The organism is Gordonia heveisoli (assembly GCF_030315745.1).
GTDB lineage: Bacteria > Actinomycetota > Actinomycetes > Mycobacteriales > Mycobacteriaceae > Gordonia.
In genome coordinates this window covers 115,344-169,047 of the sequence record NZ_JASXSH010000010.1, presented here as the reverse complement: position 1 = coordinate 169,047, position 53,704 = coordinate 115,344, and the positions used below count along the sequence as shown (strand labels likewise).

Here is a 53,704-nt window from a genome sequence, read left to right as displayed (position 1 = left end):
ACTGACCGAAGCGGTGGTCGAGAAACTCCGGTCCTTGCTTGCCCCAGTAGCCGGACCAGCACTCTGCCGTCCCGAAGCCGTCCAGGCTGGTGAAGACGTCATAGGTATACGTGGCGGACATCGTGATCTCCTCGCGTTGCGGTCAATCCCTACTTCAGGACTGACCACAGGCAAGGTCGGAACTCATCGACCACGATCCCCGCCCGCAAGCACCGTCGGGCAGACGCCCGGCCAGGTCGTTCTAAGGGTCGGCGATCATCCAGGACACGAGACTCCGTCCGACCTCGCATCCTGGAATCACGCGAAGCAGTCGATGAACATTTGTAGTCACTCCCGCTACGGTGCGTGGTACTCGATCGGCTCCGAACCGTCCAGGGCTGCGCACTGAGCCTTCGCCGGCCGCGCAGGGAGGAAACCGGCCGTGGCAGGCATATCGTGACACTGGCCCGGCAGTCCCACCGTCCGGAAAGTACTGACCAACATAGACAGCTACGTCGGCATCTGGGATGAGAAAGGCCAGATCGACACAATAGTCTCCCTGCGGAGACGTCCATACTTCACTCGAGACGACCTGCGCATTCTCAGGAATCGACACTGCCAGCTGTTCTGCTGCCGCCGACGGAGATGTCGACTTCTGCCCGACGTCGCATCCGGTCACGAACAGGATCACCACGAGCACTGCGATCACCAGTCCACGTCGGTCAGCGAACGGACGTAAAGCGAGGCGAAGATGTACCGATCGTGTCAAAGTTCTGTGCCATCCCAGTTCTGTGCATTGCATTCAACTGCCAGCCGGTCTTTGGTGGATCAAAGTTGTAGTAGTCATAAATGCTCGTCTGATACTGAAGATCGTAGCCACCACCGTCACCAGGAACAGCAATTCCACTCGACTGCAACGAGAATGTGCCCAGCGAATACTCAAGGTCTCGGTCTGGCGATCGATATGACCCAGGTACCTGCGCTCCCTCTGGCCCGTATGCCTGACCGTATCGACTCTGAAATACGACCGGACCTTTATACCCTTCCGGCAGATACGATTCAGCGTCATGGAACGCGTGCTGCGCATGATCGTTGGATAGGCTCCTGAAACCGCGATCACTCCGCGTAAGGTCATCGACATCGAAGACAAAGTCCTCTCCGGAACGACTCAAGAAGTGATTCAGAAGCGCCTTTGAACGGGGAAGTCCGCCAATTCCGGGAAGAATATTCGCTATCCCCAACCGAAGTGCGGACGCCTCTTGCAAGGCCCTCCCGTTGCCGAGGTCACTCCGGTAGTTTCTCGGCCCACTGCCCGTACGATTCGAATCCCGCCGAGTTTCCGACGGACGCGATGGTGGACCAGCGATCTTGGGTCGAAATGGCCGTTCACCAGCGCTCGCACCCAGCAGCGCGTTATCCACTCGCCAGTCGTAGTATTGTCCCGCCAGTTCCGCGTTCTGCAATAGTGCATGCAACCTGCGCTGCAAGCCGCTGGCGGCCGATGTTTCAGCAGCCATCTTCGCCAAATCCCGGTCGCACCTAATCGGAGACACGTCGCCCTTGTCCGAGATCAGAAAACGGCTCTTATATCCTGGGTCGTCCGCTATAGCCAGAATCGCGGTCCGTAGCAATCCCATCTGTTCAGCCGCATCGTCAAAGGCCTCCGCAGCGGCAGTCCATCTGAGCGCGCGCACTTCCATCGAATCGGCGGCGTTCTTGACACGAATGGCCGCCTGGTCGCGCATCTCGCCATGCCAGTTCGTCGCAGCGCTGTTCATAGCATTGATGACCGTACTCGCACCGTCGGCTAGGTTCCCAGAGCCTGCACGCAGCTGGACTGCTGCATTGCGGAACCTTTCGAGCCCCCACGCGCGCACCTGCGAGATCGTTGACGCCACTATAAATTCCGTCGATAGTCAGAACTGTCCGCGAAACGCTCTTCCGCAGACTGGATCCGCTCGGTCCCCTTACGTATTTGCGTGCCTATCAAATTGAGGTCTTCGGAAATCGCCGCTAGTGCTGAACGTTGAGCTGATGCTTGCGTTCGGAGACTCCGCCATTCCGTGCCGTCTTCGAGTCGACCTGCCGCAGACGAGGCCTCCCATAAAACCTCATCGATACGCTGCGCGTCGACGGTGTCCGCAACCTCCCACATACTCCTGGCGACCGCATATACAACGTCGAAGTCCATCTCGAGTCGGTTTCGCGTGCCTCTATTATCGATCATGATTCCTCGCAATCAATGAGCACTCGGTAGACGAAATAGATTTCTCAACCGGACCCGTAACTCACCATCGGAGGCCCGCAAGCGAGCCAAGGACAACGCGAGACGTCCCGAGAAGCGCTGGAGGCATCTACTCCGCTTCGGTGTCCCGCGGCTGGGCCGCGGCCGCGGCACGTACCTGCGGGGCGAGTTCGGCGATCTTGCCGATCACGCCGTTGACGAAGGCAGGCGAGTCGTCGGTGGAGAGTTCCTTGGCGAGTTCCACTGCCTCGTCGACGACGACGATCGGGTCCACGTCCACGGAGTTGAACAGCTCCCAGGTCGCCAGCCGCATGATCGCGCGGTCGACGGCCGGAAGACGCTCCAGCGTCCAGTCCCGCAGATGCGAGGACAACACCGCGTCGATCTGGGCCTGGTCGACCGCCAGCCCCGCGATCACCGTCGCGGTGTAGGGGTGGATCGAACCGACACTCTCGTCGGTCCGCACGTATTCACGACGTTCGTCGACGAGTTGGGCCGGACTGACCTTCTTGGCCTCGGCCTCGAAGAGCAGGTCAACCGCGCGTCGACGCGCCTTGTGCCGGGTTCCGGGCTGCTTCACGAGCCGGTATCAGGAGTTGACGCGACCGAGGTAGCTGCCGTCGCGCGAGTCGACCTTCAGCTTGTCCCCGGTGTTGATGAACAGCGGCACCTGGATCTCGGCGCCGGTCTCCAGCTTCGCCGGCTTGGTGCCGCCGGTGGAACGGTCGCCCTGCAGACCCGGGTCGGTGTGCTCGACGACGAGTTCGACGGTGACCGGCAGTTCGACGAACAGCGGGTTGCCCTCGTTCAGCGACACCTGGACAGTCATGTTCTCCAGCAGGAACCGCGCACCGTCGCCCACGGTGGCAGGCGCCAGCGAGAACTGCTCGTAATCCTGGGTGTCCATGAACACATAGTCGGTGCCGTCGTTGTACAGGAAGGTCATGTCGCGACGGTCGACGGTCGCGGTCTCGACCTTCACGCCGGCGTTGAAAGTCTTGTCGACGGTTTTGCCGCTGAGTACATTCTTGATCTTGGTACGCACGAATGCAGGGCCCTTACCCGGCTTGACGTGCTGGAATTCCAGAATCTGCCACAGCTGGTCGTCCAGGCGCAGGACGAGTCCGTTCTTGAAATCCGCGGTGCTCGGCATATGTGTCTCTTTCCCTCTACGTCGAAAAGTAGCGTCGTCCTCAGACGACGGTGAACGTCTTGTCGGTGGCGGTCAGCAGGTCCGGTTCACCGTCGGTGACGATGAGGGTGTCCTCGATCCGGACTCCACCTCGTCCAGGGAGGTAGACACCGGGCTCCACGGTCACCGCTGCGCCGGAAGGCAGTGTACCCGTCGCCAGTTTGCCGATTCCCGGCGCTTCGTGGATCTCCAGGCCCACACCGTGCCCGAGACCATGCAGATACTGCTCTCCGTATCCTGCGGCGTCGATGACATCACGGGCCGCGGCATCCACGTCGCGCAACTGGGCACCCGGCTTCAGCGCCGCCCGGCCCGCCGCCTGCGCCGACGCGACCAGGTCGTACAGCTCGTGCTGCCAGCTCGCGGCCCGACCCAGCACGAAGGTCCGCGTCATATCCGAGTGGTAGCCGCCGTAGATGGCCCCGAAGTCGATCTTCACGAAGTCGGTGTCGGCGAGAACGGCATGTGTCGGGCGGTGATGCGGTATCGCTGAATGGGCGCCGGCCGCCACGATGGTCTCGAAGGCCACCCCGTCGGCACCGAGGTCGAACATCGCCCATTCCAGGGCCCGCGCCACCTGCCGTTCGGTGTTGCCCGCGCGCAATACACCGTTGTCGATGATCTGGGCGAGTGCGGCGTCACCGATCGCGCAGGCGGTCCGCAGCAGCCGGATCTCCCCCGGCTCCTTGATCGCCCGCAATTCCTGCACGACTCCCGCCAGCCCGACCAGTTCGGCCGCGGTCTCCTCGACGGCCGTGACGAGTGCGGCGTGTGCGGCGACGGTCGTCGACCCGGACTCGAAGCCGATACGCCGTGCCCCGCCGGCGGCGGCGCGGGCCGCCAGCTCGGGCGGGCAATCCCGCACGATCACCGACGGTAGGTCACCGGCCTGTTCGGCCACCTGGGTGAGGTATCGGCCGTCGGTGGCGATGCGGTCCTTCGCCGGATCGGCGACGTCGATGAGAAGTGCGGCGTTCGACCCGGTGAAGCCCGAGAGGTAGCGGATATTGACCAGATCAGACACCACGAAGGCATCGACCATATGTTCGACACGCGCGAGTCGGGCGCGAAGTCGATTGCGGCGGGCGGCGGTGTCCGGAGTCTCGGCTGCGGTGCTCACCCCGCTAACGCTACGGCGCGCCGATCGTCGGCGCCGGACGCGGGATGTCCCGACTGGCGGGGTATGTGTTTCGAAACACGTTCGGCGTCGGTACGCTGTCCGTCATGTCTTCGTGGTTGCTGCGCGGTGCGGTTCTCACCGCCGTACACGTCCTTGCCCGGGTGCTGGTCGGCGTGGGTGTCGTCCATCAGCCCCTGCATTCCACCCTGTGGAAAACCCTCGGTCTGGCCGGGGTCGTCTTGGTCGCCCTGATCTGGGGAGGCATCGACGGTATCCGTGACGCGCGTGCCAACTCCGATCCCGACGACTACGAGGATCTGACCGTGCGCTGGCTGAAGGCCGGTGTCTTCGCCGGTGCGGTGGCCGGTGTCATCAGCTGGGTGCTGGGCAGCTTCGTCTTCGCCGGGATCGGCCAGGCAAGCTTCTTCGTCGAGCTGTTCGCCGGCGGCTCGTTCACCGCGTTGCTGATCTTCGCACCGGCCTTCGTGGGCGCGGCGATCGGCCGGTTCCTCATCCGCCGCGATCAGAACAAGGGTGCCGAGGACGACTGGTCCGAGCATGACGACATCCCGGCCGACGATACGACCGAGGTCATCGCCCGCTAACTCCGCGACCACCGACGATTCGCGCCCCTCCTGCCGTCAGCGGCCGGAGGGGCGCGATTTTTTGATGTCTGTGGTCCGCGTGCGTCCCCTACAGCAGGGTGGCCCCGTTCGGGGTCGCATCGCTGGCAACCGCCGAGTAGGCGGCGGCGATCAGCCCGGGATCGGGTCCTTCCAGGCGTCCGGGCTTGGCCAGCCCGTCGAGGACGACGAACCGCAGCACTCCGGACCGGTTCTTCTTGTCCCCGGCCATCCCCTCGACCAGGTCACCGAGAGCGTCGGCGTCATAGGTCGTGGGCAGGCCGACGAGTTCGAGCACTCGCTTGTGCCGGTCTGCGGTGGCGTCGTCCAGCCGGCCGGCCAGGCGGGCGAGTTCGGCGGCGAAGACCAGACCGACCGACACCGCGGCGCCATGACGCCAGCGGTAACGCTCGCGGCGCTCGATCGCATGACCGAGGGTGTGGCCGTAGTTGAGGATCTCGCGCAGCGACGATTCCTTGAGGTCGGCGGAGACGACGTCGGCCTTCACCTGCACCGAACGGCGGATCAGCTCGGGGAGCACGGTGCCGGTCGGGTCGGTGGCCGCCGCCGGGTCGGCCTCGATGATGTCGAGAATCGCCGGATCGGCGATGAAGCCGGTCTTGATGACCTCGGCCAGGCCGGCGATCACCTCGTTGCGGGGCACCGTCTCCAGCGTCCCGGTGTCGATCAGGACGGCGTCGGGTTCGTGGAACGACCCGACGAGGTTCTTACCCGCGTCGGTGTTGATCCCGGTCTTGCCGCCGACGGCGGCGTCGACCATCGCGAGCAGGGTGGTCGGCACGTGGATGACACCGATGCCACGCATCCAGGTTGCGGCGACGAAACCGGCCAGGTCGGTGGCCGCACCGCCGCCGAGGCTGACCACCTTGTCGTTGCGTTTGAGGCCGATCCGCCCGAAGACCTCCCAGCAGAAGGACGCGACGGACAGATCCTTACCCGCCTCGGCATCCGGGATCTCGATGCGATGGGCGTCAAACCCTTTGCCTGCCAAGAACTCCCGGATCTGTTCAGCGGTCTGCTGGAGCGGCGGCTGATAGAGGATCGCAACCCGATCGGCTCCGGTGGCGGCTTCGGCGACCTCGCCGAGCAGGCCGCGGCCGATGATCACGTCGTAGGGCACACCCGCGTCGACGCGGATGGCGATGGGCTCGGTCATGAGGTCCTTCCAGCAGGTCAGATCAGTTCGCGTGCGAGTTCGGCGAGGATGGCCTCGGCGACGGCTTCGGGGGTGTCATGTGCGTCGACCTCGATGGTCGCGACCGCCGCATAGGTGTCCACCCGCTGGGCCAGCAGCTCGCGATAGCTGGCCTCCGGGTCGTCGGTGGCCAGCAGCGGACGGTCGGTGCCGGACACCCGCGCGAAGCCGGCTTCGGGGCTGACCCGCAGATAGACCACGCGATGACCGGCCAGTGCGTCGCGCACCCCGGCGGTCATCACGGCTCCCCCGCCCAGCGAGACGATGCCCGCATGAGTGGACAGCACGTCGACGATGACGTTTCTCTCGATGGTCCGGAAGGTGTCCGCACCGTCGGTCTCGAAGATCTCCGGGATGCTGCGGCCGGTCCGCCGCACGAGTTCGACGTCGGTGTCGATGAAGTCGACACCCAGACGGTCGGCGAGCAACCGGCCAACCGTGGACTTCCCGGCACCCATGAAACCCACCAGCACGGCGGCCGGACGTTTGTCCGGGACCGGCCGGGTGGGCGTGGGCGGCACCGACTCAGGCACGCGGCGGCCGCGCGTCGATCTGTTCGCGGTAGCGGCGCAGGTTGTCGGCGGTCTCGGCGGCCGAGTCACCGCCGAACTTCTCCAGTGCGGCCTGTGCCAGCACCAGCGCGACCATCGCCTCGGCGACGACACCGGCGGCCGGTACCGCACACACATCCGAGCGCTGGTGGATCGCCGAAGCGGTCTCGCCGGTCGACATATCCACCGTCGACAGCGCGCGCGGCACCGTCGAGATCGGCTTCATCGCGGCGCGCACCCGTACCGACTCGCCATTGGTCATACCGCCTTCGAGTCCGCCGGCCCGATTCGTCGACCGCAGGACACCGTCGGCGCCGGGAACCATCTCGTCGTGGGCCTGGCTACCGCGTCGGCGCGCCGTCTCGAATCCGTCGCCGACCTCGACACCCTTGATCGCCTGGATACCCATCAGTGCCCCGGCCAGCCGGGCGTCGAGGCGGGTCTCACCGCTGACGTGCGAACCGAGACCGACCGGGACACCCGTGGCGACGACCTCGACGACACCACCGAGGGTGTCACCGTCCTTCTTCGCGGCCTCGATCTCGGCGATCATCGACTCCTCGGCGGCCTGATCGAAGGCGCGCACCGGGCTCGCATCGATCGCGCCGAGGTCGCGGTAAGCGGGCGGGGCACCGACATACGGTTCGCTCGCGCCGATCGAGATGACATGCGAGAGCACCTCGATCCCGAGGACCTGCCGCAGGAAGTTGCGGGCCACCGTCCCGGCCGCGACCCGCGCCGCGGTCTCGCGGGCACTCGCCCGCTCGAGGATCGGCCGAGCGTCGTCGAAGCCGTACTTCAGCATTCCGGAATAGTCGGCGTGACCCGGCCGCGGACGCGTCAGCGGAGCGTTCCGTGCGCTGCCCGCGAGTTCGGCCGGATCGACCGGATCGCCGGACATCACCGTCTCCCACTTGGGCCACTCGGTGTTCCCGATCTCGATGGCGACCGGGCCACCCATGGTCAGTCCATGACGCAGCCCGCCGATCAGGGTCACCTTGTCGGCCTCGAACTTCATCCGCGCGCCGCGACCGTAGCCGAGTCGACGGCGAGCGAGCTGTTCGGCGATGTCGGACGAGGTGACCTCGACCCCGGCCACCATTCCTTCGACGAGGGCGACGAGGGCCGGTCCATGGGATTCTCCGGCGGTTATCCAGCGCAACACGATTGCCAATTGTTCCATGGGCGGCAAATCGGCCCGCCACCCGTCCGCCCCGGCCATGCCGACCGCCGTCACAGCAGTGCCGCCAGCGGCAAGGTCACCGCGACCAGGAAGGGGCCATGTGGCAACGCACGGCGTCGGGGTGAGGCGGCCAGAACGAGTGCCGCCGCCAGCGCTGCACTTCCGACCAGCACCAGCGCCACGTCCCAGTGCACCACCAGACCGCCGCAGACGCCGGCGAGTTTCACGTCACCGCCGCCGCACCACCCGGCCCGATGGCAGATCGCATAGGGCAGCGCGGCGACCGTCGCCGCGACTCCGACGGTCGGGGTCATCGTCGCGGTGGCGAACACCGCGCACAACCCCGGCCACACCGTCACATTGGGAATCCGGCTGGTGCGCGCGTCACCGTCGGCGATGACGGCAAGCCACAACACGACGAGGAAGGCGACCATCGACTCATCATCGGGGTGCCTGCCGTCCGTCGAACCCAAGGTCGGGGCCCTGTGGACAACCTCATCGGCCATCCCCAACCCCGGTGTTCGGCGTCGGGGGCGTGCGGATCAGGCGAGTGCGGCGTCCATGGCGGCGCGCGGAGCGTCCCGGCCGGTGAACTGTTCGACCTGGCTGTAGGCCTGGTTGAGCAGCATGACCAGTCCCCCGACGACGGTGCCGCCTGCTTGGGTGACTGCCTGCGCCAGCGGCGTGGGCCACGGGTCGTAGATGACGTCGACGACGCGTTCGGCCCGCGCCACCGCAGCCGCGATCGGGGCCGCGGCGGGTGCCGGCACCGTCGACACGACCACACCGGACACCGCGCAGATGTCGCCGAGCTCGGGTGTGACGGCGAAGTCGAGCACCGTGGTCGATACCCCGAGCCGTTCGCAGAGTTCGAGGACCGCGCCCGCACGCCCGATGTCACGCGCGACGATGGTGATCTCCCGGAACCCGCGTTCGACCAATGCGGCGATCGTCGGTAGTGCGGTGCCACCGGCACCGACGACCACCGCGACCGGACGGCGGTCGGCGTCGGCCCCGACCGCGGCCAGCGCGCCGAGCATGCCGTCGATATCGGTGCAGTCCGCACGCCAGCCGGTTTCGGTGCGCACCAGCGTGTTGGCCGAGCCGACCAATTCGGCGCGTGCGGTGCGTTCGTCGGCGAAGGCCAACGCGGCCAGCTTGCCGGGCATCGTCACCGACAGCCCGACGAACTCCGGGCCCAGACCGCCGACCAGTGCGGGCAGCGTCTCAGCGGTCGTCTCGATGCGGTCGTAGGTCCAGTCGGTCAGGCCCAGCGCCCGATAGGCGGCCAGATGCAGATCGGGTGACCGCGAATGCGTCACCGGTGAACCGAGTACCGCCGCCCGCCGGGCGTGATCGCCGCCCACCGGGTCTCGTCGCGGCGGGGCACCGAGCGGAAGACCGGGCCGATGTCCGGGATCTGTCACCTTCTCCGACCTCCAGTGCCGTTGTGTATCAGTTGCAGGTGATGAACTTGTTGGCGCACGCCTTGCCGATATTGCGCCGATGCTGATCGAAAGACCGGGTGAACAGCGTGGTGCCCTGGGCGTCGACCGTGACGAAGTAGATCCAGTCACCGGCCGCGGGATGTTCCATCGCTTCGAGTGCCTTCTCGCCCACCGCCCCGATCGGGGTGGGCGGCAGCCCCTCGTGCACATAGGTGTTCCACGGGTTCTTATCCCGCAGCACATCGCTGTGCACGTTCAAGTCCGTTCGCTCGGCGGTGTAGTTGGCCGTGGAGTCGAACTGCATCGGTTGCCCGACCTCGAGCCGGTTCAGGATGACCCGGGCGACCTTGGCGTAGTCGTCGGGCTGGTTGACCTCACCCTGCACCATCGACGCCGCGACCAGCGTGTCGTAGGGGTCGAGGGTGGACTCGTTCTGCTCCGGGAATCCCCACGCTGCGTATTGCCGGGTGCTGGCGGTGATCAGCGCGTTCAGGATCTGGGTGGCCGTCTGCGCCGGGTTGATCCGTTCCCATGCGACCGGTGCGATGAGACCCTCGATCCGCCGATGGTCGCCGGTGAGTTCGCCGGCCCGCACGGTTGCCCAGGACGGGATCCCCAACTGCTCGACGGTTCCGTCGGCGGCGGCCTGACGAAGCTGGTCGACGGTGACCCCGACACGCTGCCCGTTGATCGTGGCACCGGTGGCGTCGGCGATCATCTCGAAGATTCCGGGTGTCTGTCTGCCCTGGGCGTCGGTCTTGGTGTCTAAGGTGCGGCCTTCGGGTACGACGATCCGCCCGACGCGATTGGTGGTCCCGTCGGTGAGCATCGCGACGGCGGTGGCCGCCGGGATCTCGGTGCGCAGCTTGTAGTAGCCGCCGGAGATGGCCTGGCCGTCCGCGGCGTTGGTGAAGGCCTTCACGCTGCCCACCACGTCGTTGTCGACGAGGATCTGCCCGAAGTCGCGCAGGGTCGAATTATCTGGGATGTCGACGATGACGTCGCCGGTGCCCGCGGCGTTGGAGTAATCCTTGCGGGAATCGAGGAGACCGGTGGCGCGCAGACCGATGTAGCCGACGCCGATCACCGCCACGAGCAGACAGGCGACCACCGCGACGAGCACCGCTCGGCGCTTCTTGGTGCGGCGACGCCGGCGTGGGCGGGCCCCCAGCAGCGGTTCGTCTGGCCGGTATCCGTCACCGGTCTCGTCGACAGCCGGTGCCCCGACGGCCAGATCGCCGCCGTCCCGTCCGGGATCGTCGTCGAGGTCGAGGCCCAGATCGGCCAGGCCCACCACCTCCGGTTGCGGGCCGGCCGGGCGCACAGTCCGCGGTTCGGCCCGATCGGCGGCACCCGGCGGCGCCGGTTCGATGACGCGCGGTCCGGCGTGGATGTCGACGACGTGGGTGTCGGTGTAAGCCGGTTCGCGGCGACTCCGTTCGTCGGCGCGCGAAGCGTCGGGATCACCCGGAACCTGATTCTGCTGCTGCGGCGGCGGCGTACGACGGACCGGAGGTGGTTGCCGACGCACCTGCGCCTGTGGCTGGGTCAGCCACGGCGCCTGCTGGGCGTCGGGTGCGACCGATGGCTCCCGCCGACGTCGGTGTCGGGTGCCCGACCCGCCATCGGCGGGCTGGGTGAAATAGCGAAGTCGCTCCGGATCGATACCCGGCTGATCGACGTGGTCGCGGTGACGGTTGCGGCGCCGGTCATCGCTCAACGGATGATTCCCCCCTGCTCATCGTCGCGCATCGAGCCATCCCTGAAGGATAGCGACCGCCGCAGCCTGATCAATGACCGAACGCGAGGACTTCACGCTCCGCCCGCTGGCATGCAGCGCCTGCTGTGCGGTGACCGTGGTCAGCCGCTCGTCGGCGTAGGACACCGGCACCGGTGCGATCGTGTCGGCGAGTCGCGAACCGAAGGCCTGCGCGGTCTGCGCGGCGACCCCCGCCTCGTTGCGCAGGGTTTTCGGCAGGCCGACGACCACCTCGATCACCTCGTACTCGGTGGCCAGTTCGGCCAGCCGCCGAAGGTCGGCATCGTCCTTCGGGCTCCGGCGCACGGTTTCCACCGGCGTCGCCAGGATTCCGTCGGGGTCACATACCGCAACCCCGATGCGGACACTGCCGACATCGATGCCCAGCCGTCTGCCTCGCTGTAACGGCATCAGCCGACGAGCTCCCGGATACGGGTCGCCGCGGCGGAGATGCCCTGCGGATCGGTACCCGAGCCCTGTGCGAGGTCGGGTTTGCCGCCACCTCGACCGCCGACCAGCGGGGCGATCTCCTTGACGAGATCGCCTGCCTTGATACCACCGTCGCGGGCGGCCCCGGTCGTGGCGATCACGAACGGAACCTTGGTGTCGGCACCGTCGCCGGTGCTCGAGAACAGCGCGACCACGGCCTTGCGGTCGGCGACGCGTGCGCGCAGATCGGTGACCACCGACCGCAGTCCGTTGGCGTCGAGATCGGGCAGCTGACCGCCGACGACCAGCGTGTCACCGACGGTGACGGCGTCATCGAGCAGGCTGCCGGCCGCCGCACGGGCCGCCTCGGCGCGCACCTTCTCCAGTTGCTTCTCCGCATCGCGCAGCCGGGTGACGAGTTGTTCGACGCGGCCGGGCACCTCATCCGACGGCACCTTGAGCGACGACGCCAGACCGGCCATCAGCGCACGTTCCTTGGACAGGTAGCGGAACGAGTCCATCCCGACGTACGCCTCGACGCGACGCACACCCGAACCCACCGACGACTCGCCGATGACGGTGATCGGCCCGATCTGCGCCGAACTGGCGACATGGGTACCGCCGCACAGTTCCATCGAGAACGGTCCGCCGATCTCGACGACTCGCACCACGTCGCCGTAGTTCTCACCGAAGAGCGCGAGCGCGCCCATCGCCTTGGCCTCCGCGACGCCGGTCTCGAAGGTGTTCACCTGGTGGTTGGCCTCGACGGCGGCATTGGAGATCTCCTCGATCTCGCGGCGCTGCGCCTCGGTCAGCGGACTGCCCTGGTGGAAGTCGAACCGCAGGTAGCCCGGCCGGTTCAGCGAACCCGCCTGGGTGGCGCCCGGTCCGAGGACCTGCCGCAGCGCGGCGTGCACCATGTGGGTGCCCGAGTGACCCTGGGTCGCGCCGTGCCGCCACCCGGCGTCCACGGCCGCGATCACCTCGTCGCCCTCGGTGATCTCACCCTCGTCGACGACGACCTTGTGCAGCCACAGCGTCTTGCCGAGTTTCTGCACGTCCTGGACGCGCAGCCGGACCCCGGAGCCCGTGGTGATGGTGCCGGTATCGGCGATCTGGCCACCCGACTCGGCGTACAGCGGGGTGCGGTCGAGAACCACGGTCAGTTCCTGACCGGCGGTCGCGACGGGCACCCGCACACCGTCGGACACCAGACCCAGCACGCGGGCCTCCGACATCAGTTCGTCGAAGCCGGTGAACTCGGTCGGTCCACGATCGAGGAAGTCCCGATACACACCGGCGTCGGCATGCCCGGTCTTACGGGCCGAGGCGTCGGCCTTGGCCCGCTGCTTCTGTTCGGCCATCAGCGATGTGAAACCGTCCTGATCCACCTGCAGCCCGGCCTCGGCGGCCATCTCCAGCGTGAGGTCGATCGGGAAGCCGTAGGTGTCGTGCAGGGTGAACGCATCCGAACCGCTGATGGTGGACCGTTTGGCGGCCTTGGTCGCGTCGGCGGCGTCGGCGAAGAGCTTCGAGCCGGCGGCCAATGTCTTGGAGAACGAGGCCTCCTCCCCGATCCCGACGGACACGATGTGCCCACGCTTGTCGGCCAGCTCCGGGTAGGCCGGTGCCATCAGGTCGACGGCACGGCCGATGAAGGCACCCATGGTCGGCGCGTCGGCGCCGAGCAGCCGGGCCGACCGGACCACGCGGCGGAGCAACCGTCGCAGCACGTAGCCGCGGCCGTCGTTGCCGGGCAGGACGCCGTCGCCGATGAGCATCGCCGCGGTGCGGGTGTGATCGGCGATGACCCGGAACTTCACATCGTCGTCGTGATCGGCGCCGTAGGCCCGTCCGGTCAGTTCGGCGGCCAGGTCGATGACGGGTTTGAGGAGATCGGTCTCGTAGACGTTGTCGACGCCCTGCAGGATGCAGGCGACGCGCTCGATCCCCATACCGGTGTCGATGTTCTTCTTCGGCAGCGGACCGAGGATCTCGTAGTTGTCCTTGCCGCCACCCTCACCACGCACGTTCTGCATGAAGACGAGATTCCAGATCTCGATGTAGCGATCCTCGTCGGCTTCGGGTCCGCCCTCGATGCCGTACTCGGGTCCGCGGTCGTAGAAGATCTCCGAACACGGGCCGCACGGGCCGGGCACACCCATCGACCAGTAATTGTCCTTGAGGCCGCGACGCTGGATGCGTTCGGCGGGCACCCCGATCTCGTCGCGCCAGATGGCCTCGGCCTCGTCGTCGTCGAGGTAGACGGTGGGCCACAGCTTCTGCGGATCGATTCCGTAGCCGCCGTCTTCGACACTGTTGGTCAGCAGACTCCAGGCGAAGCCGATGGCCTCGCGCTTGAAGTAGTCACCGAAGGAGAAGTTGCCGGCCATCTGGAAGAAGGTGTTGTGCCGGGTGGTGATGCCGACCTCGTCGATGTCGAGGGTGCGCACGCACTTCTGCACGCTGGTGGCCCGGTCGTACGGCGGGGTCTGCTCGCCGAGGAAATACGGCTTGAACGGCACCATACCGGCGTTGACGAAGAGCAGATTCGGGTCGTCGAGGATCAGCGAGGCGCTGGGCACCTCGGTGTGACCGGCCTTGATGAAGTGGTCCAGGAATCGCTTCCGGATGTCATGCGTCTGCACTGTCGGTGTCGTCCTCGTATCGATGTGGTGAAAGTTGCTCAGGGTGATCGCGACGTGCCCGCGCGCCGCACACCCCTACAGCGGCGGGACCCAACAGACCAGCCTACCGTCGCAGGTCATCGACTGCCCCGTCGCCTCACCGCACCACGGATGATCGCCCGGAGCCGGGACACCCGGGCGGAGATCTCCCGCTCGGCACCGTGATCGGTCGGTATGTAGTAGTCGACACCGACCAGTTCGTCGGGCGGATACTGCTGGGCGAGGACGCCGTCGGGGTCGTCGTGCGGGAAGCGATAGCCGACGCCGCTGCCCATCGCACGCGCACCCGAATAGTGGGCGTCACGCAGGTGTGCGGGGACGTTGCCGGTCTTACCCGCCTCGACGTCGGCCAGCGCAGATCCGATCGAGGACGCTACGGCCCCCGACTTGGGTGCGGTGGCCAGGTGGATGGTGGCCTGGGTCAGCGCCAGCCTGGCCTCGGGCATGCCGACCAGGGCGACGACCTGCGCCGCCGCGACCGCGGTCTGCAACGCCATCGGGTCGGCCATGCCGATGTCCTCGCTGGCGTGGATCATCAGCCGGCGCGCGATGAATCGCGCGTCCTCACCTGCCGCGATCATCCGGGCCAGATAATGCAATGCCGCGTCGACGTCGGAGCCACGGATGGATTTGATGAAGGCGCTGGTCACGTCGTAGTGCTGGTCGCCGTCGCGGTCGTAACGTACCGCGGCCCGATCGATCGCCGCCTCGACGTCGGCCAGGTCGACGACGGGTAGCTGGGCGGCGGGTAGGTCGGCGGCGGGGTCCGCGGGCTCGGCGACTGCGCTGTCGGTTTCCAGGTCCCGACGATCCCTGAGCGCGGCGTCGGCGCTGGCCTCCAACGCGGTCAGTGCGCGTCGGGCGTCGCCGCCGGACACCGCGACGAGGTGGTCGTAGGCGGGTTCGGTGACCGAAACCGCACCGTCGAGGCCGCGCGGGTCGGCGACCGCGCGGGAGAGCACCTCCCGGATGTCGTCGTCGGTCAGCGAGCGCAGACGCAACACCAGCGACCGCGACAGCAGCGGCGCAACCACCGAGAACGACGGATTCTCGGTCGTGGCCGCGACGAGCAGCACGATCCGGTTCTCGACGGCATCGAGCAAGGCGTCCTGCTGCGTCTTCGAGAAACGGTGGACCTCGTCGATGAACAGCACGGTCTGCTGGCCGTCGACCAGGCGGCGACGAGCCACGTCGATGACTGCGCGCACCTCCTTAACCCCGGCCGACAACGCCGACAGCGCTTCGAAGCGGCCGCCGGTGGCCCGTGAGATCAGCGACGCCATCGTCGTCTTCCCGGTCCCCGGCGGCCCGTAGAGCAGGACCGACGCCGCACCCGAACCGTTGATCAGTCTGCGCAGCGGGGAGCCGTCGGCGAGCAGATGGGACTGGCCGACGATCTCGTCGAGTGTCTGCGGCCGCATCCGCACCGCCAGCGGCGCACTCGGACGCGGCGACGCGGAGAGTCCCGCGTCACCCCCGGTCGCCGATGTCGGCGTCTCGAAGAGACTGTCCATCACGTCGTGCAGGTCAGGCCAGCCAGGCCCGCTGCAGGGCGAGGCCGACGTCGGCCGCGAAGTTACCGATGGTTTCGGCTCCGGCACGTTCCGCCGCAGCCGCCAGGTCAGTCCAGCGGGCGACGATGACCCGCGGATCGTTGGTGTGCAGCGCCCAATCGCGACGCAATCCCCAGTCCGGGTCGTCGGCCTCGGGCGGCGGCACCTCGCCGGGCAGCATCCATCCGGTGGACAACCACACCCACAGCAGTCGCGCGGTCAGGACCTTGCGCCGAACCTCACGCTCGTGGGCGAGCGCCGGCCAGATGCTGACCACCTCGGAACGCCAGGCGTCCACCATCGCCACCTCGAGATCGGTGGCGCGGGCGAGATCCCCGGGACTCAATTGCGCGGTGAATGTGACCAGTGCGTAGGCGATGTCGAGAGTGGCGTCGCGGAAGCCGCCCCACTCGTAGTCCATGAACTGGACGCCTTCGTCGTTGATGAGGATGTTCTCCGGGCCGACGTCGGATGGGCTGAACGCACGATGATCGCCCTCCCCGAACAGATGGAGCGCGTCGCGCAGGGCGGCCAGTACCGCCTCGGGCAGGGCGACGTCGAGCTGGGCGGCATAGTCGGCGGCTTCGGCGACCGCCCGTTCGGCCTGCTCCCGCAGGATGTCGCGACCCCCGGTACCCGACGGCCCGCGCCGCAGCAGCGCCTGGAAGTCGCCTTCACCGCCGACCGTGGCCGCATGCATCCGGCCCAGCGCCTGTCCCCACGCGCTGACCGCGCGTCGGGTCTCCTCCGGATCGGTACCCGACAGCAGTTCGGGCATCGACCGCCCGTGACCGAGATCGGAGAGCACCATCAACCGGGCGTCGGGGTCCGACGCGATGAGCTGCGGCCCCGGCCGAGACTCGTTGGGCAGTGCGGTGGCGTACTTGTAGGACGCGATCTCCCGGTGGAAGGCGTGTGGATCCTCGTGTTCGGGAAGCGCCTTGATCACCAGGGATCGATCGAGGGAGAGTGGGTTTTGGGCCACCCGGGCACGGACGACTGTCGTACGCCCGCTCCCGCCGAGGTCTTCGGGGTCGTCGAGGACGACCGGGGAACCGGCGCGTTGTGACAGCAGCGCCTCTGCCGCCCGCACCACACTCATGATGCGGCTTTCCGTTAGAACCGTCATGTCGACAACAAACCTACCCAATTCCGAAAGCCGACGTCCGCGCAGTTGCCTGAACTGACATTTCGTTGACGCTGGCAAAGACCATCTTCGGCGGAAATCCCCACGCGCACAAGATCGATCGGGCAGATTCCGTTCGAACGACCGAGGGCCGCGCCCGCGAGCCATCGCCCGAAAGTGGGGGACGAACCTTCCTCCCCCACCTTCGGACTCTTCCCCCAATTGCAACTCGGGGACGAACCCAAAAGTCGGGGACGAACACTCGTCCCCTACTTTCGGTCCCCTGGTTTCAGGACGCGTCGATCGGGCTGACGTCCACCGAGACGTCGATCTGACTCTTGCGCGACTCGGTGTAGATGACGCCGCGCAACGGCGGGACGTCGTCGTAGTCGCGCCCCCAGGCCAGGGTGACGTGCCGTTCGTCGACGAGTTTGTCGTTGGTCGGGTCGATGGCGATCCACCGATCCCCCGGCAGCCACACGGCCGCCCAGGCGTGACTGGCGTCGGCCCCGAAGATGCGCTCCCGGCCGGGTGGCGGATCCGTGGCGAGGTAGCCGGACTCGTACCGAGCCGCCAGACCCACCGACCGCAGGCAGGCGATCGCGACCCGCGCGAAGTCCTGACAGACCCCGACGCGGCGTTCCATCACGGTGTCCACGCGTGTGCTGATCGCGGTCGACCCCGACTTGTACTCGAAGTCGGTGAAAATGCGCGTGGTCAGGTCGACGATCGCCTCGAGCAGCGGCCGGTCCGGGGTGAACACCGACGCCGCGTAGTCGACGACCGCCCCGGTGATCTCCGGCGGATCCAGGTCGAGGACGAATTCCGCGGCAAGCGCTCCCCCGGGTGCGACGGCCGGCCGGGCCTGTTCCCACGGCGCCAGCGCGGCCGCGCTCGACAGCAGTTCGCCGTCGACCGGATCCACCTCGACCACCGATTCGGCGGTCACCTCCAGCACCCGATGCGGAGAGCGCACATGAAAATAGGTGTCGATGTTTCCGTAAACGTCGACGCCGGTGGACCGGTCGTCGGGTTCGGGATCGATACGGACCTCGGTGCTCTCGACCCGCTGCCCGGGTAGCCCGCGGGGCGTCAGGTAGCACCGTGCGTACGACGATGAGACGTCGTCGTCGTAGGTGTAGCGGGTCTGGTGGATGACGCGGTAGCGGCGCGTCGAGCCGGTGTCGGTCATCGGCTGTCCCCTCCGCCCCAGATCGGCTGCGCGGTTCTCGGCGGCGCCAGTCGGGTGCTCCCGAGGAGATCCGACAGTTCGCGGGCGGCATCGCTCAGCGTGGTCATCAACTCGACGAGTTCGGACCGTCGCCCGTTGTTGTCGACGGACGCCAGATCGGCGGGATCACCGCGCCGAAGTTCGGCGACCATGTCCTCGATCGCCCGTTCCGCCGACGCCGATCGCAGCGGCTCGGGCAGATCGATCAGGTGCGCGCGGATCCGGTCGAACTGATAGATCATCGACCGTGGGTTGGTCGCGTCGAACAGCAGCAGTTCGGCGACGGTGATCAGCTGATACAGCCCGCGGTTGCGGCGCCGGTAGATCACCGACGACTCGTTGGCGGCCAGATAGGACTCCAGCAGGACCTGCTCGATGTCGGGATCGCGGGAGTCGGCGAAGACCGCGGCGGTCAGGTCCGCCAAGGTCACCACCCGCTCGATGCGACGACCGATGTCCATGAACATCCAGCCCGCGTCGTGGACCATCGACTCGGCCTGCAGACCGGCCAGTGCCAGCACCCCGTGCAGTACTTCGTCGTGGGTGCGGGCGAGTTCGGGGGCGTCACCCAGCGTGCCGTCGCCGGGTTCGTTCCGCGCCCGGGTGACCTGGCTGCTCAACGATTCCAGCGCGCGTTCCACCGGCGCCAGCACCATCCATGTGCTGGTGGACATCTGGTCGCGGACCGCGCGGACGCTGCCGATCAGCCGGTCCGCCGAATGCGCGACCGTACCCGGTACGGCACGGGCCACGGTCAGGTCGGTGATCTTCACGATCGCGTCGCTGACCTGGTCCGGCGACGGCGGCCGGTCGGTGGCGTCGAGTAGATCGGCGGTGGACAGATATCCGGCGGTGCCGGTGATGGTGGCCACCGCGTGCAGCAGCGCGGGTACCGCGGCGGTTCCCGACATCCACGGACGATATTGGAAGTCCTGGTAGCGCTCGCGTGAGACCTTGGCCAGCCGGGTGGTGAGCTCGGTGCGCTCACCGTATCGGCCGAGCCAGAACAGGTCGGCGAGCACACGTGGGCTGGCCGCCGCGGCCACCTCGGAGTACGAGCTGGAGATCCGCACCCGGACTACCGGTACCTCTTGTGCCGGCTCCACCCGGGTCTCGGATCGGCGGGATTCGTGCCCGCCGACCTCGGCGTTGGTCACCCACACGTCCTTCGCGGCGACGGTGTGGTGGGCAGCGCCGCCGAGACCGTCGGCGAGCACCGAACCCAGCGCACCCGGCATCACGGCGTAGCTGTGCCCCTGCGCGACGCTGAACGCACGCAATGCGACCGGCGCGGCGCGCACCGAGGTGTTCGGCGCCGCGGGCAGCACCCCTGGGGTCATACTCGGCGCGACCGAATAGGTCTCCAGAGCCCGGCCGACCCATTGCCAGGTCTGTGCCCGAAGTTGGGCTATCAGCCCTTCACGGCCCGCGGTATCGAGGAAGCCGCCGACGATCTCCGCGCCGGTCCGGATGTTGGTGAAGGCGAGTCCGCCGACGTCGGCGATCATTTTGGTGCGATCGAGGTCGTCGCCGCCCCAGTAGGTCTGCACCGACGGCAGCGCCAGTTCCTCGTCGAGCAGCATGGGCGCCACCCTGTCCAACACGGTGTGCAGGGCCGGGTTCTCCAGGACGCCGCTGCCCAGGGTGTTCACCACGGTCACATTGCCGCGCGAGATCGCCTCCACCAGGCCGGTCACGCCCAGCCGCGAGCCGGTGCGCAGGTCCAGCGGGTCTGCGTAGGCGGCGTCGACGCGGCGCAGGAGCACGTCGACGCGTTTGAATCGCCCCAGCGAACGCATGTAGACGACCCCGTCCCGGACGGTGAGGTCGGCACCTTCGACGAGCGGGAAACCCAGCACCGACGCCAGATAGGCCTGGTCGAAGGCCGTCTCGGACATGCTGCCGGGGCTGAACACGGCGACCGTCGGATCGTCGACGCCGGGCGGGGCATAGTCGAACAGGGCGAGCCGCAGGGTGCCGGCGAAGGTTGAGGTGGCCCGCGGGGCGCAGGACTGGAACAGCTGCGGATAGATGCGTGAGGTCAGCCGCCGGTCGACGATGGCGTACCCGATGCCCGACGGAGCCTGGGTGCGGTCACCGTAGACGACGAAACGACCGTCGGCGGTGCGGCCGATGTCGGCGGCGTGCAGAAACAGCGCATGCGGTCCGGCCACCTCGAGCCGGGCGGCCTTGCGGATGTAGCCGGGATGCCCGAACACCATCTGCGGCGGGACGAGTCCAGCACTGATCGTCTTCTGGTCGCGATAGAGGTCGCGCAGCAGCAGGTCCAGCAGCATCGACCGCTGGGTCAGCGCCTTCTCCAGTTCGGACCATTCGCTGCCGTCGACGATCAGTGGGACCGGATCGATCTGCCAGTCCCGGGCTACGGTCTCGCCGGGGCCGGAGCCGTGGGCGACGAACTCGTTGTAGACGACACCTTCGTCTTCGACCGCGGCGGCGAGCCGGGCCGCCGCATTGCGCAGGCGGGCCTCGCCGCGGATCTCGTAGCCCTCGGCCAGATCGGTCCAGGCCGACCGGACCGCACCGGCCGGGTCGAGCATCTCGTCGTAGTGCACCTTCGCCGTCGACGCACCGTCGATCTCGGCGAGATCGAACAGCGTGAAGCCGTCGGTGCGGTATCGCTCGAACACCGCGCGGACGCTGCCGGACGAAGAAGTCACCGCAGAACTGTACGTGCCCGCCGGAGGTCGAGGATGCCCGGGACCCCGGCATCGGTGGCCAGCCGGGCTGCCCGCTCACGCAGCAGACCGATGTCGACGGTCCCGGTGGTGTGCCCTGCCGCCTCGAATCGGCCGTTGCGGCGGGACTCGGCTTCCACCGGGTTCACCGGCGGCCGGTCGTAGGCCCGACCGCCGGGATGGACGACGTGATAGGTGGCGCCACCGACCGAGCGTCCGTTGACGGTGTCGATCAGATCGAAGATCAGCGGGGTGTCGATGCCGATGCTGGGGTGCAGCGCACTCGGCGGCTGCCAGGCCCGGAACCGGATCCCGGCCACCTGCTCACCGGGACGCCCAGTACTGCGCAGCGGGATGGGATATCCGTTGCAGGTCAACAGATATCGGTCATCGACCCCACCGGAGACCCGGACCTGGACCCGCTCGATCGAGGAGTCGACGTAGCGTGCCGTGCCGGTCCCGGTCGACTCCTCGCCCAGGGTGTTCCACGGTTCGATCGCGCCGCGCAGTTCGATCTCCCGATCCCGGATCGACACTGTCCCGAGCCGCGGGAAGCGGAACTCGGTGAACGGGTCGAGCCAGGCCGTGTCGAAGTCGAATCCCGCTTCCCGCAGTTCCTCGGCGACGATCGAGATGTCGGCGATGACGTGATGCGGCAGCAGATGCTTGCCGTGCAGGTCGGCACCGTGGCGGATCAGCGGGGCACGGTAGGGCTTGTCCCAGAACCAGGCGACCAGGCAACGCACGAGCAACGACTGCACCATCGCCATCCGGTGGTGTGGCGGCATCTCGAAGGCCCGCAGCTCCAGCAGTCCCAGCCGGCCGCGCGCGGAGTCGGGGTTGTAGAGCTTGTCGATGCAGAACTCGGCACGATGGGTGTTGCCGGTGATGTCGGTCAGCAGGTGCCGCAGTGCCCGGTCGGTGACCCACGGGTTGGGTGGTTCGTCGACACCTCCGGTGATGAGCCGGTCGATCTCGGCGAACGCGATCTCCATCTCGTACAGCGCCGATTCCCGTCCCTCGTCGGCGCGGGGTGCCTGCGAGGTGGTGCCGATGAACTTGCCGGAGAACAGATATGACAGTGACGGATGCCGCTGCCAGTAGGTCAGCATCGACACCAGCAGATCCGGACGGCGCAGCAGCGGCGAATCCGCCGGGGTGACACCGCCGAGCGTGATGTGGTTGCCGCCGCCGGTCCCGCCGTGACTGCCGTCGAGGTCGAAACTCTCGGTGCCCAGCCGCACGTGACGGGCGTGCTCGTAGAGGGATTCCAGCAGCTCCGACTGTTCGGCGAAGCTGCCGGTCGGCTGAATGTTGACCTCGATGACGCCGGGGTCGGGGGTGACCGTCAGCGACGTCAGCCGCCCGTCTGCGGGCGGTCCATAGCCCTCGATGACCACCGGGGTGCCGGTGGCGGCCGCGGCGTCCTCGACCAGTTCGATGACGGCCAGGAACTCCTCCAGTTCGGCCATCGGCGGCAGGAAGACATACAGGATGCCCGCGCGTACCTCCGCGACCAGGGCGGTGCGCGGCAGGAACTCCGCCGGATCGGCCTCGACGACCCGGTGTCCCAAAGCGGCGGCCGGATCGTCGGGCAGCCCGGGTGGCCGCGCCGACGGATCGGTGTCGAAGAACGACGGCGCCGGTCCCCACGACAACGAGTTGAGCGGCAGCCGCAGACCGGCAGGCGAGGTACCCGGGGTGAGCACCAGCCTGCCGCGTCGGGTCGTCCAGCTCGCGCTGCGCCAGGCGTCGCCGTCCTCGGCCCGGCTGAGCGGCAGCACATAGGCGGTGGGCGTGGTCACCGCCGCGTCGAGCCGGGCCAGCAGTTCGGCGCGGGCGCGTGACGAGTCGGCGGGAGGTTCCAGGTCGGCGGTGTCGTCGGCCTCGGCGAGTGCGGCCGCCCGCGCGGTCTGCACGGTCGGGTCGGCGCTCGGTGCACCGGGCGGCAGCGCGGCCAGCTCCCCCATCCGGACCAGCGGATCCTCATAGGCGGCGAGCACCAGAGCGGCGGGCAGCCCGAGTGCGACGGCGAATGACGTCAGCAGCTCCCGCGCCGGTTCGGCGTCGGCGTGGGCGTCGGCTGCCGGGCCGGCGATCTCGGTCTCGATGCCCGCGGCGCATTGCTGCTCGCTCGCCCAGGGGTCGGCGAGCAGTTCGGGGCGACGCCAGACCGGCGCACCGTCGGTCCGCCACAGCAGCGCGATCTGCCAACGCGGCAACGGTTCACCCGGATACCACTTGCCCTGGCTGCGTTGGACCAGCCCGGTCGGCGCGTGGTCCTGACGGAGCCGTTCGGCGAGCCGGGAGGCCAGCAGGCGTTTATGCGGGCCGTCGGCGGCGGTGGTCCACTCGTCGTCGGTCTGATTGTCGATGGAGACGAAGGTCGGTTCGCCGCCCATCGTCAGCCGCACGTCTCCGTCGGCCATGGCGGTGTCGACGCGGGCACCCAGGTCGACGACCCGATCCCACTGATCCGGTGTGTAGGGCAGTGTGACCCGCGGATCCTCGTGGAAGCGGGTGACGGTGTTGGCGAAGTCGAGGGTGGCGTGGCACCGGTCGGTGGCACCGGTGATCGGCGCGGCCCCGCCCGGATGCGGTGTCGCCGCCAGCGGGATGTGGCCCTCCCCGGCGAACAACCCCGACGTCGGGTCCAGACCGACCCAGCCCGCGCCGGGCAGGTACACCTCGGTCCAGGCGTGCAGGTCGGTGAAGTCGGCGGCGGGCCCGGACGGCCCGTCGAGGGCCTTCACATCCGAGGTCAGCTGCACCAGGTAGCCGGAGACGAACCGGGCGGCGAGTCCGAGCTCACGGAGCAGGGCGACGAGCAGCCAGGCCGAGTCGCGGCAGGACCCGATCTTCGATGCCAGGGTGTGGTCGGGGGTCTGGACGCCCGCCTCCAGGCGGACGGTGTAGCCGACGGCGTCCCGTACCGCCTGATTGATCGACACCAGGAAGTCGATGACCCGCGTCTCGCCGATCGGGCGGTGCGCGGCCGCGAATGCCGCGACCGCAGGATGTGTTGGTGCACCCGCGAATTCACCGTCGGCCACGCCGACCGGGCGCAGATAGATCTCCAGGTCACGCCGAAGGTCGTCCGGATAGTCGAAGCCGTAGTGCTCCGCCCAGTCCTCGATGAAGAAGTCGAACGGGTTGATCGCGGTCAGGTCGGCGACCAGGCTGACGGTGATCGAGAGCGTCGCGGACGGCTCGGGAAACACCAGGCGCGCCTGATAATTGCTGAACGCGTCCTGCTGCCAGTTCAGGAAGTGCTGGTCGGGTTCGACCTTCAGCGAGTAGGCCTCGATCGGGGTGCGCGAATGGGGGGCCGGACGCAGCCGGACCACATGCGGATGAATCTTCACGGGCCGATCGAAGGCATAGCTCGTCCGGTGCTCCAGCGCTACCTTGATCGTCAAACCGGAGTCCTCCCAGCGCTGCGCGACACCCGACGGGCGGGGCATCTGTTGGAAGAAATCACATCACAGATGCGCCTACCCTGCCGGGTGTCGTGGCAGCGGTGTGGTCAGGCTCCGTCGCCCGCGGGGGCGTTGGCCGCGGTGGCGGCCTCGCCGCGCGGCACCGGCTTGGCGTCGATCCCCGACTCCTTGCGCTGAGCCGGGGTGATCGCGGCAGGCGCATCGGTCAGCGGGTCGACGCCGCCGCCGGACTTCGGGAAGGCGATGACCTCGCGGATCGAATTCTCGCCGGCCAGCAGCGAGACGATGCGGTCCCAGCCGAAAGCGATCCCGCCGTGCGGGGGTGCGCCGAAGGCGAAGGCGTCGAGCAGGAAGCCGAACTTCTCCTGCGCCTCGTCGTGCGAGATCCCCATGATCTCGAACACCTTCTCCTGAATGTCCTTGCGGTGGATACGGATCGAACCGCCGCCGATCTCGTTGCCGTTGCAGACGATGTCGTAGGCGTAGGCCAGGGCCTCACCGGGCGCGGTGTCCAGCAGTGCCAGCGATTCGGGTTTGGGCGAGGTGAAGGCGTGATGCACCGCGGTCCACGCGCCCGACCCGACCGCGACATCGCCGGAGGCGGTGGCGTCGGCGGCAGGCTCGAACAGCGGGGCGTCGACGACCCAGGTGAACGCCCAGTCGCCGTCCTTGATCAGGCCGAGCTTGTCGGCGATCTCGCCGCGGGCGGCGCCGAGCAGGCCGCGGGTCGACTTGACCTCGCCGGCACCGAAGAAGATGCAGTCGCCGGGTTGCGCGCCGACGTGTGCGGCCAGACCGGCCCGCTCGTCGTCGGTCAGGTTCTTGGCGACCGGCCCGCCCAGCGTGCCGTCCTCGGCGACGAGCACGTAGGCCAGGCCCTTGGCGCCACGCTGCTTGGCCCATTCCTGCCAGGCGTCGAGCTGACGGCGCGGCTGGGACGCCCCGCCGGGCATGACGACCGCGCCGACGTAAGGCGCCTGGAAGACGCGGAACGGCGTGTTCGCGAAGTAGTCGGCACATTCGACGAGTTCGATGCCGAAGCGCAGGTCGGGTTTATCGCTGCCGTAGCGACGCATCGCCTCGGCGTAGGTCATCCGCGGGATCGGCGTGCTGATGTCGACACCGATCAACTTCCACAGTGCGGCGAGCACCTCTTCGGCGAGGGCGATCACGTCGTCTTGGTCGACGAAGCTCATCTCGATGTCGAGCTGGGTGAACTCCGGCTGGCGGTCGGCGCGGAAATCCTCGTCCCGGTAACAGCGGGCGATCTGGTAGTACCGCTCCATACCCGCGACCATCAGCAGCTGCTTGAACAGCTGCGGGCTCTGCGGCAGCGCGTAGAAGGTGCCCGGCTGCAGACGAGCGGGCACCAGGAAGTCACGGGCGCCTTCTGGGGTCGAACGGGTCAGGGTCGGGGTCTCGATCTCGACGAACTCGTGGCCGGCCAGCACCCCGCGCGCGGCGGCGTTGACCGCCGATCGCAGCCGGATCGCGGCCGCCGGACGTTCACGGCGCAGATCTAGATAGCGGTGCCGCAGCCGGGCTTCCTCGCCCGGGGATTCGTCGAGCTGGAACGGCAGCGGCGCCGACTCGTTGAGCACCTCGAGGACGGTCGCGTTGATCTCGATCTCCCCCGATGCCAGGTTCGGGTTCTCGCTGCCCTCGGGGCGAGTCTCGACCACGCCGGTGATCGCGACGCAGTATTCGGCGCGCAGCCGGTGCGCCGCCTCGGCGACGTCGTCGTTGCGGAAGACGACCTGAACCAGGCCGCTGGCGTCACGTAGGTCGATGAACACCACACCGCCGTGGTCTCGTCGACGCGCCACCCAGCCGGCGACGGTGACGGTCTGCGACGCATCGGCGCGACGAAGCGAGCCTGCGGAGTGGGTGCGGAGCACTGCGGAGTCCTTCCGGGAAAAATGCCAGATGAATTGCTTGGTGACCATGGTGCCGTATCGGCGTCGGTTCTCCGCTGGCAGCCCCCGACGATCCCCGCCCGCACCCCCGGCACCGGCGGGTTGCGCCCATCGCAGTTTCTGAACCGGGCCCATACCGAACATGTATTGGACGCATTGACCTGGGTCTTCTTAGCGTTGACGGCATGTCTTTGCTCATCAGCCCCACCGAACTGTCCGACCTGCTGCACTCCGATCGCCCGCCGGTCGTCCTGGATGTGCGCTGGGCGCTCGACCTGCCCGATGGTCGCGTCGACTACCGGCAGGGCCACCTACCCGGTGCGGTGTACGTCGACCTAGACACCGAGTTGGCCGCCGCCCCGGCCGCCGAGCTGGGCCGCCATCCGCTGCCGGATGTGGAAACCCTGACCACCGCCGCCCGACGTTGGGGTATCGACGACGGCGACACCGTCGTCGTCTACGACGGGGCGAGTAACCAGTCCGCGGCCCGTGCCTGGTGGTTGCTGCGATGGGCCGGACTCGCCGACGTCCGTATCCTCGACGGCGCGCTACCCGCGTGGCGGGCAGCCGGACTTCCGCTGTCGACCGACGAGGTGACACCGACCCCCGGACAGGTCACGCTGCAGACCGGCAGTCTGGGGGTGCTCGACGTCGACGAGGTGGCGGGTTTCCCGGCGTCGGGTGTCTTGCTCGACGCCCGCGCGAGTGAACGGTTCACCGGCGAGGTCGAACCGATCGATCCCAAGGCCGGCCACATTCCGGGTGCGGTCAGCGCACCCAACGCCGGCAGCCTGCGCCCAGACGGCACCTTCGAATCCCCGGCGACGCTACGCGCCCGGTTCGCCGAACTCGGTGTCGCCGAAGGTGTTCCGGTCGCGGCCTACTGCGGTTCGGGGGTGACCGCCGCCCACCTGGTCGCCGCACTGTCCCTCGCCGGGTTCGATGCCCGGTTGTATCCCGGGTCCTTCTCGCAGTGGAGCGGCCTGGATCGCCCGGTCGCCGTCGGTGCTTGATCCGGTCCCCCGACCGGCCATTTCCGACCCCGGCTCGACGCCGACCCCGCTCGTCCCCGCTTCCCGTCCGGCCGTCGTATACGGCCCAGAGAGGATCCTCCCGTGACCGACATCCCGACCATCCCGGACACCGCGTCCGCCCAGGTCGAGTTCATCAGCCAGGCTCATCTGAACCCCTCCACCGAACTCGATCCGATCCCGACCCGCGGTATCGACCTGCAGTACTTCCGCCGCTACGTCCGCACCCTGGAGGACGCGGGTTTCGACTACACGCTCCTGCCCTACGGGTCCGCCGGTGCCGATTCCTTCGTCCTGGCCTCGGCGGTCGGGCAGCTCACCGAGCGGCTACGCCCGATCGTGGCGCTGCGACCGAACACCACCCTGCCGCAGGTGGCCGCACAGAAGCTGGCCACCCTCGATCAGCTGACCGAGGGCCGTGCGGTGGTGCACCTGATCTCCGGCGGTAACGACACCGAGCAGGCCCGGCACGGTGACTACCTGAGCAAGGACGACCGCTACGCACGCGCCTCCGAGTACATCGACATCCTGCGCCGCGCCTGGACCTCACCGGAACCGTTCAGCCATCACGGCCGGTTCTATCGGTTCGACGAGTTCGGCCCTGGATTCGCGCCGTACGGCTCGACGATCCCGGTCTCCATCGGCGGGCAGTCGGCCCCGGCCTTCGAGATCGGCGGCACCAAGGCCGATGTCTTCAGTTTTTGGGGCGAACCGCTCGCCGACATCCGCGGCGAGATCGACCGGGTGCACGGTATCGCCCGTGACGCCGGACGCACCGAACTGCCACGCATCTGGGTGACGTTCCGGCCGATCATCGCCCCGACCGACGAACTGGCCTGGCGCAAGGCGCACGACTACGTCGGCCGAATCGGCAAGACCTTCGATTCCGGTGCCTTCCACAAGAACTACAAACTCACCTCGACGCCGCCGCAAAACGTAGGATCGCAACGTGCGCTCGACTTCGCCGCACGGTCTGAGGTCTACGACCGCGCGCTGTGGACCCGAACCGCCGCCGCCACCAACGGGTCCGGCGCGGCGACCGCGCTCGTCGGCAGCCCGGAAACCGTCGCGGCCGCGATCCTCGACTACATCGACCTGGGCGCGTCGCTGGTCTCGATCCGCGGTTACGACACCCTCAACGACGTCATCGACTACGGCCGCTACGTGCTGCCACTGGTCCGCCAGGAACTGGCTCACCGTGCCGCCACCCGGACTCGCGGCACGCTGCAGGATGCCCATCCGGGCGCGTTCGCCCCGGGTTTCGATTCGGCTGCCCTGGCCGGTGTCCGATGACGGCCTCAGTGGCGACCGAACCCGTGCACACCGACGAGGGTCGCGCCATCACTGAGATTCCCGAGTTCGCCCGACTTCCCGCCCCCGACCTGAGCCCGGCGGCGCTGGCCGCGGTGACCACCGCGGTCGCTGCGACGGCGGCCGAGTACGACCGCACCGGCGAGGTGCCGGTCGCGGGCCTCGAGATCGCACATCGTGCGGGGCTGCTGACCGCTACCGTCGGCCGTGAGTTCGGTGGCCCCGGCCTCGACCCCCTCGACACCGCCCGTATACTGATCGCCCTCGGTGAGGGCGACACATCGGTGGCGCTGCTGGCGGCGAACAATCTGAACACCCACCAGGGTCAGGCTGCGGCGCACAACTGGCCTGCCGAGTTGTATCGCGACTACCTGGCCCGCAGTCTGCGCGAGCCGACGCTCGCCAACACTATTCGTGCCGAACCCGAACTCGGCGCACCGGCACGCGGAGGGCTGCCCACCACGTCGGCGCGACGCACCACCGACGGCTGGGTTCTCAACGGGCACAAGTCATACGCCACCGGTGTCCGCGCGCTCGCCTATCACGTGGTGTGGGTGGTGGCCGAGGAGGAGCAGGCAGACGAGCCCCGCGTCGGACATCTCATCGTGGAGTCCGACACCCCGGGGATCGACTGGGTCGACACCTGGGATCACCTGGGGTTGCGCGCCTCCAACACCCACGACGTCATCTACCGCGACGTGCTGGTCCCGGAGCAGAATTTCGTGGAGATTCCGCGTGGGCCGGACGGCGTCTACCGGGATCCGGCCGCGGCGACCGCGCTGACCAGCTTCGGCCACGCCGCGATCTACATCGGCGTGGCGCGGGCCGCCCGCACCGCCTTCGTCGATTTCGCCCGCACTCGCGTGCCGACCGCGTTGGGCAGGCCGATCGCCACCACCGAGCGCATCCAGACCATCGCCGGGGAGATCGACGCCCAGATCGCGCAGGCGGAGACGCTGCTGTTCGGGGCCCTGTTGCGCGCGCAGGCGGGCGACACTGCCCATCTGCGCCAGTTGTCGCTGATCAAGGTACAGATCGCCCGATCGGTGATCGCCGCGGTGAGCACTGCCGCCGGTGCCCTCGGCAATGCCGGGCTGACCCGTCACCTGCCGTTCGAGCGGCTGCTGCGCGACGTGCACTGCGTGCGCGTCCACCCGCCGCAGGAGGACGCCGCGCTGCTGGTCGCGGGCCGAGGTCTGCTCCTCCCCGACTGAGCAGCACGCTGGTCGGCGGTTGAGCCAAACGACGACGATCCGGGCCGACCATGGTGGTCGGCCCGGATCGTCGTCTCACGGTCCTGGGTCAGGCCGGCTGCGCGACTTCCAGTCCGGCGAGATCGAGTACCTCGGCCACCGTGCGGGTGCCGGGCGCCTCCCCGAGCGCCGCCGACGCACCGAGGGTCCGTTGCAGGGCGATGGTTGACGGTACCGGGACACCCAATTCACGGGCCAGCAGCGCGATTTCGCCGTTGAGGAAGTCGACCTCGCTGCCCGAGCCGCGCTGAAAGCTCTGCCACGTCGACAGTTGGCCGGGCCGATACGCGCTGTCGGCGCTGAGCGCCGCCTGTGCCGGGTCGTACCGCACCTCGGTGCCCGGATCGGCGATCTCGTATCCGGCCGCGGCCAGAACCCGGGTGGTCTCGGTACGGATCTGTCCGGCGAGGATCGCACGTTCGTCGGCGTCCCCGGCCAGAACCGCCAACGCGAATTCCGCCGACACCAGCATCTTCCACGCCAGCCAGCGCCGGATGTCGGCGACCGACTGCGACAACCAGTTCGCCGCCCGCAGATCCGACGCGATTTCCGCGGCCACCGCCGAGCCATCGTCCCCGGCCCCGAAGGGGTACGGCCCGACGATGATCTGCCCGATCTTGGGAGCGTTCGCGACGTCCACGACGCCCGCCACCACATGCTTGGCCGCGACCAGCGTCACCGCACCGATCACAATGTCGAAGTAGCGGAGTGCGGCACGTTCGGCGTCGAGTCCGTTCTGCAGCAACACGACCGGCAGGCTCGCGGCGACCGCTCCCCCGACCACCGGCCGGTAGGCCCAGGCCGCGAGCGCCTCGGCGGCATCCTGGGTCTTGGTGGCGAAGACGAGCACATCGTCGGGACCCAGGTCGACGCCGTCGGGACCCGACACCACCTCGATACCGAGACGGCGGGTGCGCCCCGCCTGTGTGTAGGTGAGGCCACCGTCGGCGATGGCCGCGAAGGTGGCCCCCCGCGACACCAGGACCACCGGCAGGTCCGCCTCTTCGAGGCCGGCGGCGAGGGCGGCGCCGACCGCCCCCGCGCCGATGACGATGTACCTGCGGCTCATGCGAAACCCGACCGTTCGGCCAGGCTGAACACCGGTTCGTAGTGTGCGCGAGCCAGTTCCGGGGTCAACGTCCAGCGCTGCACCACCTCCGGGCCGAGGACCTCGTGGTCGACGCCGAGTAGCGCGAGCGCGGCGTCGGCGGCCCGTTCGGCCGACCACAGATAGAAGGCGGCCTCGGCGACGGTCTGACCCCAGGTGACGAATCCGTGGCCGCGCTGCAGGAGCACCCGTGCGCCCTGCGCGGCCAACGCGATGTTGTCCGGGGTCGTGTCGTCGCCCCAGATGCGGGCGGACAGACCCTGCAGGCCGACGATCGTCGCCGCATCGGTGTTCACCGCTTCCAGCGGCCTGCCCAGATTGGACCAGACGAACCCGCGTGGGGTGTGCAGGTGCACGGCGACGGCGGCGTCCGGAATATTCTGGTGCAGAGCCAGATTGCCGGCGAACCCGTTGATCCGGTAGCTGCCGCGTTCGTCGACGATGTCGCCGTTGCCGTCGACGAGGACGAAGTCGCCGGGGGTGACCGCACTGACGGATACGCCGAACGGGTTGACCCAGTAGTGTCCGGGGGCTTCGGGCGCCCGGGCGGAAACATGGCCGTTGAAGCCGAATTCGTAACCCAGCGAACCGAAGTGACGCAGGGCGGCGGTCAGTTCCCAGCGCACGTCGCGATCGACGGGGACGGGGACGGGCGGCAGGGACAGGACCGCGGACGGGCTGCTCATGAGTTCTCCTCTACGAGATGGGATGGATGATGGTCACGCCGGTACCGGCGCCGGTTGCGCGTTCAGGCCGAGGTTCTCGCGCAGCGTCTGCCCGGCATACTCGGTCTGAAATGCACCACGCTCCTGCAGGATCGGGATGACCGCCTCGGTCAGCAGGGTCAGTCCCTCGGGCAGGTAGGAGGGCAGCAGGATGAAGCCGTCGGCGCCGCGGGCCTCGAATCGTTCGAGCAGCAGATCGGCGATCTGTTCGGGAGCACCGACCGGGACGAAGTGACCCGACGAGGCCACCTCCCACTCGATCAGCCTGCGCAGTGTCCAGCCGTCCTCGATGAGGGTCAGGTATACGCCGTAGCGCGACCGGCGACCCTCGACGGCCTCCTCGGCGGGCAGGCGCTCCGCCGGGATCTGTTCGTCGAGTTCCAGGTCGTCGAGGAAGGCGTTACCCAGTTGCCGGGACAGCTTGGCGCGCCCGGACTCCAGGTCGATGAGACCGTTGAGCTCCTTCTCCACCGCACGGGCCGCGGCCTCGGTCTCCCCGATGATCGGCGATACCCCCGGCAGCACCTTGACCGTCCGCGGATCCCGACCCGCCGCGGACACCTGCGATTTCACCGACCGGTAGAACTCGATGCTGTCATCGTGCGTGATCCGGCCGGTGGTGAACACCAGGTCGGCGAACCGGGCGGCGACGGCCTGCCCATCCCCCGACGACCCGGCCTGGGCGATGATCGGCCGGCCCTGCGGTGACCGTGCCACGTTGAGCGGCCCGGCCACCGAGAAGTGTTTGCCGACATGGTCGATCGGTGCCACCTGGCCGACGTCGGCGTACACCCCCGCCGCGCGGTCGATACGCACCGCACCGGGACCCCAGCTGTCGAACAGTTTGAGCAGCACTTCGGCGAATTCCGCTCCCCGCTCGTAGCGTTCGGCGTGCGGGGGCAGCTCACGCCCGAAGTTCTCCTCACCCCACGCCGAGGTGACCAGATTCCAGCCGGCCCGCCCACCCGAGATGTGATCGAGGGAGGCGAGCTGACGGGCGACGTTGTACGGCTCGGAGAATGTCGTCGAGATGCTGCCGATCAGCCCGATGTGCTCGGTCACCGCGGCGAGCGCACTGAGCAGGGTGACCGGCTCGAGTCCGGCGAACGGCTGCGAGGACACCGTGTCCAGGTCCAGACGCAGGCCGTCGGCCAGGAACACCGCATGCAGCTTGGCTCGTTCGGCCCAGGTCACCACGTCGCGGAACAGCGCGAGGTCGTACTTCTCCTCGACCCGGCTGTTGGGCCTGCGCCACGCGCCGGCATGGTTGCCGACGCCGCCGATCAGCGTCGCCAGCACCAGTTGTTCACCCTGGGCGACCCGCTGTCCGGCCGGTGCCCCGAGGTCATCGATGTCGATGGTCATGAAAGTCCCTTCCGGCGGATCAGCTCTTGACGGTGAATTCCTGTGGCACCAGCCAGTGTTCGGGACGCGGTGTCCACGCCAGGTCCTTGCGCACGACCCAGGTCAGCGGTTGTGGCCACAGGAAGATGGCATGCGCCTGGTCGCGGTACCGCTGGGTCGCGAGGTCGACGTAGCGCTGCTGCTCTTCGCGGGTGCGCGCGCCGGTCACCTTGGTGACCAGATCGTCGTAGACGGTGTCGGGGGTTGCGTAGTGCGACTGTGCATTCGAGCTGGCGTACGTGCGCAGCCGTTCGGCGATCGCCTTGTAGCCCGAGGTGTAGCCGATGTAGTAGAGCGGCGCCGCGTTGTCGGAGTAGGTCCGCTGTACCCAGGTCGGGAAGGACGCATTGGTGATGTTCACCTTGATGCCGACGGCCCCGAGCTGTTTGGCGAGCACCTGCGAGACCGGGTCCTGCGCCACGTAGCTGCCGGTGGTCAGGGACAGTTCCGTGTCGAAACCATTCGGGTAGCCCGCCTCGGCGAGCAGCTGCCGCGCACGCTGCGGGTCGTAGGGGTAGGCCGACAGGGACTTGTTGATCGAGTCGTAGGGTTCGGCGATCGCCTGCCCGGCCAGCGGCGCGACGTCGGTGTCGAGAATGTTGTCGATGATCGACTTCTTGTCGATCGCGTAGTTGATCGCCTGCCGGACCCGGACATCGCCGAGCGGCTTGATGTTCTCGTTGATCCGCAGGGTGTTGTTCCACGACGACCACTGGGTGCCGGTGTCGTAGTCGGAATCGGCGAACAGCTTCAGGCTGGCCGGCTCGTACTGGATCGCCACGTCGACGCTGCCCGACTGCGCCGCCTGCACGCGGGCGGCCTCGTTCTCCAGGACACGGTATTCGACCTTCTTCCATTGCGGCGCAGCGCCGTAGAAGTTCGGATTGGGTGAGAGCGTCGCCCCGTTCTCCAGGTCGACGGTGTCCAGTTTGTACGGCCCGGTACCGAGGACGGAGGTGCCCTCGGGATGGGCCTGCACGAACGCCTTCTGCACGATGAAGAAGGACGCCAGCCGGTCGGCGAGATCGATGTAGGGGCCGTTGGTGTGCACGATCAGCGTGGTGTCGTCGGGGGTGTCGACCGATGAGATGATCGCGCGGGTCGCGCTCGAGGTGGTGTAGGTCGACGCCGGGTCGAGGAACCGATCGAAGCTGTACTTGATGTCCTCGCCACGCAACGGTGTGCCGTCGGAAAAGGTCACACCCGGACGGATGTGGAACGTCCAGGTGGTCGGGTCGTCCTGAGTCCAGTTCGTCGCGAGATCACCTTTGAGGTTGAGCTGCGGATCGTAGGTGGTCAGACTCGAGTAGAGCGCCCGTTGCACCGAGCCGTCGCCGTCGACGGACTGCCCCTTCGCCGGGTCCAGGCCGGTCAACTTGCGAGAGATGCCGATCACGATGGTGCCGTCGCGCGTCGATTCGTCGGCGCCCAGGCCACCGCAGGCTGCCACGGTCAGCGTCATCGCCGCGGCCAGCGCCAGGGTCAGGGTCCGAGTTCCGCGAAACCGGTTGCTACGAAACCGGGTGCTACGAAACCGGGTGGGACGACTCCGGTCCGGAGACGTCGGCTGGGGGTCGGTCACAGTACTGCTCTCTTTCTGGGGTTACCACCCGGGATCGCTGCCAGCAGCGAGCGGGTGACCGAATGTGTTGGGAAATCGAAGATCTGAGTAGTAGTTCCGCGTTCGACGATCTGTCCGGCACGCATCACCGCGACATCGGTGCACAGTTGCCGGATGACCGCGAGGTCATGGGAGATGACGACGTAGGTCAGCTGCCGTTCCTCCCGCAGACGGGCCAGTAGTTTCAGGATGCTGTCCTGGACATGGAGATCGAGTGCCGCGACCGGTTCGTCGGCGACCAGAACCCGGGGACCGGTGGCCAGCGCCCGCGCGATCACCACCCGCTGCCGCTGCCCACCGGAGAGCTCCCCCGGACGGCGGTGGGCGTAGTCGCGCGGCAACCGGACGTCGTCGAGCAGACCGTCGATGATGTCGCGGCGCTCCCGGCGCTGCTGCGGCGTACCGCCGAGGTCGATCGGCTCGCCGATGCTGTCGGCGACCGTCTGCAGCGGATCGAGCGCCAGATACGGGTCCTGGAACACGAACTGGACGCCACTCAGGGATCGTCGGCGCGCAGTCACCGACCGTCCGGTGACCGGCACCCCGGCCGCGTGCAGTGAGCCGGCGTCGGGCCGGTCCAAACCGACCAGGATCCGGGCGAGAGTGGTTTTGCCGGAACCGGATTCGCCGACGATGCCCAGCGATTGCCCCTGCCGGACGTCGAGGTCGACGCCGTCGACCGCACTGATCCGCGCGCGGCCCCGGCCGGGGCGGACGAAGTTTCGGGTCAGGCCGCGCCCGACCAGCACCGCGGGGGCGTCCAGCGGAGGCGGAAGCGGCGGCTCGGCATCGATGTCGGGCATCGCGGCGAGCAGTTCCCGGGTGTAGTCGACGCGCGGTGCGGCGAGTACCTCGTCGGTGCGTCCCCGTTCCCGGACCCGCCCCTCGGCCATCACGACGATGTCCTCGGTGCGGTCGGCGATGACCCCGATGTCGTGGCTGACCAACAACACGGCCAGTCCGAGGTCGTCGCGGAGCCGGTCGATGAGGTCGAGGACCTGCCGCTGCACCGTGGCATCGAGTGCGGTGGTGGCCTCGTCGGCGATCAGCAGCGACGGCGACCGGGCGATGGCCGTCGCGATAACCACGCGCTGGTTGAGTCCACCCGACAGTTCGTGCGGATAGGCGGCCAATCGTTCGTCGGCCCGCTCGATTCCCACATAGTCCAGCAGTTCCCGGGACCGGCGCGCGGATGCGCTGCGCGAGCGGCGGATCTCGGCGGGCAGCGCTTCACGCAACTGCGCGCCGATCGGCAGCCGCGGATTCAGCGCCACCGTCGGGTTCTGGAACACCACCCCGATCCGGTCGCGGAGCAGCGTGCGCGCGGTGAGGTCGTCGCGTGCGGTGACGTCGAGGCCGTCGAAGTCGATCCGGCCACCGCTGACCCGCACCCCGGTGGGTAGCAGCCCGGCAATGGCCATGGCGGTCAGCGTCTTTCCCGATCCCGACTCGCCGACCAGACCCACCGCCCGGCCCGGCGCGATCGACAGGCTCACGTCGGAGACCAGGTCGCGGCCGTTGCGCGCCGTCACCCGCAGGCCATCCACCTCGACAAGACCCGTCCGCACCCGCGGACGTTCGCTCAGCAGGGTCATCCCCGCCCTCCTTCGATGAGGTTCTCCGGACCGGCCGACACCTCGGTCGGCCCTCCGGATCCGTTGACCGACAGACGATCCGCGAGCCAGTCGCCGATCACCTGTACCGAGACGACGGTGGCCACCAGAAAGACGCCGGGGACGATCGAGATCCACCACGCGCCGGCCAGCTGAGCCTGCCCGGAGGACACCATCTGGCCCCAGTCCGGCCGCGGCGGCTGGATACCCAGGCCCAGATAGCCGAGGCTCGATTCGAGGACCAGGATCGAGGAGAAGTTCAGCGTGAACGCGACGACGACCAGCGGCAGTGAGGCGGGCAACACATGGCGGCGCAGCACACCCCACCAGCCCGCCCCGGAGATCCGGGCGGCCTCGACATAGGGCAGCGCGGCGATTCGGGTGGCGTGCACCCGGACGATCCGGAACGTCAGCACCCAGGCACCGACGGCGAGCACCACGATCAGCGGGACGATCTCGTTGCCCGCGAAGGCCAACACGACCAGAGCAAGCAGGATCGACGGTATCGCCAGCTGCACGTCGGCGAGGCGTCCGACGAGGTCATCGACCCACCGACGCCCCAGCGCGGCCACCAGCGCCAGGGTCAGACCGAGCAACGTGGCCAGCACCGCCGCGAGCACGGTGATACCGAGGGCGGACTGCCCGCCGTAGACGGCCCGGACGAGCACATCGCGGCCGAGTTCGTCGGTCCCCAAAGGATGCCTGCCGAACCAGGTCGGCGCCGAGTATCGGGCGGTGATGTCCTGTGCGTCATAGCCTTCCGGCGCGAACAGCGGCGCACCGACCGCGGCCACAACGATGGCCAGCAGGACGGCGCCCGCGGTCAGCACCGCGGCTGGGTACCGGCCGATCCGCCGGGTCAGCGTGCGAGGGTTCCAGGTGGTCATCGACGGCCTCCGCGCGGGTCGAGGATCGCACCGACGATGTCGACGGCGAGGTTGATGAGAACGAAACTGATGGCCATCACGGTCACCGCGGCGAGCACCACCGGATAGTCGCGGCTGGCGATCGACGAGGTCATCAGCTGTCCCAGACCCGGCCAGCTGAACACCGACTCGGTGATCACCGCACCGCCGAGGACGACCCCGGCCTGCACCCCGATCACGTTGACGACCGGAGCCAGGGCATTGAGTACGACGTGCCGGCCCAGCACTGCCGTCCGGCCCAGCCCCTTGGCGCGCGCCAGCCGCACATGGTCGGCGCCCAGCGTCTCGGTCAGGGACGTACGGAAGACCCGGGCGATCGGCGCTGCCAGGGCCGCCGCGAGTACCATCGCCGGCAGGATCAGCGAGCTCAGACTTCGATTGCCACCAGCCGGGACGACGGCGAAGGTGATGGCGAAGATCGCGATCAACGCGACACTCAGGAAGAAGCTCGGGATCGCTTCCAGTGCGGTCAGGATGCTGATCGGAATGCGACGCAACCGCGCCGACCGGCCGAGCACCGCGTGGTAGCCGACCGCGCCGCCGACGAGGACGCCGGCCCCCAGACCCACCCCACCCAGCAACAGGGTGGCGGGAAGTCGGTCGAAGACGACGCGCAGCGGGTCGACGCCGTACCGGATCGACTCGGGAAAGTGTCCGCTGAGCACGTTGCCGAGGAAGGCGAAATACTGCTCGTGCAGCGGTCGGTCGAATCCCATCTCGGCGGTGATTCGGGCCAGATCACTCTTCGGCGCGTCGGGGGCGACCAGGAGGACCGCCGGATTGCCGGTGAGGTGCAGCGAGAAGAACACGATGGTCAGCACGCCCCACACCGCGATCACCGCGTTGACGAGCCGGCTGATCAGATAGCGGCTGGAGACCGGTGCCCGCACCGAGGTGAGCGGGAGACGCCCCCGCAGACCGCGCAGCCGCTGCCCGGCCGACGAGCCGCGCACCCGCTGCCCGGCCGACAAGCCGCGCAACCGCTGCCCGGCCGACGAGCCGGTCCCGAGCTCATCGGGCGCCACCTCCCCTGCGGGGGCGGCGATGTCGGTCGCGTTCATCGGATTCTCCTTCGGTCACCACTGATTCGCGGGTCGTCCAGGACCGTACGGAGACCACCGGAGTGGGGTCCAAGAACAAACACCTAACTGATCTCATAGCGCCGCGCTATCGGTCCGATGCCACCTCCGCGATGCGGTACCGAATCCAACCGACTGGCCCGAATACCCAGTTGGGCAGGTGTTTTCACCGTCCATAGCGCCGACCGGGCCGCGCTGCGTCGACCGACACAACGACCCAGCGGATGCCCGGAGGTATCCGCTCAGCGTGAGTCTTTATGGCCCGACAGACGACCGATCGGCGCGCTCAGGCGCCGCGACGGTCGGGCACCGAGACCAGATGAAGCGTCGGACGTTCGTCGAAGAACTCCGAACCGGCGTCGAATGCGGTCGCGGTGATGTCGTCGGCCAGGCCGCGCCGCGAGATCAGCCGCAGTCCAACGGTTCCGGCGGCGGGGAGATCGGTGCGCACCGACACCCCGGAGGCCCCGCCACCGGTACTGGGCAGCAGCGCGACACCCAGACCGGCCCGTACCCCGGCGAGGACACCTTCCAGCGTCGTCGACTGTGCGGTGACCTCGGTGCGCAGCCCGGCCTCGGCCAACAGCGACAGCGCCCGCTCGCGAATACCGCACGGCTCCTCGAAGGCGACCAGGCGGACCGGCTGGTCGTCGGCACCCACCGCATGATCGTGGGCGGAATACCAGACGAGCGGCAGATCGCCGACCAGCCGGCCGGCGCCCTGCCCGCTCGGATCCAGGACGAAGGCGACATCGACGCTGCCCTTCTCGACCGACTCCCGCAGCGCCGTCGACCGGCCGATCTCGAAACGCGTGGTGGCCGTGGGGAACGACTCACTCAACGCACGCAACATCTCCGGCAGAATCTGCTCGGCGCTGTGTTCGGTGGACCCGACGACGATCGTCGTGCCCTGGTCGGCCTCCAAGCGGGACAACGCGTCGTCGTGGAAGTCGATGATGCGGCGCGCCTCGGCCAGTACCTGTTCGCCGGCCGGGGTGAACCGCATGACGCGTCCGTCCCGTTCGAAGAGTTTGCGCTTGAGGCCGCGTTCGAGCAGACGAACATGCTGACTCAGCGCCGGCTGACTGATGTGCCGGGTCGCCGCCGCCTTGCTGAAACCACCGGACTCGGCGATCGCAATCAGGGTGCGCAGATGTTCGAGGTCGAGAGACGTAGCCATGCCGATCACACAAGCACGGCGACGGGAACCGTGCCAGGGATAAAATCAGCGCCGAGTGAATGTTTGCACCCATCACGATCTTCCATCGGCACCGATCACCGAAAGGTGTTGGACATCAACCGATCGACGGCCCCATGGTGGGGATCATGACCTCAGTTGTGACCGAGCCCGCCCCGGCCGCCTTCGATGAACCCACCGGACTGGCCGCGCGCGGCACCCTCATCGTGCTCACCGGTCGCGGCGAGAGCGCCGCGACCTACGGACGGCTCGGCCGACGCCTCAGCGCCGACGCCTATCGGGTCCGGATCGTCGAGACCGGAACGTCGCCGGTCGACGAAACCCGCTCTGCCGTAGCCGAACTCCTCGCCGACGATTCGCTACCGGCACCGAAGATCGTCGTCGGATCGGACCGCGGCGCGAACCTCGCACTCGAACTCGCCCCCGAACTCGACGGTGTCGACGCCGCCATCCTGGTCGGATTGTTGCCCCGCGGTGGTACTTCCAGCGGCCCGGGAGACAGGTGGGAGGACGAACTCGAGCTGCGTACCGCCTGCCCGACGCATCGCGGGATCCTCAGCGCCGACCCCGCATTCACCCGGGGCACGATCGTCGGCGCGGGCGCCGACGGGAGCACATCCGGCCCGGTCCCCGCCGACGATGTACCCACCCTCGTTCTGCACGGTGCCGACGATCGCGTCGCGCCGTGGCGCGATGTCCTGCCCGCCTTCACCGATCGCCCCGGGACGGTGGTGCGGCTGGTCACCGGTGGACGGCACGACGTCCTCAACGACGTGAGCCACCGCTCGGTCGCCGCGACCATCGTGCTGTTCCTGGAGAGTCTGAAGATCGGTCCCGACCTGGCGCCGATCGTCACCGAGCCGCCCCGTGTCTGATCGGCCGGCGGCCGCACAGCTCCGGACGGGTCACCCGCCCGACGCCCAAGCTCCGGGCCCTGGGCCGCCCGATCGAGCGGGTGTCCGCGCCGAACTCGCCGCGGCAGTCACCGACCTGGTCGTCGATCCGGACCGGCTGGCCGCCGCAGGCACCGACCGGTCCGGCCTGCCGGCATCCGCACCTCCACTGGCAGTGGTCGCGGCCCGCACCGTCGACGATGTCACCGCCGCCCTGCGGATCGCCCACACACACCGGATCCCGGTGATCCCGCGCGGCGCGGGAACCGGGCTGGCCGGAGGTGCGGTCACCGGCGAAGGCTCGATCGTCGTCGACCTCACGACGCTCGACCGGATCGTCGAGATCGATCCGGTCGACGAACTCGCGCGGGTCGAGCCGGGTGTGCTCACCGCCGAACTCGACCGGGCCGCACGCACCCACGGGTTGCGGTACATCCCGGACCCGGCCAGCGCCGCGATCTCCACCATCGGTGGCAACATCGCCACCAACGCCGGTGGCATGCGGTGCGTGAAGTACGGCGTCACCGGTGACTGGATCCTCGGACTCGAGGTGGCACTCGCCGACGGCACGATCATCTCGACCGGGCGGCGCACCGTCAAAGGTGTTGCCGGACTCGACCTGACGTCATTGTTCGTCGGGTCGGAGGGCACGCTCGGGATCGTCGTCGGGGCGACTGTGCGGCTGGCGCCGATACCCGACGATGTCGTCACCGTCTCGGCCGGCTTCGCCTCGGTACACGACGCGGCGTCGGCATGCGCGGCGGTGATCGCCGGACGCGGTGATCCCAGTCTCCTCGAACTCGTCGACGCCGCCACGCTGCGCGTCATCGACCGGGCGCAGGGCACCGACCTCGCCACCCGGGCGGGCGCGCTGGTGATCGCCCAGGCCGACGGACGTTCGGCCCGCACCGACGCCGCGGTCATCGCGAACATCCTCGGCGCGCATGCGCAGTGGACCCGGACCGCGACCGACCAGACCACCGCCGACGAGCTGCTCGCCGCCCGGCGCCTGGCGCTACCGTCTATCGAAGCTTTCGGCCGTGCCCTGATCGAGGACATCTGTGTCCCGCGGTCGCGTCTGGCGCAGGCCTTCGACGCGGTCGCCGACATCGGCCGCCGCCACGGCGTCGACCTCTACACCTTCGCCCATGCCGGCGACGGGAATCTGCATCCGATCCTCGCCTACGACACCGCACTCACCGAGCCGCCTGCCGCCGTGCAGCGCGCCGCGGACGAGATCTTCGGCGTCGCCCTCGAGCTCGGCGGCACCATTTCCGGTGAACACGGGGTCGGGATACTCAAGCGTGACTGGCTGGCCCGGGAGGCCGGACCGGCCTCGTTGTCGGTGCAGCAGGCGATCAAGTCGGCGCTCGACCCGCGCGGGATCCTGAATCCGGACAAGGTCCTCAAGGTTCACCGTCCTCATGCCATGATTCACACGTGACGTTTCAAGGCAGTGGCTCGATCAACACCGACAATGTCTCCGCTTCCGGTGGTGGTGGTGGCGGACTCGGCGGCGGCGGTGGCCGCATCGCACTCGGCGGCGGCGCCGGTCTGATCCTGACCATCGTCGCCCTGCTGTTCGGGGTGAATCCCGGCAATCTGATGGGGTCGGGCAGTGGAAGCAGCACCCCCGCCGCCTCGCAGAGTGCGCTCGACAAACACATCAGCGAATGCACCTACGAGATGGCCAACGTCGGTGATGAGATCTGCCGCGTAGTGGCCACCAAGGCCAGCCTGGAGACGGTGTGGAAGTCGATCGCACCTCAGTACAGCGCACCCAAGCTGCACATCTTCAGCGGATCGGTGAACACCGGCGGATGCGGCAGCGCCACCTCGGCCACCGGCCCGTTCTACTGCCCCGCCGACGAGACCATCTACATCGACACGAGCTTCTATGACGACGTCCTCGTCGGCCAGCTCGGCGGCGGGAACGACGCGCTCTCCCAGGAATATGTGATCGCGCACGAGTACGGCCACCACATCGAGAACATCACCGGCGTGCTCAACAAAGGCCAGCGCATGGGTAACAACGGTTCGGTACGCATCGAGCTGCAGGCCGACTGTCTGGCCGGGGTGTGGGCCCACCACGCCGACGACGGCACCGCCGACGCTCTGTTGCAGCCGCTGACGCAGCAGGATATCGACCAGGTCGGTAAGACGGCCCGCAGTATCGGCGACGACTCCATCCAGGGCTCGAACTCCAACAAGGAGGGCTGGACCCACGGTTCGGCCGCGCAGCGCGCCCGCTGGTTCGGCATCGGCTATCAGTCCGGTGATCCCCGTCGCTGCGACACGTTCGCGACCAACGACCTGTGACCGACGCGGCCACTGCGCGTCCGCGGTCGGCGATCGATGGCATCGCCGACCGGCACCTCCGGCGCAGTGCCGAACTCGACCCGCTGTTCGCCACCGAGATCGGTCTCGACGGATTCGACCATCTGCTGACCGACTTCTCCCCCGGGGCGATCGACGAACGGACCGCCCTCGCCGAGCAGACCCTCGGCGAACTCTCCGCCGCAACACCCGCCGACCGGGTGGACACGGTCACCATCGCCACCATGAGCGCAACCCTGCGTCGCGAGGTCGACCTCGCCCGCGCGGGTGAGGTCACCGGCGCCTGCAACGTCATCGCCTCACCACTACAGGCACTGCGCGACATCTTCGACCTGATGCCCACCGACAGCCGCGACGACCGCGAGACCTTCCTCGCCCGGCTGAACCGAATCCCGGCGGCGTTGCGCACGGTCGTCGACGGACTCGAACACCGACGACGCCTGGGTCCCCCGCTCGCGCTGAGACAGGTCATGCTGGTCGCCGACCAGGCCAACCAGGCCGCTGCCGCGATCGCCGCGAATACCGCGCCGATCGCCGACGATCCGCGCACTGCGCCGCAGTTGGAGAAGGGGCTGACAGCCGCACGACAGGCCTTCGGCGATTTCGGCGATCACCTGCGTCGCCAGGTGGCGCCGGACGCCGTCGCCGCCGACGCGGTCGGACGAGATCGCTACGGCCTGCATCTGCCGCTCTATCTGGGGGCCGATATCGACCCCGGCGAGGCCTACGACTGGGCGATGGTCCGGCTGGCCGAGATCACCACCGAACAGCAGGCCATCGCCGACGAACTGCTGCCGGGTGCCGGTGTCGCCGCGACCCTGGCGCATCTGGACACGTTGCCGCAGTATCAGATTCACGATCGGCATGCCTTCGTCGACTGGATGCAGCGCACCTCCGACGCCGCGGTCGACGGCCTGGCCGGCACGCACTTCGATATGCCCGAGCGGCTCACCCGACTCGAATGCCGGCTGGCCCCGTCGTCGACGGGCATCATCTACTACACCCAGCCGACCGCCGATCTGTCCCGCCCGGGTCGGATGTGGTGGTCGGTTCCGGTCGGCCAGAACACCTTTCACACCTGGCAGGAGAAGACGACGGTCTACCACGAGGGTGTGCCGGGCCATCACCTGCAACTCGGGTCGGCGATCGTCGACCCCGACCTCAACGACTGGCGCAAACTCGCCTCGTTCACCTCCGGCCACGGCGAGGGCTGGGCCTTGTATGCCGAGCGGCTGATGGATGAACTCGGCTGGCTGGACGACCCCGGTGACCGGATGGGGATGCTCGACGCCCAGCGGCTGCGTGCGGCCCGGGTCGTCGTCGACATCGGTGTGCACTGCGAACTGTCGGCGCCCGCAGCGGTGGGTGGCGGCATCTGGAACGCCGAGAAGGCCTGGGCGTTCCTCACCGATTCGGTAGCGATGGACCGGTCGGTGCTCCGATTCGAACTCGACCGTTACCTCGGCTGGCCCGGGCAGGCACCGTCCTACGCACTCGGACAACGAGTCTGGGAACAGACGCGCACCGCGGCGCTGACGGCACACCCGGACTGGACCCGCAAGGACTTCCATACCAGGGCGCTGGCGCTCGGTGGGGTCACCCTCGACGTGCTCGCCGCGGAACTCACCGTCTGACCACGGTCGGCGCGCACCACCGCGCCGGGCCGGAGATACCGGGCGGGCGGTGTCACACGAGGGCGGTGACCAGCAGGACGAAGGCCACCACGATCACGGCGACTCGGACGTAGTGGTAGCGGTCCCACTTGTCCATCTGTTGCTTCCAGTCGGCCGGCCGGTTGTCGGCGGTCCACGTCTTGTTGCGGTTGTTGATCGGGACGAGCAGCAGGATCGACATGATCACGCTGACGATCAACAGCACGCCCGCGGCGATGACGAGGCCGATGCCCTGGTCAGACCACCCGGCCACCGCCCAGGCCCCGACGAGAACCACTGAGCCGATGTACCAGAACGGCATCACGGCCCCGAGCATCCGCCCGCCGACCGAGCGGGCCAACTGGTCGCTGTCCTCCGGGAGGGCGTTGAAGATCCGGTTCATGATGACGGCGACGGCGAACTCCACCCCCACCAGTAGTCCGACTACCACCGTGGTGACGACCTCGAGTGCGTTGAGCATGGCGTACCTCCTCAGAAGACCTTCTAGCATCGCTAGATTGCGATTCGACGCTAGCAGTAGTGATGCTCACTTGTCTATCAATGCTAGGGTTGCGACATGTCGGTTCAAGAACGCAAAGCGCGCGAACGCGCGGACCGCGAGCGACTCATCGTGGCGACGGCTCGCGAACTCGCCGAGCAGAAGGGCTGGGAGGCCGTCACCACCCGTCGGCTCGCCGAGAGCATCGAATACAGCCAGCCCGTCCTCTACAGCCATTTTCGAGGTAAGCGCGAGATCATCGGCGCCGTCGCCCTCGACGGCGCCACCGAAATTGCGGTGGCTGTCCGTGCCGCGGTGTCCGCCGCGGACACCCCGCGCGCGCGGGTCGCCGCGCTCGCCCGCGCCTATCTCGACTTCGCCGAGCGCAACCCGGCGGTCTATGACGCCTTGTTCCAGCTCGACGGCGGGCTGGCGTATGCACGTGACGACACCCCGAAGCCACTCAAGGACGCCTTCGCCGCCCTACTGGAGTGTCTTGGCGATGTCGCCGGCGACGGTGTCGGACCGGAGCTGTTCACCGAGGTGTTCTGGGCTTCGCTGCACGGCATCGCGACCCTCCTCCGGGCGGGACGTCTGCGCCCCGAGGACACCCAGCAGAAACTCGACCTGCTCGTCGACCGGCTCGCCGTGCTCTGAGCGAGGAATGCCCCCCACGCTGCGCCACCACCACCCGGCCCGGAGCCGGGCGGGCGGGCCGGCCGGCCGGCCGATCAGCTCAGCCGCAGAGTGGCCACCATCTGCGCCGCGATCGTCGGGGACTCCGCGCCCCGGACACCCTGAACCAGCGAGATCACGAAGACCACCGGTGACTTCTGTAGCGGAGACATCGTCGCCACCATGGTGTGGATGGCGGTCGATCCGATGCAGGTGGAGGTCTCGACGTCGGTCACCGTGGCCACCACCTCCACCGCCGGTGCACCACCGACCGTGAGCCTGCGCGGTGCGCTCAGCGTAACCTTGGGCACATGACCCGACTCCGAGGTGTAGATGTCGGCGACCAGCGCGGCCTCGGTGTTCACCGCCGCGGTGATATCCGGTGACGAGGCCGCGCCCCCGACGCCGGACGCGCTGATACTCGTCCGCGAGCACTGCGGTGTCGTCGCCGAAGCGGCACTGCTCAACATGCGGATCGGGCACGAGCCGAATGGCCCGGTGCTGCACTTCTTCTCCCAGCCGATGAGCGTCCCGCAGCTGGCGACCTCCCAGTTGGCCGGGACATCGTAGGCCAAGCCACGCTTACCGGACACCGTCTTCCACCCACCTGGAGTTATCAGCGCGGCTTTCGGCGGTGCACACACCGGCTCGTCGACGGGCGGTGTGGTCGGCTCGGGTTCGGGCGCCGTCTCCGACGCGCTGGGCGTCGTGGTGCCGGCATCGCTCCTGTCGGAGTCGTCCGGGCGGACGGCGACGATGACGATCGCCGCGAGCGCGACGACCAGCACCACTGCCAGACCCAGCACGACCGCGACGGCCTTCCCACTGCCACCGGAACCACCTGAGGCACCGGAACCACCTGGGGCGCCGGAACCACCGGAGTAGCCCGGACCACCGGAGTAGCCCGGGTGCCCGCCCGTCCGGTACGCCGCCCAGCCCGGTGGCGGTTGCCCGCCGGTGTTCGCCGGCGACCAGCCAGACGGCTGATCACGACCGAAATCGTGCGTTGGCCCGTTCACCGTCACCCCCCGAAGTCCTGGATATCTGCGCCCCGCACGGTATCACCGGGAACTGCCGACGGCCCCGGGCCGATCACGGTCACCGGCGAGCGCAATCCACTCGCACGCTGCACGCGCCGAGCGACGGCGGCACCGAGTACCTCAGGGGTCGCGACGATCCGCACTTGATGACGCGCACGGGTGATCGCGGTGTACAGCAACTCCCGGGTGAGCAGTTCGGATCCGGTCGGTGGCAGCACCACCGTCACCCGCTCGAACTGACTGCCCTGGCTGCGATGGATCGTCATCGCATAGACCGGTGCGACATCGGCGAGTTGGGTGGGTGCGAGCAGCTTGAGCTGGGCGCCCCGCCGGAACGCGATGCGCACCGCATCGGTGCGCTCGTGCGCCGGGTCGGCGATCACCACCCCGGTGTCGCCGTTGAACGTCGACGTCTGCCGGTCGTTGGCGGTCACCAGAATCGGTTGTCCCCGATACCATTCCACCACGTCGCGCGCATCCCGGTCGGGGTGGCCGAGCCACTCGGCGACCCGGCGTGACCAGCCGCGCACACCCCAGGCGCCCTCCCGGTGGGCGCACAGTACGCGGTGCGAGTCCAATGCGGCCAGGGCGGTGTCGGCATCACCGGCATCGGCGGCGTGCCGTAGTTCGCGGCCCCACCGCACGACATCGCCACGCACCGAGCTGATGTCGGCTGGATCGACGAGTTCGACGTCGGCGATCGCGGGGTCGGCGATCAGATCGAGGACCGTGTCGGCGTCACCGGCGTTCACCGCGGCGGCGACCGCGGCGATACCACCGCCGAACCGGTAGCCACGCCGCAGCGTGACCACCCCCTGCGCCAGCCGCGCCGACTCGGATTCCGCCACATCCGCACCGACCACCCGACGAATACGGGCCACGCGATCCTCGGCGCTCGCTGCTATCGAAGCCGCCGCTCCCGAGTGGGCCGCCACCGATGTTGCCGCCTCCGATGTTGCCGCATCGGCGAATGCGGTGCGCTCCACGAGGTCCGCGAGCACCGCGCCCGCATCGACCGACGCCAGCTGATGCGGATCGCCGACGAAGATCAGTCGGGCATCGGGCCGGACAGCTTCCAGCAGTCGACTCATCGCGGTCATCGACAACATCGACGTCTCGTCGACGACGATCACGTCATGCGGTAGCGTCCGCCCCCGCCCGTACCGCGGGTTCGATCCCGGTCGCCAGCCCAGCAACGAATGCACCGTGACGGCCCGGAGTTCGCCGGTCAGGCCGCTCTTCCCAGACGCCGTGGCACGACTCGCCTCATCCGACACCGATGCCTGCAGCTGAGCGGCCGCACGACCAGTCGGCGCACACAGGCCGATACGCAGATCGGGGCCATGCAGGCGCCGCAGCACCGCCAGAATCCGGGCAACCGTATAGGTCTTCCCGGTACCCGGACCACCGGCGAGCACCGTGGTGGTACGGATCGCGGCCACCGCGGCAGCGACCCGCTGCATGTCGATCGCCGACTCGGTCATCCCCTCCGGTGCGTCGAAGGCGGCGGCGATCGCAGTGGTCAGGGCCGCGTCGTCGACGGTCGGCATCGTCTGCGATCGCTGCTCGAGTACCTCCCGGATCAGTTGCTCCTGACGGAAGTATTTCTGTAGATACAGCAATGGCCCGTCGGCCGACGACATCAGGACCAGCGGGCGCAGCGGTCCGGTGCGCGCCCCGGCCACCAGCGGAGACTCGACCAGCGCGGCAACCAGATCCGCGGTACCCGGCACCGCGAGTCCATGATCGTCGTCGGCACCGAGAACGTCGACGGCCCGATCGAGGGCGAAACAGGTGGACCCCAGCCGGACCGAGCGGACAGCGAGTGCGGCACCGAGTTGGGCATCTTCGCCAACGGGTTCGCCGCACATCCGAACCAGCCGCTCGGTGATGTGCACATCGGCGACGCCGAGCACTCCGGCATCCGCCCAGTCGCTCAGAACCGCACTCATGCCTGCCTCCCGGCCAGTGCATCGGACAGGTCGATCACCAATTGCGGGGGCAGACGCCACTCGAATACGCCACAGCCCGGCGGCGTCAGTGGTCCGGCCATTCCCCGCACGAAGTGGTACTGGACGACGCCGAGGTGGACCGCCGGGTCGTAGGCGGGCATCCGCCAGCGTAGATATCGGTGCAGGGCAACCGAATAGAGCATCGCCTGCAGCGGGTAGTGCGCGCCGATCATCTCCTCGGCGAGGGACGGTGCGTCGAAGTCGGTGACCTGTAGCACCCCTGGCCGTAGCCGGTTGGTCTTGTAGTCGACGATGACGAAGCGTCCTTGCGGGGTCCGCAGCACCGAGTCGATACTCCCGGTCAGATAGCCGGACAGGACCCGGTCGGGCAGTTCGCGCAGCCGCTCGGAGTATTCCAGCAGCGGATCATCGGCGGGCAGATGCCGGTCCATGAGATCGGCGAGCACACCCAGCCGAACGGGTGCCGATCCGCCCAGCGGCAACTCGAAGTCCAGCTCGGCCAGACGATCACCCGGGGCGATCCCCCACAGATCGCCGAATCCCAGCGGCGTCGTGAGCACGGCACACAACGCGTCGGTGAGCACGAGCGGGTCCATCCCGTCCCCGCGGCCGGCGGTCGCCCGGGCGACGAGTTCGGCCACGTGGGCCCGCATATCCGGCGCCGACGTGTCGACGTATTCGAGAACTTCGTGCACGAGCGTGCCGAAACCGGCGCCGAAGGGCAGTCCGTTCATCGGGGACGGCAGGCCGGTGACGTTCCCGACTTCCGTCTCCCAGTCGTCGGATTCGGCCCCCGATTCATCCGTGGGTTCGTCGTCCAGCGCGGTCTCCAGACGCGTCGCGTCCGGTTCGCTGCCGGAGGTGACGTGGGTGTGCGCGGCGCCGGCGATGATCGCCGAGTAGGACGTGCGCCGCCAGTCCGCATCGATGGGCCGATCGAAGTGTGCCAGGGCGAGTTCGGGTCGGCGGCCGGCGGCGCCGTCGGCGTCGATCACCGTCGTGGCACCACGCCGCCCCGCCGGAATGATCTCGACCCCACGGTCGCGGAGACTCAATCCTTTCAGTTGCGCAACACAATTCGCGTCGTCGGGGATGTCGACGCGCGGTGCTGCCGTCCACGGTCCACCGGGTTCGGGGCTGGTCGCCGAGTCCCGGCCGAAGACCAGCCGGTGCAGCGGACCGGTCGGCGTGTTCGCGGTGGGCACCCACCACAGCACAGCTTGCGACTGGGCGCGGGTGAGCGCCACATACAGCAGTCGAAGGTCTTCACCGGCCACCTCGGCGCCGTAGCGGAGCCGTCGGCCGGACCGACCCGGTCCGTCTCGCCCACCGACGTCGAGCCGCCGGACTCCCTGCTCGTCGTGGAAGGTGATGTTGCCATCTTCGGTGATCCAGGTGCCGTCCCACCCGAAGGGCACGTACACGATCGGGAACTGCAATCCCTTGCTCGCGTGCACGGTCATGATCTGCACGGCCTGCGCGTCACGTTCGAGCCTGCGGCTGGATTCATCGGTCCGCTGACGTCGCGAATCATCGGCGATCCGGTCGGCGAGCCACTGACTCACGCCGGCGATTCCGGCGCCCGTGTCGACCACATGCGCATTGCACAGTGTGGAGATCTGCAGCAGATCGGTCAGCGATCGTTCACCGTCGGCGGCGGCCAGTACCCGAGCCGCCACCTCGTTGCGATCCAGCAATCGCTGGGCCATGGCGGCAAACCCACCGTCGGCGAGAACCTTTCCGAGAGTCGCGAACTCGGCGGCCAGTTCGGCGGTGCCGGTCTCTCCCTCGGCGTCGATGCGCCCGGCACTCCACCCGCAGAGCGGGGTCAGCGCCGCCAGCCGCACCCGATCGTTGCGGGAGGGTAGTTCGACGGCGCGCAGTACCCACAACCAGTGCTGCGCGGCGGCGGTGTGGAAGACGTTGGCACCCGAGCCGATCACCGCATGGACCCCCCGGTCGGCCAATGCCGACCGGAGCGGTTCGATGGTCTTGTTCTGGCGCACCAGGATCGCGATGTCGCCCGCGCGGATCGGACGCCGCGAACCGTCGGCCTCGATGGTGTGGCCGGCCGCCAGCCGGTCGGCGACGTCGTCGGCGACGTCGGCGATGATCTTGTCCCGTGCGGCGGCGGCCTTCGGCAGGCCGGCACCGGTCTTGTCGTTCTCGCCGAAGTCCTGCCGCAGGAACGCCCGGATCTGCAGTGGCGCAACGTCGTCGATCCTGCTACCGGGATGCGCCGCACTGACCGGCCGGGCCACGATCCGCGGGTCACCGAGGGTCGCACCGCCATAGATCGCCGACAGCGCCGAGACCAACGCCCCGTCCGAACGACGATTGACGTCGAGGGCCCGGAGGGTGTCGGCGCAGGTGACCGCGTTCAGATAGCTCAGTACCTCGGCACCACGGAACCCGTAGATCGACTGCTTCGGATCGCCGACGAGGATCAGCCTGCGATGGCCGTGGAAGCAGCGGCGCAGGATCTCCCACTGCAGCGGGTCGGTGTCCTGGAACTCGTCGACGAGCGCCACCTGGAAGGTGTTGCGGATCCGCGCGCATGCGTCCGCGCCGACGTCGGGGTCGGTGATGATCCGGTAGAGGATCGTCTGCAGGTCGTCGTAGGTCCGCAACCGGCCGCTGCGTTTGCGTTCCTCGACGATGTCGCGCACCCGGGCGGCGAACCGCACGCGCATCGAGGCGACCCGATCCGCCTCGCCTGCCCGATCGGTACCCGACTCGTCGGGGCGCGCGATACCCGGGTCCGGGACGAGGTCGACGGCGGGCTGGCGCACGGCATCCTTGGCGATAGAGAGTGCCACCTCGTAGTCGAAGTCGGGCGCCGGACTGGCCGCATAGCCGCGTAGGTACAGGTCGAGCGCCACCTCCTCGGTCAGGTCGTCGACCTCCTCGACGATCGAGTAGACCATCTCGCGCTCCCCGAGTAGGCCGAGCACTTCCAGCATGCGATTGCAGAACGTGTGGGTGGTGGCGATGGTGGACGCATCGAAGTCCGCCATGGCGCGCCGCAGGTTGTCGCGGTATGCCGCCTGTTGCGCCGGAGTACCCGACCGCAGCAGAGCGACCACCCGATCATCGGACGCGGAATCATCGGTGGCCACAGCGCCGGGGTCCAGGGCGCGCAGCAGCGCCCGCACCCGCTCCCGCATCCGCTCCCGGAGTTCGGCGGTGGCAGCCCGGCTGAAGGTGACCAGCAGCATCGACGAGATCGGCACTCCCTCTGCCAGATACCGTGCCGCCAACCCGACGATGGCATAGGTCTTGCCGGTACCCGCGCTGGCCTCCAGGACGGTGGTGGCCTCGGGCAGATCCTCGGCGAGGTCGAAGGTGCGGGGCTGGGTCATGAGTGTTCTCCCCGATGGGCGATCAGTGGCGCCCACACCGCCCGGGCCAGGCCGCAGAACAGTGGTTCACCTACCGCGGCGGGCACCGGGTGGCCATGGAAGACGCTGCCGTCGGGCACCGTCGGGCGCAGCACAGCGTCGAAGTCGACATCGGCGAGGACGTCGCCGGCGAAGATCAACCGGACATACGGGTTGGTGTGGTCGCCGAAGGTGTCCTCGAAAATCCGCCGGGCCCCGTTGATCGCCCACGAGACCCGACGATCGCCGACGGCGCCGTCCGCGGCCGCCGAGTCGCCGGACCCGGCCTGCTCGGCGAACGCCATCGCCGGGTCCAGAGGTACCGGCAGCGGGGTGCGCAGGCCCGCATCACGCAGGCGGACCAGATCGGTCAGGATGCCCACCGGATCATCGGGGCGCCGCAGGGTGAGCCGGGTGGTCCCGCCGCCCATCCCGGCACGTCCCACCGCGACGACCCGGTCGATCCGGTCCGAACCGGAACCACCCTGTTCGGCGGCGGCGGCGATGACGACCATCCGGATCCATGCGCCGAGTTGATGTTTGGCGCGCAAACGGGAGTAGGACGCGCTGACCTGAGCGTTGCCGAAGACGTCGGCGACGGTGCCGTGGACGCGCCTGCCGTCGGGCAGCCGAACTCCGACGTCGAGCGTCCGCGGCGCGCCCGAACGTAGGTCGGCGACGGCGCGATACAGATTGTGCGTCTGCCGGGATATCACTTCCAGGGTCCGAGTCCCGAAGGCGAACGGCGGCAACGTCCCCCGTCGTAGTTCGGCCGCCTGGCAGTCCTCGATGGACGCGCCCGCCAGCATCCGCTGGAGAAAACGCTCGCCGATCCCCCACGTGTCGAGCGCGTCGAGTTTCACCTCGAGCTGATCGGGATGACGGCGTAGTTCGCCGGGGATCCGGGCGCCGACGCGCTGCCGCAGAAAGCCCGCGATCGGATCGAGATGGAACTCGACGAGGGTGGACAGATCGATGACCCCGGCATCCGCCAGCTCGGGATCTTCGGCGTCGGTGGTGATCTCGGAAAGTTCCAGGGTGGCCATCGTCTCGGTGACACGCGTCGGCGACCGTAATGCCCGTGCACCGGCCAGCAGTGACCTGTCGTGGCCGAAGGGACCGTCGATTCCGGGAATCGCACCGGCCACGAAGTTGCGTTCGTCGAAGCCGTGCAGCGTGTGGTTGATGACCGGACTCGCGCCGGTCAGCGCGGTGACCGCATCCGCGAGTTCGCTGACCACCACCGCGGGCGGGATCCGGCGGCCCGACACCGGGTCGGCCCCGCTGTAGAAGACCAGCAGCGCATCGGTCGCGGCACCGATCGCGTCGAGGAAGCACTGTCGGTCCTCGTCACGCGGATTACGCTCGCCCACAAGAGGATTAACCCCCAGTACGTCGTCTCCGTCGATACGTTGTACCCGTGGGAAGGATTCGGCGTCGACGCCGAGCAGCACGATGACGCGATGGGGCACCGAGCGCATCGGCACCATCGAGCAGACGGTCAGCTCACCGGTACAGAAGTTGGCGCGGGTCGGCCGTGACGCGGTGAGCGCCGACATGAGATCCCGCAGGTCGGGCAACCGCAGCAC

At 68.4% G+C, this 53,704-nt stretch carries 40 protein-coding genes and 1 pseudogene (1 of these 41 running past the window's edge); 9 read left to right on the top strand and 32 right to left on the bottom strand.

All coding sequences use genetic code 11. The annotated features are described in order from the left end of the window. The 5 genes and pseudogenes from QSJ18_RS11215 to QSJ18_RS11195 all read right to left on the bottom strand — a co-directional run. Positions 1–121: pseudogene (locus tag QSJ18_RS11215) on the bottom strand (dihydrofolate reductase family protein); the annotation flags it as partial. 580 nt (positions 122–701) lie between these two features. Beyond that, positions 702–1,757: a hypothetical protein gene (locus QSJ18_RS11210; protein WP_286326516.1), complete on the bottom strand. Its 1,056-nt coding sequence runs from the start codon at positions 1,755–1,757 to the stop codon at positions 702–704. 576 nt (positions 1,758–2,333) lie between these two features. Beyond that, positions 2,334–2,804, bottom strand: coding sequence for a transcription antitermination factor NusB (gene nusB / locus QSJ18_RS11205; protein ID WP_286326515.1), 471 nt, complete (start codon positions 2,802–2,804; stop codon positions 2,334–2,336). A gap of 9 nt (positions 2,805–2,813) precedes the next feature. Then, complete coding sequence (gene efp / locus QSJ18_RS11200; RefSeq protein ID WP_286326514.1) at positions 2,814–3,377, bottom strand: elongation factor P; 564 nt, start codon at positions 3,375–3,377, stop codon at positions 2,814–2,816. A 40-nt stretch (positions 3,378–3,417) separates the two neighbouring features. Further along, a complete protein-coding gene (locus QSJ18_RS11195) occupies positions 3,418–4,536 on the bottom strand; it encodes a M24 family metallopeptidase (protein ID WP_286326513.1) in 1,119 nt (372 codons plus the stop codon). A 104-nt stretch (positions 4,537–4,640) separates the two neighbouring features. On the opposite strand from QSJ18_RS11195, the gene QSJ18_RS11190 reads away from it, so the two are divergent. Then, positions 4,641–5,141: a B-4DMT family transporter gene (locus tag QSJ18_RS11190; protein ID WP_286326512.1), complete on the top strand. Its 501-nt coding sequence runs from the start codon at positions 4,641–4,643 to the stop codon at positions 5,139–5,141. 88 nt (positions 5,142–5,229) lie between these two features. On the opposite strand, the gene aroB is transcribed toward QSJ18_RS11190, so the two are convergent. The 14 genes from aroB to aspS all read right to left on the bottom strand — a co-directional run bounded on the left by aroB (position 5,230) and on the right by aspS (position 26,379). Continuing rightward, positions 5,230–6,336 carry a 3-dehydroquinate synthase gene (aroB, locus tag QSJ18_RS11185; RefSeq protein WP_286326511.1) on the bottom strand — a complete coding sequence of 369 codons (1,107 nt, stop codon included), beginning with the start codon at positions 6,334–6,336 and terminating at the stop codon, positions 5,230–5,232. Between the two features lie 17 nt (positions 6,337–6,353). Next, entirely contained in the window at positions 6,354–6,908 is a 555-nt protein-coding gene (locus tag QSJ18_RS11180; protein WP_462476050.1) for a shikimate kinase, read from the bottom strand. Continuing rightward, on the bottom strand, positions 6,901–8,109 hold the full coding sequence (gene aroC, locus QSJ18_RS11175; RefSeq protein ID WP_286326510.1) for a chorismate synthase: 1,209 nt from the start codon (positions 8,107–8,109) through the stop codon (positions 6,901–6,903). Before aroC ends, QSJ18_RS11180 begins: the two co-directional genes overlap by 8 nt. Positions 8,110–8,159: 50 nt before the next feature. Next, complete coding sequence (locus QSJ18_RS11170) at positions 8,160–8,543, bottom strand: A24 family peptidase (RefSeq protein ID WP_286326509.1); 384 nt, start codon at positions 8,541–8,543, stop codon at positions 8,160–8,162. A 108-nt stretch (positions 8,544–8,651) separates the two neighbouring features. Beyond that, complete coding sequence (locus tag QSJ18_RS11165) at positions 8,652–9,536, bottom strand: shikimate dehydrogenase (RefSeq protein WP_462476049.1); 885 nt, start codon at positions 9,534–9,536, stop codon at positions 8,652–8,654. Positions 9,537–9,564: 28 nt separating this feature from the next. After that, on the bottom strand, positions 9,565–11,277 hold the full coding sequence (gene mltG / locus QSJ18_RS11160; protein WP_286326508.1) for an endolytic transglycosylase MltG: 1,713 nt from the start codon (positions 11,275–11,277) through the stop codon (positions 9,565–9,567). Positions 11,278–11,295: 18 nt separating this feature from the next. Next, complete coding sequence (gene ruvX, locus QSJ18_RS11155) at positions 11,296–11,727, bottom strand: Holliday junction resolvase RuvX (protein ID WP_286326506.1); 432 nt, start codon at positions 11,725–11,727, stop codon at positions 11,296–11,298. Next, a complete protein-coding gene (alaS, locus tag QSJ18_RS11150) occupies positions 11,727–14,393 on the bottom strand; it encodes an alanine--tRNA ligase (RefSeq protein ID WP_286326505.1) in 2,667 nt (888 codons plus the stop codon). Before alaS ends, ruvX begins: the two co-directional genes overlap by 1 nt. 116 nt (positions 14,394–14,509) lie before the next feature. Then, on the bottom strand, positions 14,510–15,946 hold the full coding sequence (locus tag QSJ18_RS11145) for a replication-associated recombination protein A (RefSeq protein WP_286326530.1): 1,437 nt from the start codon (positions 15,944–15,946) through the stop codon (positions 14,510–14,512). A gap of 13 nt (positions 15,947–15,959) precedes the next feature. Beyond that, a complete protein-coding gene (locus tag QSJ18_RS11140; protein ID WP_286326504.1) occupies positions 15,960–17,114 on the bottom strand; it encodes a hypothetical protein in 1,155 nt (384 codons plus the stop codon). 286 nt (positions 17,115–17,400) lie between these two features. After that, positions 17,401–18,303 carry a transglutaminase family protein gene (locus tag QSJ18_RS11135; RefSeq protein ID WP_286326503.1) on the bottom strand — a complete coding sequence of 301 codons (903 nt, stop codon included), beginning with the start codon at positions 18,301–18,303 and terminating at the stop codon, positions 17,401–17,403. Then, complete coding sequence (locus tag QSJ18_RS11130; RefSeq protein ID WP_286326502.1) at positions 18,300–21,023, bottom strand: circularly permuted type 2 ATP-grasp protein; 2,724 nt, start codon at positions 21,021–21,023, stop codon at positions 18,300–18,302. Before QSJ18_RS11130 ends, QSJ18_RS11135 begins: the two co-directional genes overlap by 4 nt. Beyond that, on the bottom strand, positions 21,020–24,460 hold the full coding sequence (locus QSJ18_RS11125; protein WP_286326529.1) for a transglutaminase family protein: 3,441 nt from the start codon (positions 24,458–24,460) through the stop codon (positions 21,020–21,022). Before QSJ18_RS11125 ends, QSJ18_RS11130 begins: the two co-directional genes overlap by 4 nt. A 107-nt stretch (positions 24,461–24,567) precedes the next feature. After that, positions 24,568–26,379, bottom strand: a complete 1,812-nt coding sequence (aspS, locus tag QSJ18_RS11120) for an aspartate--tRNA ligase (RefSeq protein ID WP_286326528.1) — start codon at positions 26,377–26,379, stop codon at positions 24,568–24,570. 203 nt (positions 26,380–26,582) lie between these two features. Between aspS and QSJ18_RS11115 the strand changes: the two genes are divergently transcribed. The 3 genes from QSJ18_RS11115 (at position 26,583) to QSJ18_RS11105 (ending at position 29,953) form a co-directional block, all read left to right on the top strand. Beyond that, entirely contained in the window at positions 26,583–27,410 is an 828-nt protein-coding gene (locus tag QSJ18_RS11115) for a sulfurtransferase (protein ID WP_286326500.1), read from the top strand. Positions 27,411–27,512: 102 nt separating this feature from the next. Then, positions 27,513–28,721 (top strand): LLM class flavin-dependent oxidoreductase, encoded by a 1,209-nt coding sequence (locus tag QSJ18_RS11110; RefSeq protein WP_286326499.1) that lies wholly within the window; start codon positions 27,513–27,515, stop codon positions 28,719–28,721. Then, a complete protein-coding gene (locus QSJ18_RS11105; RefSeq protein ID WP_286326498.1) occupies positions 28,718–29,953 on the top strand; it encodes an acyl-CoA dehydrogenase family protein in 1,236 nt (411 codons plus the stop codon). Before QSJ18_RS11110 ends, QSJ18_RS11105 begins: the two co-directional genes overlap by 4 nt. Positions 29,954–30,041: 88 nt before the next feature. On the opposite strand, the gene QSJ18_RS11100 is transcribed toward QSJ18_RS11105, so the two are convergent. From QSJ18_RS11100 to QSJ18_RS11065, 8 genes are all read right to left on the bottom strand, one after another. Then, entirely contained in the window at positions 30,042–31,061 is a 1,020-nt protein-coding gene (locus QSJ18_RS11100; RefSeq protein WP_286326497.1) for a ketopantoate reductase family protein, read from the bottom strand. Beyond that, positions 31,058–31,786 (bottom strand): class II aldolase/adducin family protein, encoded by a 729-nt coding sequence (locus QSJ18_RS11095; RefSeq protein WP_286326495.1) that lies wholly within the window; start codon positions 31,784–31,786, stop codon positions 31,058–31,060. Before QSJ18_RS11095 ends, QSJ18_RS11100 begins: the two co-directional genes overlap by 4 nt. Positions 31,787–31,819: 33 nt before the next feature. Next, the gene (locus QSJ18_RS11090) at positions 31,820–33,190 is read right to left on the bottom strand and encodes an NtaA/DmoA family FMN-dependent monooxygenase (RefSeq protein WP_286326494.1); all 1,371 of its coding nucleotides are present in this window, start codon (positions 33,188–33,190) and stop codon (positions 31,820–31,822) included. A 19-nt stretch (positions 33,191–33,209) separates the two neighbouring features. Then, positions 33,210–34,691 carry an ABC transporter substrate-binding protein gene (locus QSJ18_RS11085; protein ID WP_286326493.1) on the bottom strand — a complete coding sequence of 494 codons (1,482 nt, stop codon included), beginning with the start codon at positions 34,689–34,691 and terminating at the stop codon, positions 33,210–33,212. Between the two features lie 116 nt (positions 34,692–34,807). Then, on the bottom strand, positions 34,808–36,445 hold the full coding sequence (locus QSJ18_RS11080; protein WP_286326492.1) for an ATP-binding cassette domain-containing protein: 1,638 nt from the start codon (positions 36,443–36,445) through the stop codon (positions 34,808–34,810). Then, positions 36,442–37,350, bottom strand: coding sequence for an ABC transporter permease (locus QSJ18_RS11075; RefSeq protein WP_286326491.1), 909 nt, complete (start codon positions 37,348–37,350; stop codon positions 36,442–36,444). Before QSJ18_RS11075 ends, QSJ18_RS11080 begins: the two co-directional genes overlap by 4 nt. Next, on the bottom strand, positions 37,347–38,450 hold the full coding sequence (locus QSJ18_RS11070; protein ID WP_286326490.1) for an ABC transporter permease: 1,104 nt from the start codon (positions 38,448–38,450) through the stop codon (positions 37,347–37,349). Before QSJ18_RS11070 ends, QSJ18_RS11075 begins: the two co-directional genes overlap by 4 nt. A 304-nt stretch (positions 38,451–38,754) precedes the next feature. Continuing rightward, positions 38,755–39,648, bottom strand: coding sequence for a LysR family transcriptional regulator (locus QSJ18_RS11065; RefSeq protein WP_286326489.1), 894 nt, complete (start codon positions 39,646–39,648; stop codon positions 38,755–38,757). A gap of 146 nt (positions 39,649–39,794) precedes the next feature. Here QSJ18_RS11065 and QSJ18_RS11060 point away from each other — a divergent pair, with 146 nt between their 5' ends. The 4 genes from QSJ18_RS11060 to QSJ18_RS11045 are packed head-to-tail and all read left to right on the top strand — an operon-like array spanning position 39,795 to position 44,530. Continuing rightward, entirely contained in the window at positions 39,795–40,541 is a 747-nt protein-coding gene (locus QSJ18_RS11060) for an alpha/beta hydrolase (protein ID WP_286326488.1), read from the top strand. After that, on the top strand, positions 40,534–42,003 hold the full coding sequence (locus QSJ18_RS11055) for an FAD-binding oxidoreductase (protein WP_286326487.1): 1,470 nt from the start codon (positions 40,534–40,536) through the stop codon (positions 42,001–42,003). Before QSJ18_RS11060 ends, QSJ18_RS11055 begins: the two co-directional genes overlap by 8 nt. After that, complete coding sequence (gene ypfJ, locus QSJ18_RS11050; RefSeq protein WP_286326486.1) at positions 42,000–42,878, top strand: KPN_02809 family neutral zinc metallopeptidase; 879 nt, start codon at positions 42,000–42,002, stop codon at positions 42,876–42,878. The genes QSJ18_RS11055 and ypfJ overlap by 4 nt, the downstream gene beginning before the upstream one ends. Beyond that, the gene (locus tag QSJ18_RS11045) at positions 42,875–44,530 is read left to right on the top strand and encodes a DUF885 domain-containing protein (RefSeq protein WP_286326485.1); all 1,656 of its coding nucleotides are present in this window, start codon (positions 42,875–42,877) and stop codon (positions 44,528–44,530) included. Before ypfJ ends, QSJ18_RS11045 begins: the two co-directional genes overlap by 4 nt. 52 nt (positions 44,531–44,582) lie before the next feature. On the opposite strand, the gene QSJ18_RS11040 is transcribed toward QSJ18_RS11045, so the two are convergent. Then, positions 44,583–45,029, bottom strand: a complete 447-nt coding sequence (locus QSJ18_RS11040; protein ID WP_286326484.1) for a DUF1772 domain-containing protein — start codon at positions 45,027–45,029, stop codon at positions 44,583–44,585. Between the two features lie 96 nt (positions 45,030–45,125). Here QSJ18_RS11040 and QSJ18_RS11035 point away from each other — a divergent pair, with 96 nt between their 5' ends. Continuing rightward, on the top strand, positions 45,126–45,704 hold the full coding sequence (locus QSJ18_RS11035) for a TetR/AcrR family transcriptional regulator (RefSeq protein ID WP_286326483.1): 579 nt from the start codon (positions 45,126–45,128) through the stop codon (positions 45,702–45,704). Between the two features lie 74 nt (positions 45,705–45,778). Here QSJ18_RS11035 and QSJ18_RS11030 read toward each other — a convergent pair whose 3' ends face one another. The 4 genes in view from QSJ18_RS11030 to recC are tightly spaced (at most 2 nt apart) and all read right to left on the bottom strand, a layout consistent with a single transcriptional unit that may run on beyond the window. Then, the gene (locus tag QSJ18_RS11030; protein ID WP_286326482.1) at positions 45,779–46,741 is read right to left on the bottom strand and encodes a hypothetical protein; all 963 of its coding nucleotides are present in this window, start codon (positions 46,739–46,741) and stop codon (positions 45,779–45,781) included. Positions 46,742–46,743: 2 nt separating this feature from the next. After that, entirely contained in the window at positions 46,744–48,714 is a 1,971-nt protein-coding gene (gene recD / locus QSJ18_RS11025) for an exodeoxyribonuclease V subunit alpha (RefSeq protein WP_286326481.1), read from the bottom strand. Next, the gene (locus QSJ18_RS11020) at positions 48,711–52,097 is read right to left on the bottom strand and encodes a UvrD-helicase domain-containing protein (protein WP_286326480.1); all 3,387 of its coding nucleotides are present in this window, start codon (positions 52,095–52,097) and stop codon (positions 48,711–48,713) included. The genes recD and QSJ18_RS11020 overlap by 4 nt, the downstream gene beginning before the upstream one ends. After that, positions 52,094–53,704, bottom strand: the 3' end of a protein-coding gene (gene recC / locus QSJ18_RS11015) for an exodeoxyribonuclease V subunit gamma (RefSeq protein WP_286326479.1). Its footprint extends 1,902 nt past the window's final position; only the last 1,611 of its 3,513 coding nucleotides appear in the window; its start codon lies off the right edge, out of view; the stop codon is at positions 52,094–52,096. The genes QSJ18_RS11020 and recC overlap by 4 nt, the downstream gene beginning before the upstream one ends.

Excerpts from the sequence above, each read along its gene's own strand:
- QSJ18_RS11210 (WP_286326516.1), bottom strand. The coding sequence starts at position 1,757 with ATGAACAGCGCTGCGACGAACTGGCATGGCGAGATGCGCGACCAGGCG.
- efp (WP_286326514.1), bottom strand. The coding sequence starts at position 3,377 with ATGCCGAGCACCGCGGATTTCAAGAACGGACTCGTCCTGCGCCTGGAC.
- QSJ18_RS11190 (WP_286326512.1), top strand. The coding sequence starts at position 4,641 with ATGTCTTCGTGGTTGCTGCGCGGTGCGGTTCTCACCGCCGTACACGTC.
- aroB (WP_286326511.1), bottom strand. The coding sequence starts at position 6,336 with ATGACCGAGCCCATCGCCATCCGCGTCGACGCGGGTGTGCCCTACGAC.
- aroC (WP_286326510.1), bottom strand. The coding sequence starts at position 8,109 with ATGGAACAATTGGCAATCGTGTTGCGCTGGATAACCGCCGGAGAATCC.
- QSJ18_RS11170 (WP_286326509.1), bottom strand. The coding sequence starts at position 8,543 with ATGGTCGCCTTCCTCGTCGTGTTGTGGCTTGCCGTCATCGCCGACGGT.
- ruvX (WP_286326506.1), bottom strand. The coding sequence starts at position 11,727 with ATGCCGTTACAGCGAGGCAGACGGCTGGGCATCGATGTCGGCAGTGTC.
- QSJ18_RS11145 (WP_286326530.1), bottom strand. The coding sequence starts at position 15,946 with ATGGACAGTCTCTTCGAGACGCCGACATCGGCGACCGGGGGTGACGCG.
- QSJ18_RS11140 (WP_286326504.1), bottom strand. The coding sequence starts at position 17,114 with ATGACGGTTCTAACGGAAAGCCGCATCATGAGTGTGGTGCGGGCGGCA.
- QSJ18_RS11135 (WP_286326503.1), bottom strand. The coding sequence starts at position 18,303 with ATGACCGACACCGGCTCGACGCGCCGCTACCGCGTCATCCACCAGACC.
- QSJ18_RS11115 (WP_286326500.1), top strand. The coding sequence starts at position 26,583 with ATGTCTTTGCTCATCAGCCCCACCGAACTGTCCGACCTGCTGCACTCC.
- QSJ18_RS11105 (WP_286326498.1), top strand. The coding sequence starts at position 28,718 with ATGACGGCCTCAGTGGCGACCGAACCCGTGCACACCGACGAGGGTCGC.
- QSJ18_RS11100 (WP_286326497.1), bottom strand. The coding sequence starts at position 31,061 with ATGAGCCGCAGGTACATCGTCATCGGCGCGGGGGCGGTCGGCGCCGCC.
- QSJ18_RS11095 (WP_286326495.1), bottom strand. The coding sequence starts at position 31,786 with ATGAGCAGCCCGTCCGCGGTCCTGTCCCTGCCGCCCGTCCCCGTCCCC.
- QSJ18_RS11090 (WP_286326494.1), bottom strand. The coding sequence starts at position 33,190 with ATGACCATCGACATCGATGACCTCGGGGCACCGGCCGGACAGCGGGTC.
- QSJ18_RS11085 (WP_286326493.1), bottom strand. The coding sequence starts at position 34,691 with ATGACGCTGACCGTGGCAGCCTGCGGTGGCCTGGGCGCCGACGAATCG.
- QSJ18_RS11080 (WP_286326492.1), bottom strand. The coding sequence starts at position 36,445 with ATGACCCTGCTGAGCGAACGTCCGCGGGTGCGGACGGGTCTTGTCGAG.
- QSJ18_RS11075 (WP_286326491.1), bottom strand. The coding sequence starts at position 37,350 with ATGACCACCTGGAACCCTCGCACGCTGACCCGGCGGATCGGCCGGTAC.
- QSJ18_RS11070 (WP_286326490.1), bottom strand. The coding sequence starts at position 38,450 with ATGAACGCGACCGACATCGCCGCCCCCGCAGGGGAGGTGGCGCCCGAT.
- QSJ18_RS11065 (WP_286326489.1), bottom strand. The coding sequence starts at position 39,648 with ATGGCTACGTCTCTCGACCTCGAACATCTGCGCACCCTGATTGCGATC.
- QSJ18_RS11060 (WP_286326488.1), top strand. The coding sequence starts at position 39,795 with ATGACCTCAGTTGTGACCGAGCCCGCCCCGGCCGCCTTCGATGAACCC.
- QSJ18_RS11040 (WP_286326484.1), bottom strand. The coding sequence starts at position 45,029 with ATGCTCAACGCACTCGAGGTCGTCACCACGGTGGTAGTCGGACTACTG.
- QSJ18_RS11035 (WP_286326483.1), top strand. The coding sequence starts at position 45,126 with ATGTCGGTTCAAGAACGCAAAGCGCGCGAACGCGCGGACCGCGAGCGA.
- recD (WP_286326481.1), bottom strand. The coding sequence starts at position 48,714 with ATGAGTGCGGTTCTGAGCGACTGGGCGGATGCCGGAGTGCTCGGCGTC.
- QSJ18_RS11020 (WP_286326480.1), bottom strand. The coding sequence starts at position 52,097 with ATGACCCAGCCCCGCACCTTCGACCTCGCCGAGGATCTGCCCGAGGCC.